The sequence below is a fragment of the Ideonella sp. P3_A4 genome (assembly GCF_056403075.1).
This window is the reverse complement of record NZ_JBFUGE010000012.1, coordinates 1-40968: the sequence shown is the minus strand read 5'-3', so window position 1 is coordinate 40968 and position 40968 is coordinate 1. Positions and strand designations below refer to the sequence as shown.

The following is a 40968-nucleotide window of genomic DNA, read 5'->3' as shown; positions in this document are numbered from 1 at the left end:
GTGCAGTCGGTGCTGGTGAAGGACCTCATGCAACGCGCCTTCGCCGGCTCGGCGCTGCAACTGGTCCAGCGCGCGCTGGATGTCGACAAACCCAGCCGCGACGAACTGGACGCGATCGCCCGCCTGATCGCCGACGCCAAGTCGAAGCGCGGCCGCGCCTGACGCGACTGAATGAAGGACTGACGACGATGAACACCTTCTGGTCGATGTTTGAATCGGCGCTGGCGCAATCGCTGCTCGGCGCCCTGTGGCAAGACGCCCTGCTGGCTGCCCTGGCCGCGCTGGTGCTGGCCGCGATGGCGCGGCGCAGCGCCAACGCCCGGCACGCGGTGGGCCTGCTGTTCCTGCTGGCGATGTTGGCGGCGCCGGCCTGGCAGCTGGTGCAGTGCCTGCAAACCCCCGTGATCGGCGAACTGCTGGACGGCGAGAGGGCCAGCGGCGCCGACGGAACACTGTGGTCCACCGCCAACCTGCTGCCGTGGGCCATGACCGGCGCCACGCCGGGGCAAGCACCGGCCTGGCTGGCCTGGGCCTGGTGCGGCGGCGTGGTGGTGATGCTGGTCCGCCTCGGGGGCGGTTGGTGGTGGCTGCGCACACTCGAGCGGCAACCCAGTCCGGCCTTGGTGCCGGTGCCCTGGCAGCGCCGCACCGAACGGCTGCGCCAAGCCTTGGGCATCAAGCGCCCGGTGTCGCTGCGGCTGCTGCCGGGCGCGGCACTGCCGTTCACCGCCCGGGCCTGGCGGCCGATCATCTGGCTGCCGCTGACGATGCTGACCAAGCTGGCACCCGAGCAGATCGAGGCCTTGATCGCCCACGAGCTGGCTCACATCCGCAGGCTGGACTGGGTCTGGAACGGGCTGCAATGCGCGATCGAATCGCTGCTGTTCTTCCACCCCGGCGTCTGGTGGCTGAGCCGCCAGGTGCGCATCGAGCGTGAGCATGCTTGCGACGACCTGGCTGCCGCGGCCTGCGGCGACGCGCTGGTGTTGGCCGAGGCGCTGGCCGCACTGGAGACCCTGCGTGGCAGCGTGCCGCGACTTGCCTTGGCCGCGGGCGGCGGCAGCTTGCAGCAGCGTGTCGTGCACCTGCTCGCCGCCGGCCACCCGGCCGGCCCGCGCTGGGGCGTAGCGGCCGGCCTGCTGACGCTGCTGTGCGCCGGCGGGGTGTGGGCGGCACAGGCGAGCAGTGCGGTGCCGGCTGTGCCAGCGCAGCCGGCTGCCACTGTCGCTACCGAGGACCCTTGGTGGACCCAGGTGGGTGACTCGATGCGCATCCGCATCGACGACCATGGCCATCTGCGCGACTACCACGCGTGGCTGAGCCCGAACGGTGAGCGGCACGAAACCTACCGCGTCGACGGCCGGCCCGCAGTCATCGACGCCGCCGTGCGCCAATGGGTGATCAAGCACCACGTCACACCGCCGCCATCGTCGCTGGTGCCCCCCGAGCCACCGCTGCCTGACGAACCGGGAGAGGACGACGGATCCGAAGCATCCAGCCAGTCGTGGTTGCCGCCGCTGCCGCCCCTCCCGCCGGCACCGCCGATGCCACCCAAGCCGCCTTCGATCACCAAATGGCCGGCCTACCAGACGCTGTTGCAGGCTGTGCAGCAAGACGCCGCTGCGGCCAAACTGCTCGGCACGCCGATCACGCTGAGCGACGACTGCGACCCTTGCAAGCTCGATGACCACAGCGCGCTGCTGACGCTGTCGGCCCGTGGCCCCGAAGGCCGTGCCACGCTGCAGGCCTACGTCCGGCTGGTCGGTGACCAGTGGCAGGTGCAGACGCTGGACGTGCGGCGCAGCCTGGCGCAACGGCTGGGCCTTTCCAACTGACCCCCTGAACCCCTGAGACCCCGGTGGGGGATCTCTTGACGCTGCCCGGCTACGGGCGGCGAAGGGAGAGCTTCGCCCGGATTTTCTTCCCACTACCCTTTCAATCACCCCAGGAGAAACAAGATGCCAATGCCCACCCCCCGTCTGGTCCGCCGCGCGATCGCGCTGGCCACCTTTGCCTTGTGTTCCGCCGCTGGCGCCCAGCCGGCCCCCAACGACTTCAAGCCCGACGCACCGCTGAGCGCTGCCCAGCGCAAGGCGATCGTCGACACGCTGGCGCAGAACCTGCGCACCCGCTACGTCTACCCCGAGCGCATCGAGCCGGTGGCCAAGCAGCTGCAGGCCCGCGCGGCCAAGGGCGAGTACAACAGTGCGCAGACCGTCGAGGCGATGGGCGAGGCGCTGAACAAAGACCTGCGAGAGATCGGCAAGGACCGCCACTTCCGCGTGGCGTTCGACCCCGAGGTCGAGCCCGCACCGGCCGGTGACCCGCCCAAGCCCACCCGTGAAGAAATCGACCGCGAACGCGCCCAGGCGGCCCGCATGGCTTACGGCATCACCCGCGTGCAGCGCCTGCCCGGCAACATCGGCTACCTCGACCTGCGCGGGTTCGGCCCGACCGAGTTCGTGGCGGCCGGCTATGACGCGGCGATGCTGCTGCTGGGTGGCACCGACGCGCTGGTGCTGGACCTGCGCAACAACGGCGGCGGCTCGCCGGCCAGCGTGACCTATCTGCTGAGCCACTTCTTCGCCGAAGGCGACGAGCGCCACCTGAACGACATCTACGACCGGCCGATGAACAGCACCCGCGAGTACTGGACGCTGCCGATCAGCGGCCCGCGCTACACCAAGCCGATCACCGTGCTGACCTCGAAGAACACCTTCTCGGGTGGCGAGGAGTGCGCCTACGACCTGCAGACGCAAAAGCGCGCCACGCTGTACGGCGAGACCACCGGTGGCGCCGCCAACCCGGGCGAGATGGTGGCGCTGGGCCACGGCCTCGCGGCCTTCGTGCCAACCGGTCGCGCCATCAACGCAGTGACGAAGAAGGACTGGGAGCAGGTCGGCGTCGTGCCCGAGGTCAAGTTGCCGGCGGCCGATGCCTTGAATGCAGCCTACCTCGCGCTGCTCGACCAGCGTGTGCACGAGGTCAAGGACCCGGAGGAACTCGACCAGCTCAAGGACGTGCTGACCCGGGCCCAGGCCGGCAAGATCGACCTGCCGGTCTACACTCCTCGGCGTTAGGTCGCGGCTGGCTCTTGCGCACCCGCCACGGCCGGCCGGGTGCGCAGCCACACGAGCATCRGCGCCAGTAGGCCCAGTGGCAGCAGTGCGCCCAGGTTCATCCCCTGCCAGCCGCCGGTGGTGACCAGCGCGCCCGAGCTGAACGAAGTCAGCGTCATCGTGCCCAGCACCCAGCGGTCCATCAGCGCCTGCGCGCGCACGCGGTGGCTCGCCGGGTAGCTCTGGGTGTAGAGCGTGGTGCCGCCGATGTAGAGGAAGTTCCAGCCCACGCCCAGCACCAGCAGCGCGGCGGTGAAGTGCATCAGGTCGACACCGTGCAGCGCCAGCGCAATGCATGCTGCGTTGAGCAGCACGCCGGCGGCCAGCACTGGCAGCACGCCAACGCGGCGGATCAGAGGGCCGGTGAAGAAGCTCGGCACATACATGCCCAGCACATGCCACTCCAGCACCCAGGCCACGGCCGAGAACGGGTGCGAGCAGACGGCCATCGCAATCGGCGTCGCGGCCATCAGCAGGTTCATCACGCCGTAGCCGAGTGCCGACGCGGCAATGGCGACGATGAACGCCGGCTGGCGCGCCACGCCAACCGGCAAGCGGCCCGCAGCACCGCTGGGCGCATGGGGCAACGCAGGAAACGGGATGCGCGCCAACGCCACCATGGCCAAGGCGGCCACGACCACCAACGCGGCATAGGCGCCGGCGAAAGGCGCAGCCAGCGCATCACGCGTGGCCTGTGCCAGCTGCGGCCCGATCACGCCGCCGAGGATGCCCCCGGCCAGCACCCACGAGATCGCCCGCTCGCGACCCTCGGGGCCGACCAGCTCGGCCGCTGCGAAGCGGTACAACGCTGCGTTGGCGTTGTAGTAGCCGGCCAGCACCGTGGCGGCGATCAGCAGCCAGAAGCTGCCGATCAGCGCCGCCAATGCGCACAGACCGGCCGAGACCATCGCCACTGCCAGCCCCATCTGGAACGCCCGCTTGCGGCCGTAGCGCTGCTGGTGCCGCGCGACCAGCCCGGTGCACAGCGCACCGCCCAGCACGTAGGCGGTCAGTGGCAATGTCGCCATCCAGCCCTGCGGTGCCAGCGCCAGACCGACCAGGCCGTTGATCGCCATGAAGGTGACGTTGTTGGTCAGGAACAGGCCCTGGCACAGCGTCAACCAGGCCAGCGGCGCGTTGAACCGGCGAGTGCTTGCGTCGCTCATGCGGTCAACGCCCCGAGCAACACCAGCGCCGCCAGCGGTGCAGTGTCGGCGCGCAGCACGCGCGGGCCCAGCGTGACGGGCGTGAAGCCGCGCTGGCGGGCGAGTGCTTCCTCCGCGTCGTCCAACCCGCCTTCGGGGCCGCTCAGCATCAACCAGTCGGTGGCCGTGGACGAGGCCGCCAGGCCGGCCAGCGGCACCGTGTCGTCAGCCAGGCTCAACACATGGCGGGCGGCGCCCGTGTCCAGCCGGCCCAACCAGTCGGCCAGGCTGCGCACCGGTGCTACCTGCGGCACCTGCGTGCGCCCGCTTTGCTCGGCTGCGGCCACGGCCACGGCTTGCCAATGCGCCTGCCGACGCTCGGCGCGCTCGCCGGCCAGCTTCAGCACCGAGCGCGAGCATTGCAGCGGCTGGATCGCCGCCACGCCGAGCTCGGTGGCCTTCTCGACCAGCGCGTCCATGCGCTCATTGGCTGGCATGCCCAGCGCCAACGTGACCCGCCGTGGCAATTCGCGCGACGCAGGCTGCGGCACGCCGATGCGCACGGCCACCTGCTGGCGACCACTCATCTGCAGCACCTCGGCGGCCCATTCGCCACCTTGGCCGTTGAACAGCGTCAACGGCGCGCCGGGTTGCAGGCGCAGCACCTGCACATGGCGGGCGACGTCGGTCGGCAGGTCGATGTCTTCACCCTCGCGCAGCGGGGCATCCAGATACAAACGTGGGGGCATCATGCGAGTGTGCCGCATTCACAATCGGCCCCAAGGAGGCACCTGACGATGGACCCGATCGCGAAAGCAACCGAGCTGCTGCAAGCGGCCGATGAATGCCATGACGACCACCCGAGCGCTGCCGCCGTGCTGCTGCGCCAGATCGATGCCGACGCCTTGAACCCCGGGCAGCGGCCGCGCTACGCCTTCTTGCTCAACCACGTGCTGGCGGAAAAGCTGGGCCAACCGGCCGAGGCCTGGCAACGTCAGCAAGCCGTGTTGACCGCGTGCGGCAGCGAGGCGCCGTTGCCGGTGCTGCGCCAGGCCGGCGCCGCCGCGCGCATGGCCGGCGACGCCGCGGCAGAAGCCAACCTTGGCCAGCGCCTGGCCGACGCCGCCGGTGTCAGCCCAGCGCAGGCGGCCGAGCTGCTGGTGTTGGCCGCGGCCAGCTTCCAAGTGCCGCTGCTCGCGGCCGAGGCCGCCGGCAGCGCCGCGCTGGCCGCACTGGCGCCCTTGCACGCCCTGGTGTGGCAACAGGCCAATGGCCTGGACGCGACAGCGGCCGTGCTGACCAACAACCTCGCCTCCGACCTGGCCGAGCGGCCGGTTGCCGAGTTGGCAGCCCAGCCGTTGCGCCAGGCACTGGCCGAGGCGGCAGAGCTGTCGCAGGGCTTCTGGCACCGCGCCGGGCAGTGGGTGAATCACGAGCGTGCCCACTACCTGCGGGCCTTCACCGCCAACGCCCTGGGTGATGCCGCGACGGCCGAAATGCAAGCCCGCGCCGGCCTGGTGCTGCTGACCAATTTCGACAAGGCCGATCAGGAGCGGGTAGACCAAGCCTTTCTGCGCTCGGAGCTGGCCCATGCGCTGGCCCGCTTGGGCCGCGCGGCCGACGCCCAGGTCGAGCGCAGCCAGGCGGACGCCCTGATCGAAGCGCTGGACGATGCGGAAATCACGGCGTGGTACCGCCGCCGCGTCGTACGGCAACAGGCGCTGGACGCTGGCGCCTGAATGACGAAAGCCCGGCAGCTGGAGGGCGGCCGGGCGATCAGAAGGTGATGCGCGGGAGCGCGTCCCGGCCTGGAAAACTCAGGCCTTGACGGCGCCGATCGCGTAGGTGAGTTCGCCGACCGCGGCCATGCCGTGCTCGGTGCGCAGCTGCTCGGCGAACTTCAGCGCGAAGGCACGCAACTCGTCCGGCCCGGAGCACTTTTCGACCTCGAGCACAAAGCGGTAGCCGCGCATCAGGCCCAGCTTCGCCTTGCCGACCGAGGTCAGCGCGTCGTACAGCGCGGTGTAGCCGGCGCCGCGGATGACCTGTTGGGTGCGCGCCCAGTCGGCGTCGTTGCCGGCGGCCGGGGCCGCCGCAGGCGCCTTGGCCGCCACCCCGCCTTCGCGAATGTCGACCGGGATGTCGACAGTCGTCGTCTTGACGACGGCCTTGACCACTGCCGGCGCGGCCGCCATGTTGGCTTCGGTGATCAGTCCTTCGGAGCGCAGCAGCCCCACGTCGTCGGGCGTGACGCCGTGCACCTGCACCAGCCAGTCCTCGATGGTGCGTGAATCGTTGATGACCAGCAGCAGGTTGCGCACCGGTCTGCTGAGCTTGAGCGCGCGGGCCTGAATCTCGGCCTGGCCGGCGGYGGTCCTGATGTAACGAGACGACATGCTCGAATCCCAAGAAAGGGTCCCAAACGCGGCTTCATCGCCGCCGGCCAGCCCACACAAGGCCATACCCGCGGCGTTTAAGCCACCCGGTCAAGCCACCCCCGTGAACGGGCCGGAGATGGCCCCCGGCACTGCAGTGCAGCCCCGGGCGCCTGCCGCTATGCAGCGGTCAGGCGTTCATTTTTTGTCGCGCAGCTCTCTGCGCAACACCTTTCCCACCGGTGTCTTCGGCAGTTCCGTCCGGAACTCAATGATCTTCGGCCGTTTGTAACCGGTGAGGTTAGCTTCGCACCAGCCGCGCACGTCGGCATCGGTGATCCCCGGGTCTTTTTTCACGATCACGACCTTCACCGCTTCGCCGGCCTTTTCGTCCGGGATGCCGACGGCGGCGCATTCCAGCACGCCGGGCATCTGGGTGATGACGTCTTCGACCTCGTTCGGGTAGACGTTGAAGCCCGACACGAGAATCATGTCCTTCTTGCGGTCGACGATCTTGAAGTAGCCACGTTCGTCGACCACGCCGATGTCGCCAGTGCGGAAGAAACCGTCGGCGGTCATCACCTTGGCGGTTTCGTCGGGCCGCTGCCAGTAGCCGGCCATGACCTGCGGGCCGCGGATCGCGATCTCGCCCGGCTGGCCCAGCGGCACCTCGTTGCCGTCGTCGTCCAGCAGCGTCAGCTCGGTGCTGGGGATCGGCAGGCCGATGGTGCCCGAATAGGCGGTCGTGTCGACCGGGTTGCAGGTCGCCGACGGGCTGGTTTCCGACAAACCGTAGCCTTCGCAGATCGGGCAGCCGGTCTTCTCGAGCCACAGCCGCGCGGTGGCCTGCTGCACTGCCATGCCGCCGCCGACCGAGATCTTCAGGTGGCTCCAGTCGACGGTGTCGAAATCGGCGTGGTTGGCCAGCGCGTTGAACAGCGTGTTGACCGCCGGGAAGCTGTGGAAGCGCTCACGCGACAGGTCCTTCAGCACCGCGGGAATGTCGCGCGGGTTGGCGATCAGGATGTTGCAGCCGCCCATGCGCAGGCTGAGCATCATGTTCGTGTTGAAGCCGAAGATGTGGTACAGCGGCAGCGCGCAGATGGTGACGATCTGCTCGCCCTGCGGGATCTTCGTCAGCGCCGGCTGGTACCAGGCTTCGGACTGCAGCACGTTGGCCACCAGGTTGCGGTGCAACAGCACCGCGCCCTTGCTGACGCCGGTGGTGCCGCCGGTGTACTGCAGCACGGCGATGTCGTCCGGCCCGACCTTGGGTGCCGTGAACGGCTTGCCGCGGCCGCGCGCCACGGCGTCGTTGAAGCGCACGGCATTGGGCAGCGAGAACGCCGGCACCATCTTCTTCACCTTGCGCACCACGTGGTTGACGATGGTGCCCTTGAGCAGGCCCAGCAGGTCGCCCATTGCGGCCAGCACGACCTGCTTGGTCGGCACCGCATCGGCCACTTGCTGCAGCGTGGCGGCAAAGTTCTCCAGGATCACGATCGCCTTGGCGCCCGAGTCCTTCAGCTGGTGCTCCAGCTCACGCGGCGTGTACAACGGGTTGACGTTGACCACCACCAGGCCGGCGCGCAGGATGCCCGCGACCACCACCGGGTACTGCGGCACGTTGGGCAGCATGATCGCCACGCGGTCACCGCGCGCCAGGCCCAGGCTCTGCAGGTAAGCAGCGAAGGCGCGTGACAAGTCGTCGATCAGCTCGAAGCTGAAGGTCTTGCCCATGAAACGGTAGGCCGGCAGCTTGGCATGCTTGCGAAAGCTCTCGTCGAGCAACGCGACCAGCGAGGCATAGACATCGGTCTTGACCTCGGCCGGGACGCCCGCGGGGTACTGCTTCAGCCAGGATTTTTCCATCCGTCACTACTTTCTTTGTCGACCCGCGATTCTGACTGCCACCGTCGGTGGGCCCCATCAGGGGATTCGATAGCGACATCTGGGGGTTAGCCCCTAGACATCGGAAGGCGGTGTGCTAACGCTTGGCTAATGGTGGCCTAGCAGACTGCGGTCGCGCCTCGACCCATGCACGGGCTTCGAAGCGCAAGACCCCACTGTCTCGACCTGGAGGAACACCACCATGACAACCCACCTGACGCTTTCGGCGACCCACTCGGCTTCATGCCGCCCAGGCACCCGCATCGCCGCCGTCGGCGCGCTGTGGCTGCTGGCTGCGGCCGCACCCGCCCAGACCATCGGCCACTACGAGGGCACCACCTCGCAAGGCCAGTTCATCTCGATCGAAGTCGTCGACGACGGCGCCGGCGGCAACGCCTTTGGCGGCGGCCTCGTGTTCTGGGAAGCCGACTGCACCAAGAGCGGCCCGGGCCGCGGCGTCGGCTGGGGCCTCGGCACCAACGTCCCCTTCAGCGGCAACAAGTTCGCGACCGAGTTCCGCCTCAACACGCTGTACGAGAAGTGGAAGATGACGTTCTCGGGCTCGTCAGTCAGCGGCACCTTCCTCGGCCGCACACCCGAATTCACTGACCCCGCCACCTCGACCAAGAGCGTGCAACTGTGCGACTCGAGCCTGCTGAGCTTCAGCGCCACCCTGACCCCGCCGCTGGCCGGCCACGCCCCGCTGACGCCCGGCCAAGTCCTGAAGCTGAAGTGAAACAGCTGCGGCGGGGCTTCAGCCCTCGCCGCCTTCAAGTGGTGTGCGCGGATGCGGCTCCGCCGGTCCGCTGCGCGGTCTTGCAGACCGCGGCGGGCCAGTGGCCCGCCCCTTCGCCAGGCACGAAAGGCCCACTGGACCTTTCGTGCCTGGGCTCAGCCCCCTCGGGGGAGAAGCCAACTATTCGACGGCTTTGACCATGTCCTCAACGACCTTCTTCGCATCGCCGAAGACCATCATCGTCTTGTCCATGTAGAACAGTTCGTTGTCCAGGCCCGCGTAACCGGCGGCCATCGAGCGCTTGTTGACGATCACCGTCTTGGCCTTGTAGGCCTCGAGGATCGGCATGCCGTAGATTGGGCTGCCCTTGGTCAGCGCGGCCGGGTTCACCACGTCGTTGGCGCCCAGGATGATCGCGACGTCGGCCTGGCCGAACTCGCCGTTGATGTCTTCCATCTCGAACACCTGGTCGTAAGGCACCTCGGCCTCGGCCAGCAGCACGTTCATGTGGCCCGGCATGCGGCCAGCCACCGGGTGGATCGCGTACTTGACCGTGATGCCCTTGTGCGTAAGCTTCTCGGCCAGTTCCTTCACCGCGTGCTGGGCGCGCGCCACCGCCAGGCCGTAACCCGGCACGATGACCACGGTTTCGGCGTTGCCAAGGATGAACGCCGCATCGTCGGCCGAGCCGCTCTTGACGCTGCGCTGCTGCTGGTCGCCAGTGGCCGCTGCCGCATCACCGCCGAAGCCGCCCAGGATCACGTTGAAGAACGAGCGGTTCATCGCCTTGCACATGATGTACGAGAGGATGGCGCCCGACGAGCCGACCAGCGAACCGGCGATGATCAGCATCGAGTTGTTGAGCGAGAAGCCGATGCCCGCTGCCGCCCAGCCCGAGTAGCTGTTCAGCATCGACACCACCACCGGCATGTCGGCGCCGCCGATCGGGATGATCAGCAGCACGCCGAGCGCGAAGCCCAGCGCGGTGATCAGGCCGAAGTCCATCGCGCTTTGCGAATGCCAGAAGCCAAAGCAGAAGAAGGCCGCGGCCAGACCGAGCGCCGCGTTGATCTTGTGCTGGCCGGCGAAGACCACCGGCTTGCCCTGGAACAGGCGGAACTTGTAGGTGCCGCTCAACTTGCCAAACGCGATGACCGAGCCCGAGAAGGTGATGGCGCCGATGAAGACACCCAACGCCAGCTCGATGCGGTTGCCGCCCGGAATCGGCTCGCCCTTGGCGACGATGTTGAAGGCCCAGGGCTCGGCCACCGCAGCGATCGCGATGAACACCGCCGCCAGGCCGATCATGCTGTGGAAGAAGGCCACCAGCTCGGGCATCTTGGTCATCTCGACGGTCTTGGCGCGCCAGGCGCCGTAGCCGCCACCGACCACCAGCCCCAGCAGCACCCAGGCCATGCCGACGCCGATGCCGCCACCCAGCTTCACGATCAGCGCCGCGGTGGTCAGCATCGCGATCGCCATACCGGTCATGCCGAAGACATTGCCGCGGATCGACGTGGTCGGGTGCGAAAGGCCCTTCAAGGCCTGGATGAAGCAGACGCTGGCGATCAAGTACAGCAGCGTGACGAGGTTCATGCTCATGCCTTCTTCCCCTCGATGGCCTTGACCGGCGTCTTCTTCTTGAACATCTCCAGCATTCGCCGCGTGACGAGGAAGCCGCCGAAGATGTTGACCGAGGCCAGCGCGACCGCCAGCACGCCCATGCTCTTGCCCAGCGTGGTTTCGGTCAGCGCGGCGGCGAGCATCGCGCCGACGATGACGATCGCCGAGATCGCGTTGGTCACCGCCATCAGCGGGGTGTGCAGCGCGGGCGTCACGGTCCAGACCACGTGGTAGCCGACGTAGATCGCCAGCACGAAGATGATCAGGTTGATGAGGGTCGGTGAAACAGTTTCCATGGCAGCTCTTGCTCTTCGTCAGGGGTCGAGGCGGGCAATGCGCACTTCGGGGGGCGCGGCGGAAATGAAAGTGATCGGCGGGAAGTCCATCCGGCCACGGATGGAGTAGACACAGTCACGTACACGCTGCAAGAGCTGCAGCGCGAAGGCCGCGTGGCGGTCATCCACGCTGGACGGCAGCGTGTCAGCGGCAGAAGCCGTCAACGGCCCCGGCGTGCCGGCGAAATCGACATCGGCCAGCACCTCGACCAACATCAGCGCGCCCATGCGGCTGCCGACTTCGGCCGAGGCCATCACCATCTCGTCGGGCGCATGCAGACCGCGCGCACGGGCCGCCTGGCCCCAGGCGGTCTCGTCGCTGAACATGTCTTCGGCCGGGAACGGTGCACTGGCGTACGCGCACTCCATGTCTTCCGGGTTGCCGCCGGACGGGCGTGTGGCCCACAGGCCCGCGTCGGTCGGCTTGCAATCGCTCGACCACTGCACGATGCCGCCCGCACCGCCAGCCGTGGCGGTGATGGTCACCAGCGCATGCAGCCGGCTGCCCTGCACCAAGGCCAAGGTCAGCACCTCGGCCGGGATCGAACGCTGGTCGTTGACCTTGACCGCGTCGACCTGGTTGCGCGACAGGCTGACCCATTCGCCGGCCGGCAGCCGCACCGTGGCGCGTGCCACGTCGACCACCGTGTCGGCAGGCGCGGCCAGCGCGCCCGATGCCACCATCGCGCCCAGCCAGGCAGCGATCAATCGCTTCATGCGCGCAGCACCTGGGCGTCGCGCGTCATCAAGCAGGCGACGACGATGTCGTCATCCATCGGCACCTGGAAGCYGCCKTCCTTSGKSAKSACSAGYTTCAGGAAGTCGAGCACGTTGCGGGCGTACAGCGCGCTCGCATCSGCCRCSACSAGCGCCGGCAGGTTGGTCTCGCCGACGATCGTSACGCCRTGCTTGAYSACCGTSYKGCCGGCCTCGGTCAGCGGGCAGTTGCCACCGGCCTCACCGTTCGGCCCGGTCGGGCCCTTGCCCGCGGCGATGTCGATGATCACCGAGCCCGGCTTCATCGACTTGACCATCTCTTCGGTCACCAGCACCGGTGCGGCGCGGCCCGGGATCAGTGCGGTCGAGATCACGATGTCGGCCGCGGCGACGCGCTTGGCCACTTCGACCTTCTGCCGCTCGAGCCAGCTTGGCGGCATTGGCCGTGCGTAGCCGCCCACACCTTCGGCGGCTTCCTTCTCTTCAGCCGTCTCGTAGGGCACGTCGATGAACTTGCCGCCGAGCGACTCGACCTGCTCCTTCACCGAAGGCCKCACATCGGACGCTTCGATCACTGCGCCCAGGCGCTTGGCAGTCGCGATGGCCTGCAGGCCCGCGACGCCGACACCCAGGATCACGACGCGCGCGGCCTTCACGGTGCCCGCCGCCGTCATCAGCATCGGGAAGAACTTCTGGTACTTGTCGGCCGCGATGATCACCGCCTTGTAGCCGGCGATGTTGGCCTGGCTGCTCAGCACGTCCATGCTTTGCGCGCGGGTCGTGCGCGGCGCGGCTTCGAGCGCGAAGCTGGTCAACCCGGCCGCAGCCAACTGCGCGAGGCCGTCCTTGTCGAACGGGTTCAGCATGCCCACGAGCGCGGCGCCTGGCTTCATCAGCGCCAGCTCGTCGGCCGACGGACGCTGCACCTTCAGCACCAGCTCGGCTGCAAACGCAGCAGCGCGGTCGACGATCTGCGCACCCGCGGCCTCATAGGCCGCATCGGTGACGCTGGCGGCGACACCGGCACCCGACTGGACCTTCACGGTATGGCCTTGGGCCACGTACTTCTTCGCCGTCTCGGGGGTGACGGCGACGCGGGACTCGCCCGCCGCCGTCTCGAGCGGAACGCCGATCAGCATGGAACTCTCCTCTTGACCCGGGAAGCGGCCCGTCATGGCAGGCCACGTGACTTGTCCGGCGGCGAGCTTACCAGCCGAAGCCGACATGATGGCTTGGGGACAGGCTCTAAGATCGTCGCATGGGAGACAACCACGTCCGCTGGAAGCCCAGCGTCACCGTCGCCGCCGTCGTCTCGCAAGGCGGCCGCTACCTGCTGGTCGAAGAGATGACCGCCGAAGGCCTGAAGCTGAACAACCCGGCCGGCCACCTGGACCCGGGCGAATCGCTGCTCGACGCGGTCGTGCGCGAGGTGCTGGAAGAAACGGCCCGCCCCTTCCGCCCCGAGGCGCTGATCGGCACCTACCTCGCGCGCTTTCGCCACGTGCGCAGCGGCGAAGACATCAGCTACCTGCGTTTTGCGATCTGCGGCGAAGTCGGCGAGGCGATTGCCGGCCGGGCCCTCGACGCGCCGGTGCAACGCACGCTGTGGCTGACACCGGACGAGCTGCGCGCCTGCCCCGAACGCCACCGCAGCCCGCTGGTGATGCAGTGCATCGAGCACCATCTGGCCGGTGTGCGGGCACCGCTGTCACTGCTGCACGCCGACCCCAGCCTTTACGGTCGAGTGGCGAGACCTTAGATCTCGGGCAGGCGACGGCCCATCATCAAACTGGCTGGGGCCTCCCTCTCAGAGGGAGGTCGGGTGGGAGTTCAGTGCTCGCTGGAGCCCCCGCTATGAGGGGGCTTGGGGGAGATCAACGTTTCAGCCGAAGGCCGGGAGTCTGTGCGGCTTCTGCCGCACAGACTCCCAGGCCAAGGCCTTCGACGGACAATCCGGCAGTTGTCAAGCTCAGGTGTGAAGGTGAATCAGCAAAAGCAGCGCGTGGTCGTGGGCCTGTCGGGTGGGGTCGACTCGGCCGTCAGCGCCTGGCTGTTGAAGCAGCAAGGCCACGAGGTCGTCGGCATCTTCATGAAGAACTGGGAAGACGACGACACCGACGAGTACTGCTCGTCGCGGCAGGACTTTCTCGACGCCGCCTCGGTAGCCGACGTGATCGGCATCGAGATCGAGCACGTCAACTTCGCGGCCGASTACAAGGACCGCGTGTTCGCCGARTTCCTGCGCGARTACCAGGCCGGCCGCACGCCGAACCCCGAYGTGCTGTGCAACGCCGAGATCAAGTTCAAGGCCTTTCTCGACCATGCGATGCGGCTGGGCGCCGGGAAGATTGCCACCGGTCACTACGCGCGCGTCCGCGAACACGCCGACGGCCGTGTCGAACTGCTGAAGGGCCTGGACCCGCTGAAGGACCAGAGCTACTTCCTGCACCGGCTGACGCAATCGCAGCTGGCCAAGACGCTGTTCCCGGTCGGTGAGCTGCCGAAGACCGAGGTGCGGCGCCTCGCCGCCGAGATCGGCCTGCCGAACGCGAAGAAGAAGGACTCGACAGGCATCTGCTTCATCGGCGAGCGGCCGTTCCGCGAGTTCCTGAACCGCTACCTCAGCCACGCGCCGGGCCCGATCAAGGACGACCGCGGCCGCAAGCTCGGTGAGCACGTGGGCCTGAGCTTTTACACGCTGGGCCAGCGCCAGGGTTTGGGCATCGGCGGCGTGAAGGACAAGAAGGCCGCGCGCGGTGGCGGTGAACACGAGCCCTGGTACGTGGCCCGCAAAGACCTGGCGACGAACACGCTGATCGTCGTACAAGGCCACGAGCACCCATGGCTGCAGTACCGCTCGCTGCAGGCCGATGACCTGAGCTGGGTCGCTGGCGCGGCCCCGGCGCCGGGCGCGCTGGCGGCCAAGACGCGCTACCGCCAGGCCGATGCGCCTTGCACCGTGGCCGAGGCCTCGGCCAGCAAATTGCAGCTGGACTTTGCGGCCGATGCGCTGCAGTGGGCCGTCACGCCTGGCCAGTCCGCGGTGCTGTATGACGGCGAGGTGTGCCTCGGCGGCGGCGTGATCAGTGCAGCCACGCTGGCCGCCGCCTGACGCTGCCGATCAGAGCCCCACGAGTGCCAACAGCTCGGGGCCGGTGACAGCGCCGGCATGCTGGCCGACTTCGCCGGTCTTGCCGTTGCGGTAGACGATCAGCGGCACGCTGTCCGAGTTGAGCTGCTTGAACATCGAGGTGTTGGCCCTGACCTTCGCGACGACCTCGTCGTCGAGCGAGGTCGCCGCAGTGATGCCGTTGCCATGGTTGGCCACGCTGGCCTCGTTCTCGTTCATCGCGGCGATCGGATCGGCGGCGGACAGGATGGTGGCGCCCTGCGGCAGCGACTGCGGGCGCAAGAAGGCCACTGGGATCCAGACCACCTTCAGTTGCCCGGCCACCGTCTGCGCGTTCTGCCACAGGTGCGCGCAGTGCGGGCAGGTGGTGTCGAAGAACACATAGACCGTGTGCGACGACATGATCGGGCCGGTGCTGAAGCCATTGCCTGTCGCCGCCAGCACGTAGGCGTCTTGCGCGGTACTGACCGCCGCAGCAGCAGGGCTCTCGGTGCCGCCGGCTGCAGCGGGCACAGTGGTGGGCGCGCCGGCTGAAGCGGGAGAAGACGTCGCCGATGGGGCCGTCGTGTCGGCCTGCTTCTGGCAGGCACTCAACCCGATCAGCGAAGCCAGCGCGGTCAGGGCAAAAAGGCGTCGTTGCATGGCAAGTGGACTGGTGGGGGTGAAGGGTGTCGGTGTGTCTTGGCATGAACCTTGGCAGGCTCATGTCCCTGAAGCAACAGACGCCAGTCGGGCCGGATTGGTTCCATGGCCTTCAGGGGTTGAACACCGGCATCGCGCTCGAGGCCGCCTGCGCGGGGGCCGGCGCAGGCACCGCCGACGCCGCCGCCGGCGGCTCCTCGGCCTCGAACCCGATGCGTTCGACCGCACCACCTTCGGCCCATTCGCTGTAGACCCACTCGCCGTCGCGCTGCGTCACACCCTCGGGCGCCGGGTCGGCCACCACCGGCACGCGGGCCAGCGCCACGCGCATGTAGTCCAGCCAGATCGGCAGCGCCAGGCCGCCGCCGGACTCGCGGCTGCCCAGGCTCTTCGGCTCGTCGTAGCCGACCCAGGCGATGCCGACCACGCCCGGCTGGAAGCCAGCGAACCAGGCGTCGACAGCGTCGTTCGTCGTGCCTGTCTTGCCGTAGATGTCGTCGCGCGGCAAGGCGGCGTGAGCTCGCGCCGCAGTGCCGCTGGTCACCACCTCGTGCAACAGGCGGCGGGTGACAAAGAGGTTGCGCGCCGGCAGCACGCGGCTGTCTTCTTCCAGCGCCGGCGCGGACGGAGCTTCGTAGACCAACTTGCCATCGGCGTCGGTGATGCGATCGATGACCTGTGGCGTGACATGCCAGCCGCCGTTGGCCAGCATCGCGTAGGCCCCGGCCAGCTGCAGCGGTGTCGTGCTGCCGGCACCCAGCGCCAGCGTCAGGTTGTCGGGCTGCTTGTCGGGGTCGAGCCCGAAGTTCGCAGCCCAGGCGCGCGTGGTGTCGACGCCGATGTGCTGCAGCACGCGGATGCTGACAGCGTTCTTCGAGCGGGCCAGCGCTTGGCGCAGTGTCAGCGGGCCGTCGAACTTGCCATCGGAGTTCTGCGGCCGCCAGCCCGTCGGGCCGGTGCCGTCGGGCAGCGCCAGTTCGGCGTCGTTGATCACGGTGGCCGGCATCACGCCATGCTCCAGCGCGGCCGAATATAGAAAGGGCTTGAAGCTTGAGCCGGGCTGGCGCCAGGCCTGCGTCACGTGGTTGAACGGCTGGCGCGCGAAATCGAAGCCACCGACCAGCGCGCGGACGCGGCCATTGGTGGGCTCCATCGCGACGAATGCCGCTTCGGCCGCCGGCCACTGCGCAATCGCCCAGCCCGTCTTCTCGCGCTCCTGCACCCGCACGATCGCACCGCGCTTGATCGCCAGCGAAGCCTTGGCCTTTGGCGACAACGCCGGCAGCGCCCAGCGCAGACCTTCACCGCCGAGCTTGATCCGCTCGCCACTGACCAGCTGCAACTGCAGTTCTTTCGGCGCCGCGTGCAACACGATGGCCACGCGCAGCTCTTCGTCGTCGCGGTGGTCTTTCAGCGCCTGAGCGGCCGCACGTTCCTCGTCGGCACCGCCGTCCTCATCGGGCAGGTCTTCGTTGTCCTCGGGCCCGCGCCAGGCCTGGCGGCGTTCGTGCTCCAACAGACTGCGTCGCACGCCGGCCCAGGCAGCCTGCTGCTCGGCGGCGACCAGCGAGGTCACGACCTTGTAGCCACGCGTGTAGGCCTGCTCGCCGAAGCGCTCGACCACCGCACGGCGCGCCATCTCGGCCACATGCTCAGCGTGCACTTCCACCGTCACCTGCGAACGAATCTGCAGCTTTTCGTCGCGCGCGGCTTTCCACTCGTCCTCGGTGATCTGGCCCAGGTCGCGCATGCGGCCCAGCACCTGGCGCTGGCGATTCTGGGCGGCGCTGAAATTGGTGATGGGGTTGGCGCCGTTCGGGTTCTGCGGCAGGCCCGCCAGCATCGCCACCTCGGCAATCGACAAGGCATCGAGCGGCTTGCCGAAGTAGGTGCGCGACGCCGCGCCAAAACCATAGGCCCGGTGGCCGAGGTAGATCTGGTTCAGGTACAGCTCGAGGATGTCGTCCTTGCTGAGCTGGCGCTCGATGCGCGTCGCCAGAAGCGCCTCCTTGAACTTGCGCTCGAAGGTGCGGCGCTGCGACAGAAAGAAGTTGCGCGCCACCTGCTGCGTGATGGTCGAGGCGCCTTCGCGCCGACCCCGCAGGTTGGCCACCGCGGCTCGCGCGACGCCGCGCCAGTCGATGCCGCTGTGGTCGCGAAATCGGGTGTCCTCGATCGCGACCACGGCGTCTTGCATTCGCTTCGGAATCTGCGCAATCGGCAGGTAGATCCGTCGCTCGGCCCCGAACTGCGCGATCTCGACGCCGTCGCGCGTCAACACAGTCAAGGGTTGGCGCGGCTGGTAGTCGGTGACCCGGTCCAGCGCCGGCAGGCTGGGCAGCACCAGCGCAATCGCCACACCCAATATCAACGCGGCGCCGGTCAGCGTGCCGCCACCGAGCAGGGCCCAGGCCCGCCAGTTGCGGCCACCGCGCCAATCGGCCCACTCTGGCCAGCGAAACGCGCCGCGCTGYTGGCGCCAGGAAGCTGGCGTRCACCGCCGGCGGAAATAAGGTTGGGGCATCGTGCGGGTGATTATCAACAGCCGCAACGGCAGCCGCGCCGGCCGGCGGCGGCTGGTCCTTTCTGGCCTGCCTCGCCCAGGCTTGCGCTTAGCATGCGCGCAGCGCACCACGCGCTGTTGCAAGAAAAGGCCGCCGCATGCCCGCCTGGTTGATCGCGCTGAACCGCCATGTCCCGATCCGCTACCTGGTGCTGCTGGGCTGCACTCTGATGCTGTTGCTCGGTGCCTTCGCCTGGGTCGGCTTCGGCCAATGGAAGGCCGCCGCGCTGATCGGCGGGCTGGGTGTGGTGATCGGTCTGCGCGATCTGCGGCAAACACCACGGGCCGTGCTGCGCAACTACCCCGTGATTGGGCACTTGCGTTACCTGCTCGAGTTCGTGCGGCCCGAGATCCGCCAGTACTTCATCGAGAGCGACAACGAAGCCGCGCCGTTCTCGCGCCAGCAACGCAGCCTGGTTTACCAGCGTGCCAAGGGTGACTCCGACAAACGCCCGTTCGGCACCCAGTTGGACGTGCACAAGGAAGGCTACGAGTGGATCAACCATTCGCTGCAGCCAACCACGCTGCCCGGCCATGATTTCCGCGTCACGATCGGCGAAGGCCGAGTCCAGCCCTACAGCGCGAGCGTGTTCAACATCTCGGCGATGAGCTTCGGCGCCCTGAGCGCCAACGCAATCATGTCGCTGAACGCCGGCGCAAAGAAGGGCGGCTTCATGCACGACACCGGCGAGGGCTCGATCAGCCGCTACCACCGCGAGCATGGCGGCGACCTGGTGTGGGAGATCGGCTCGGGCTACTTCGGCTGCCGCAACGACGACGGCTCATTCAGCGAAGAACGCTTCGCGGCCAATGCCACGGCACCGCAGGTCAAGCTGATCGAGCTGAAGCTGTCGCAAGGCGCCAAGCCTGGCCACGGCGGTGTGCTGCCCGGGCCGAAGGTGACGGCCGAGATCGCGGCCGCACGCGGCGTGGCCGAGGGCGTCGACTGCATCTCACCGTCGTCGCACAGTGCGTTCTCGACGCCGATCGGCATGCTGCAGTTCATCGACAAGCTGCGCACGCTGTCAGGCGGCAAGCCGACCGGCTTCAAGCTGTGCATCGGCCACCCGTGGGAATGGTTCGCGCTGGCCAAGGCGATGGTCGAGACAGGCATCACGCCGGACTTCATCGTCGTCGACGGCGCCGAAGGCGGCACCGGCGCGGCACCGCTGGAGTTCACCGACCATGTCGGTGCGCCGATGCAGGAAGGCCTGCTGCTGGTCCACAACACGCTGGTGGGGCTGAACCTGCGCGACAAGGTCAAGATCGGCGCCGCCGGCCGCATCGTCAGCGCCTTCGACATCGCCCGCGCAATGGCGCTCGGTGCCGACTGGTGCAACTCGGCCCGCGGCTTCATGTTCGCACTCGGCTGCATCCAGGCCCAGAGCTGCCACACCGGCGAATGCCCGACCGGCGTGACGACGCAAGACCCGATCCGCCAGCGCGCCCTGGTCGTGCGCGGCAAGACCGACCGCGTCTGGCGTTTTCACCAGAACACGATGCACGCGCTGCAAGAGCTGGTGCAGGCTGCCGGCCTGACCCACCCGCGCGACATCAGCGCCAACCACATCGTTCGCCGCATCGCTGGCGATCAGGTGCGGCTGCTGGCCCATCACCTGAGCTTTTTGAAGCCGGGAGAGTTGCTCGCCGCTGAACGCGGCGAGGTGGCTTGGCCGCATGCGGTGTTTGGGATCTATTGGCCGATGGCGCGTGCCGGCGCGTTCACGCCGGCGACCGCTTAAGCACGTTCAGGAAGGACTGACGGTGTCGGCGTCGTCTTGCCCCGCACCGGCCAGCAGTGCCACATCCCGCACGTTTTTCTGCACCGCCACCGCCGCGAACAGGCTCATCAAGAAGCCCATCGCGTAGAAGCCTTTTTCGCTGGCGCTCAGCGTCGCGTTCCACAGGCCGATGGCCAGCAGCGCAACGGACAAGCCCAGCGAGAACCAGCACAGCCCAAAGTAGATGCCGGTCACCGGGATGCCTTCGAGGCGATCGCGCACCGACTTCTGCAGCGACACGGCCGAGAACAGGCCGTACATCAGCAAGGTGAAGTAGTAGCCCTTCTCGTTGAGCGCCATGTTGGCGTTCCACAAGCCGAAGAGGTAGGTCGCCGCGCCGACGAACAACGCGGCCCATGAGGCGCCGATGAAGGCGCCGGTCGGGCGCTGAATGGTGGGGGTGCGCATTCGCATTGTCTGTCTCCTTCTTGAGGCCAGGCCACCTCACGGGGGCCACGAACGCCGATGTTGCGCTGAAGGCCCCAGGCCGATCACATGAATACGTCGTGCAGGCCGGTGTCAATCAAGCCGGGTGTCGAATGGTGGTACAGCGCCCATCCTGCCAAGGCGGGTGCCACCTGGTCGCCAGTCCAGGTGCCGTCGGCAAACACAAAATCTTCGACCTGGTACTTGGAGCCGAGGTACCAGTCCTTGAACACCAGCTTGTCATGCGTCCCGATGATGCGGGCTTCAAGGTTGTCACCCACATGCACGAACTTCACTTCCCCATGGGTCAGCTCGCCGAAATCGGCCACGTCTCGCACGCCAGCGGTGGCGTCCTTCTCGACCACGGTGTCCTTGCCGTCGCCCTTGGCGAACAGGTAGGTGTCACCACCTTTGCCACCTTCCAGACGATCGCTGCCCAGGCCGCCATCAAGGATGTCGTTGCCGTCCAGGCCCAGCAGGGTGTTGGCACTGTCACTTCCGGTCAACGTGTTGGCCAGCGAATTGCCTGTGCCTTTGACAGCAGTGGTGCCGGTCAACTGCAGGTTTTCGACGTTGGTCGCCAGCACCCAGTTCAGTCCCGTGACCACCGTGTCGACCCCATTTCCCAGCAACTCGGCCGTCAGGTCCAGCGCATCGTCGACGAAGAAAATGTCGTCGCCGGCATTGCCTTGCATGTTGTCTGCACCAGATCCACCGTCTAGCTTGTCGTTGCCGTCGCCACCGATCAAGGTGTCAACGCCGGCATAGCCATTCAAGGTGTTGTCCAGTTGGTTGCCGGTGAGCTGATTCGCCAATCCATTGCCGTTCCCCACCAGCGCCGCCGAGCCCTCGAGCAGGGTCAGGTTCTCGAAGTTGTCGCGCAGGGTGTACTCGGTGACCGGTGTGTACTTCACCGGTCCGTAGATCACCGTATCGACACCGGCCCCGGCGGCCTCGTTGACCAATGCATCGGAGTCATCGAGGTAGTAGGCATCGTCGCCTAGGCCGCCCACCAGCGTGTCCTTGCCGATGTAGCCGACCAAGGTGTCGTTGCCGTCACCGCCCGTCAACGAATCATCGCCAACACCGCCATGCAGCCCGTCATGGCCCTGCCCGCCATCGAGCTTGTCATTGCCGACATAGCCAGCAATCAAGTCGTCACCGGCGGTTCCGACCAATGTGTTGGCGCTGTTGGTGCCGTTGATAAGCCAATTGCGCACATCCTGGTTTTCGCCGCTGCTGAAGGCCACGGTGCCGACGGAGATGACCGCATCCGGGCCACGCTTCACGCTGCCAGCATCGGCAAAGTAATCGACCAGATCCACGCCATCGCCCGCACCGAGACCCAGCTGGAGGGTGTTGCCTGCCAGCGTGAGGTGCACATCGGCAACGGCAATGCCCGAGCCCAGATGCAGCGTTGCGCGGTCGGCCGACGTGGCTTCACCGTCCACATTGCTAAAGCCGCTGTAGCCGTCATGGCCATCGCCCCGATCGAATCGAACCTCGGTGTACAGGCTGCCTTGAAGCTTGTCGTTGCCAGTTCCGCCTCGCAGGCTGGCGTGAGCAGCCGATGTGCCGCCCGACGCGGCCGAGAGTTCGTCGTCCCCATCGCCGCCCATCAGCACCGAACGCTCGGTCCCGATCAGGCGGTCACTTCCCGCGCCACCATCGAGCGACGCAGCATCGGCAGACAGGAAGTCGTTGCCGCTCCCTCCCTGCAAGTTGGATCCACCGTACAAGGTGTCGTTGCCGCCGCCGCCTAGCAAGGTCGCACCGTCCACACCCTGCAGGTTGTCGTTGCCATTGCCGCCGTCCAAACGGACGGCCTCGCCGCTCAAATCGTCGTCACCGTCTCCACCCAGCAAGGTGTCTGTGCCATTGCCGATCAGGGTGTCGTTGCCGGCAAAGCCCAGCAGGGTCTCTGCTGCGAAGCCGAAGCCAATGAGCAGATCGTCCCCCGAGGTTCCTTGGCCGATCTTGGCGCAGATGGCTGTCAGGTCCCACGTCGTGCCGTCATCGAAGCTGATAGCGCTCAACGGATTGCCGTTGGCAAACGGGTTGTCGCCGCGGGAAAAGTCTTCGATCAAAACCGAATCGCCTGTCGAGGCCAGCGTGATGCGCAGGTCGACGTATTCGGACTGCGGGTTGCCGCCATCGTCGGTGTAGGTGCGCCAGACACGGGTGAAGACCAAGTCCGACGGCGTCACGCCGGGCTTGAATTTCAGCATGTTGTATTCGGGCTCGAACGTCGTGCCACGCGTGATCGTGTCGTGCCCGTCGCCATGCCCGAACAGGTAAGTGTCGTCATCGAATCCACCGGCACCTTCGATCGTGTCGTTGCCGGCGCGACCGTCGATCAGGTCGTTGCCCGCTCCGCCCCAAAGCCTGTCGTCGCCATCGGTGCCGATCAACGTGTCATCACCGTTGCTCAGCGGTGCTTGTGAAGCAACCGTCGGCCTGGCCAAGAAGTCATCGGACGACAAAGAGGACTCCAGGTCGGACAAATACCTTTTCATGGCTGCTCCCCCATTTGGCAACGGCGTGGCATCGCGCGCCACTGTCCTGTGTTAATTGCCAGCCCAGTCTACGCGAGCAACCGTCCTCGCCACAGCCCCACCAGAGGGATGCCCACACTATGTTCAGCGTCGACGCGTTGCCAAGCGCGAGGGCCTATCCGACGGGCTAGGCGGCTGCTCATGCCAGCGCGCTGCGCCCATGAAGCGGCAGAAGCATCAAGCCGCCGGCGGCACCGTATCGACGAAGCTCGGCCGGGCGGCCAGCTTGTCGTAGAGCTTGTGCAGGTTGGCGTGCTCGGCGCGCCAGTCGATGGCGGGGTAGCGGAAGTCGAGGTAGCCCAGCGCGCAGCCGACGGCGATGTCGGCCAGCGTGAAGTGGATGCCGGTGCAGTGCGGCTTGTCGGCCAGGCCGCGGCTCATGGCCTTCAGTGCGGCGTCGACGCGCATCATCTGGCGATCGGCCCAGGCTTGGCTGCGTTGGGCTTCGGTGCGGCCGGTCCAGTGCATCTCGAGCCGGGCCAGGATGCTGGCGTCGAGCAGGCCGTCGGCCAGCGCTTCCCAGGTGCGCACTTCGACGCGTTCGCGGCCGCTGGCGGGGATCAGCTTGCCGACCGGCGACAGGGTGTCGACGTATTCGACGATGACACGCGAGTCGAAGACAGCCTCGCCGCCCTCCATCACTAGGCAAGGCACCTTGCCGAGCGGGTTGGCCGCGAGGATGGTCTCGCTGGCCCAGACGTCTTCCAGCGCGAACTGGTAGTCGAGCTTCTTTTCGGCCAGCACGATGCGGACCTTGCGCACATAGGGGCTGGTGTAAGAGCCGATCAGTTTCATGAGCTGTGTGGACTTCCCTTGGTCAACGATTCTATCGAAGCACCCCCTGCGCCATGGGGCTTCGTCGGCCGGGGCGCCCCCCTAAAATGACGGACTGCTTCGATTGCGGCRCCCCCCATGTGCGCCGCGCCACAAAGATTCAAAGGACTTGCCGGAGATAGATATGGCCATGCCGAACCCTCTCTCGACCCTGATGGCCCTGTCTCCGCTCGATGGCCGCTACGCATCCAAAGTGGCGCCGCTGCGCCCGCTGCTGTCCGAATTCGGGCTGATGCACCGTCGCGTGCAGGTGGAAGTGGAATGGTTCATCGCCTTGTCAGATGCGGGCCTGGAAGGTTTCGCGCCTTTTTCTGAAGCGGCGCGTGGCCTGTTGCGAGGCCTGGTGGTGCGTTTCTCGGAAGCCGACGCAGCGGCCATCAAGGACATCGAAAAGACCACCAACCACGATGTGAAGGCGGTCGAATACTGGCTGAAATCGCGGCTGGAAAACCAGGCCGAGTTGAAGGCTGCGTCCGAATTCGTGCATTTCGCCTGCACCAGCGAAGACATCAACAACACCAGCCACGCACTGATGCTCAAGGCTGCCCGCACCGACGTGGTGCTGCCGGCCCTCGACAAGATCGTCACCAAGCTGACCGAGATGGCGAAAGCCTTTGCCGCGGTGCCGATGCTGTCGCGCACGCATGGGCAAACGGCCAGCCCAACCACGGTCGGCAAGGAGATCGCCAACGTGGTGGCGCGACTGCAGACGGCCCGCGCCCGCATCGCCGACGTGAAATTGCTGGCCAAGATGAACGGCGCGGTGGGCAACTACAACGCGCACTTGGTCGCTTACCCGACCAAGGACTGGGAAGCCTTCTCGCGCCAAGTCGTCGAGCAGCGTCTGGGCCTGGTCTTCAACCCGTACACGATCCAGATCGAGCCGCACGACTACATGGCCGAGCTGTTCGATGCGGTCACGCGCACCAACACCATCCTGATCGACTGGTCGCGCGATGTCTGGGGCTACATCTCGCTCGGCTTCTTCAAGCAGCGCCTGAAAGAAGGCGAGGTCGGTTCTTCGGCGATGCCGCACAAGGTCAACCCGATCGACTTCGAGAACGCCGAAGGCAACTTCGGCCTGGCCAACGCGCTGCTGACGCACCTGTCGCAAAAGCTGCCGATCAGCCGCTGGCAGCGTGACCTGACCGACTCGACCGTGCTGCGCAACATGGGTGTGGCACTGGGCTACGCCGTGCTGGGCTACGACTCGCTGTCGCGCGGGCTGGACAAGCTGGAGCTGAACACCGAGGCACTGGCCGCTGACCTGGACGGTGCCTGGGAAGTGCTGGCTGAGGCGATCCAGACGGTGATGCGCCGCCATGGCGTGCCGCAGCCTTACGAACAGTTGAAGGCCTTCACCCGTGGCAAGCCGATGACGCGCGAGCTGATGCAAGGCTTCATCAACGACCCGGCGTTGAAATTGCCGGCCGAAGAGAAAGCCCGCCTGCTGGCCATGACGCCGGCTGACTACACCGGCCTGGCCGCCACGCTGGCGCAGCGCATCGGCTAAGCCATCGGCACGCGCTCAATGCGGTGATCCTTCGCGGCCCACGCCGCGAAACTGATCAAAACGCTGAGGACGGCTGATCGCTGCATGCCTACACTCGGCGCACCAAAAAATGTGCGCACCGAGGGAGGTACCCATGCACGACCAAAACGCCGAGCACAACGGCGGGCCAGACGCGTTCGCCGCCACGCAACCCAGCACGCTGGACCTGCCTACCACCGGCCCGCAACGCCTGAACGTCGAGTTCACCGGTTCGGGCAGCGAATACTTCCGCATCTGGCTGGTCAACCTGCTGCTGAGCATCGTCACGCTGAGCCTGTACCGGCCGTTCGCCAAGGCGCGCCGGCTGGCCTACTTCCACGGCAACACGCTCGTCGGCGGTCAGCCACTGGGCTTTCATGGCGACCCGTGGAAGATGCTGCGCGGCTACCTGCTGATGGTGCTGTTCGGGGTGGTTTATTTCGCGTCAGGCCGTTTCTCACCGATCGCTGCGGGCGTGGCCTTCGTCTGCTTTGCGCTGTTGTGGCCGGCACTGTGGCGCGCTTCGCTGCAGTTTCGCCTCGCCAACACCAGCTGGCGCGGCCTGCGGTTCGGCTTCCACGGCAGCCTTGGCGGTGCGTACGGTGCCATGCTGCCCGCGTTCCTGCCTTGGCTCGGCCTGATCCTCGCGGGGATGCTGATGCCCCGGCCGGACGCCGAGGGCGCCGCGCCGATCGCACCGCCGCCGTGGCTGATGTCGCTGCTCGGCCTGTCCTTCGTCGCGATGCTGCTGGTGCTGCCCTTGTCGCTGTCTTGGGTCAAGCGTTACCAGCATGGCCACTACCGCTATGCCAGTGAGCAAACACAGCTGGACGCCGGCACCGGCCGCTTCTATACCTTCGCGCTGAAGGTGTTCGGCGTGTCGCTGGTGGCAATGATCGTGGCTGGCATCTTCTTCGCGGTGCTCATGGCCACCGCATTCGCGGGCAGCTCAAAGGGCAGCGCGCCGGCGCCCTGGGCGGTGCCGCTCATGATCCTGGGGTCGCTCGGCATGTATGCGATCTACTTCGCGCTGATGCTGCCGTTCGCACAGTCGCGGCTGCAGAACCTGGTCTGGGGCCACACGCGTTCGCAAGCACTGCGTTGCCACAGCGAGCTGAAGCTTTGGCCGCTCGGTTCCTTGACGCTGAAGAACCTGTTCCTGGTGATCATCACGCTGGGTCTGTACTGGCCGTTTGCCGCAATCGCCATCGCGCGCCTGCGCCTGTCTGCGATCAGCATTGACCTCGACGGCGACCTGTCGCAATGGCAGGCCCACGCCGCCAACGGCCAGAATGACGCCACCGGAGACGCCGCCGGCGACTTCTTCGGCATCGACATGGGCCTGTGAACGCACCCGACACCTCCACCTTCACGCCGCCGCTGGCCACCGAGTATTTCGATGGCCAGCGCCCGATCGCCCAGGCCGTCACGCTGCGCATCGACGGCGGCGACCTGCTGATCGAAGGCCCCGGGCTCAGCCGCCGTGTGCCGCGGCGCCAGCTGCGCTGGCCTGAGCGGCAACGCCATGGTGCTCGGCTGATGTACCTGCCGCAGCATGGCCTGATCAGCCATGGCGACGGTGCCGGCTGGGACGCCTGGGCTCGCGCGCAAGGCCTGCGCGACCCGTGGGTGGTGCGCTGGATGCAGAGCTGGCGTGGCGTGCTGTGGGCACTGCTGGCCTGCGTGCTGCTGGCCGCGGCGTTCTGGCAGTGGGGTGTGCCTTGGGCCGGGCGCGCGGTGGTGGCGGCCATCCCGGCCTCGGTCGACCAATCCATCGGCGAGCAGGCGTTGGCCTCATTCGATCGCGAAGGCCTGAACCCGAGCCAGCTCAGCGCCGACCAACAAGCGGCGATCCGTCGCGCGTTCGCAGCTGCGGTCGAGCGAGCCTACCCGGCGGCTGAGCGGCCCGCCTACACGCTGAACTTCCGCAGCGCCGGCCGGATGAAGATCGGCCCCAACGCGTTCGCACTGCCGGGCGGGCAGATGGTGTTGACCGACGAGCTGGCCGTGTTGCTGGCCGATGCGCCCGATGTGACCACCGGCGTGCTGGCCCATGAGCTGGGCCATGTGCGGCACCGCCACGGCATGCGCACGGTCGTGCAGGCCGGTCTGCTGGCCGGCCTGGCAGGTCTGGTGGTGGGGGACTTTTCCAGCGTGCTGGCCACGGTGCCGGCAGTGCTGGGCCAGCAGGCCTATGCGCGCGATTTCGAGCGCGAGGCCGACCAGGAAGCGATCGTGGTGCTGCGCGCCAATGGCGTGCGGCCCAGCCAGATGGTGGTGCTGTTCGATCGGCTGTCCGATTGGCGCCAACGCCAGGGCCACGGCGACCTCACCGAGCTGCCGATCGCGGTCGCCGACCACCCGGCCGACGCCGAGCGCACCCGCGCCTTCCGCGACGCCGATTCGGCGCGCTGACCGCAGCCGCTCAGCGGGCGGCGACCACCAGCGGCAGCGGGCGGGCCGCCGTCAAGTCCCCGTTCGACGAAGCATCAGCTTCGGGCGACATCATGGCCATGCCGGCGCTGATCAGCACGACCGAGGCGATCACCGAGCCGCCCAGCATCAGCAGCGGCGACCAGGTCAGCCACGCCACCAAACGGCGGGGCTTGTCTTGCAGAAGGTTTCGCATCTGGAATCCGGTCAGGGTGGTGGGTGAGGTGGCCCGTTCATTCAGAACGGCCATACCCACACATACGCAATCCCGCCGTCAAACCGGACACTAGCTGTCAGCTGTTACACAAATACGTCAATCTGCGTGACCTGGCGCACGAAAACGCACCGGGGCGGTGCGATCAACGGGTCAGTGCGCGGGCGATCGCCTGGTCGCGTTGGCGCCACGCGGGCACGGCCAGCAGGCGGCCGTCCGCCGCGCCGGCGGTCGGCGGAGCCTGACCTCGGCAGCGCGCGTCGAGCCGGCCGGCCAGCCAGGCCTCGGGTGCCGTCGGCACGCTCATCGCCAAACTCGCAACGGCCTGGGCGGCCAGCCGACAGGCCGGGCCTGAGTCTTTGGATGAGTCCAGCAGAGCCTCGGCCCAGACCGCCTGCAGCTGGCCCTGTTCAATGCGGCCGACACGCACCAGCACCTCGTCGTCGATTCCCGCCAGCCCAGCCTGCGCTGCGGCGGCAGCTTGCGCAGGCTGGCCGGCCCACAAGGCAGCGCGAGCCCGCCACAGTGCCAGCTGGGCGGCGGAACGCACCTGCACCACCCGGTGAGCGCTGGCGACCTGCTGCTCTTCCTGAACCTGCCAGGCGGCCAACTTGGCATCGGCTGCGGTGCGGGCTTGCGGCTGCGCGGCCAGCCCCATCACCGCGAAGATCGCCTCGGTGCGCGCCAGCGCCCGCTGCACCCGGGGCACCTGCGCCACCGCGTCGGGCACGCGCCGCGCCTGCAGCAAGGCAGCCTGTGCGCCCGCGGGGTCACCGGCTTCGGCGCGCAGGGCCGCCAGCCCGGCCCACCAGATCGCGCTGGTGTCGGTGCCGGTGGCCACCGGCAGCTTGGCGCGGCGCGCCAGCCCCGCCAGCGCGTTGTCGTAATCCTGTGTGGCCTCGTCCCACAGGCCCAGCACCGTATGCGCTTCGGCGAGCTCGCGGTCGATCGACGGCAGCGTATAGGCCTCGGCCAAGCCGCTGGCCCCGACCAGCGTGTCACGCAGCGGCACCAACAGCGCCAGCGCCTGTTGCGGCTGGCCGGTGTCGCGCTGTGCGCGGGCCAGCCGCAACCCCGTCTGCAGGCTGTCGACATGGGCCGGGCCCAGGCCATCGCGGCTGCGCGCATGGGCTTCTTCGTACAAGGCCCGCGCGGCCGGCAATTCGCCCAGGCGCGACAGCACATCGGCCAGTTCGGCCTGCGGCTTGGTCAACGCAAACGCCGGCGTGGCCGGGTCGGCGCGCAGCACCGCCAGGGCCTGCTCGTACAACGCACGCGCATCGGCCAAGCGGTTCTGGCTCATCCAGCGCACGCGTGCCAGGCCGATCAACGCGCGGCTGAAGTAGGGCGCCTGGCCCGGCTGACCTTGCAGCAGGCGGATCGCCTCGCCAAAGGCGTGTTCGGCCGCCGCCGGGTCGCTGTCTTCACTCAGGTTGCCGCGTGCCAGCCAGTAGCGGGCCAAGGGGCCTAACGCCGTGCGCGGCACCTGGGTCAGCTGCAGCGCGGCCTGGTCGAGCAGGCGCCGGGCCTCGGCCTGGTCGCTGCTGCCAGCAGCCAGGCTTTGCCGCACCAGCGCATCGAAGTGCTCGGACGAACGCTCGCCGAAGGCGCGGGCGGTGAAGCCGGCCAACTCGGCTGTCACTTCACGCTGGTGTTGGTCGTCATCGACGTCGCCGTACAGATCGGCCAAGGTCGCCAGCACGTCGCGCTGCACCTCCGGGTCGGCCAGCGGGTGTTCGCGCAGACGCTGGGCCGACAGGTCGAGCAATTCGCGCGCGCTGACCTTCGCGCTGCGCGCCGGGTTGGCGTCGAGCCAGGACACCGGCTTGTACAGCGCCAGYAGGAAATCGCGCGTGGCCGCCGCGCGCTGCGCTTCGCGTTCGGCGATCAGCCCCTGGCGCACTGACACCGCGGTGGTCGCCACCAAGGTGCCAACCAGCAGCGTGCCCATCACGACTGCCGTGCGGTGCCGACGCACAAAGCTGCGCAGCCGGATCCAGCGTGAGTCGGGCCGGGCCCGCACCGGCAGCCCGTCCAGCCAGCGCTGCAGGTCTTCGTGCAGTGCGGCCACGCTGGCGGTGCRCTCGGTGGGTGACTTGCGCAGAGAGGCCAGCACGATCGCGTCCAGCTCACCGCGCAGCGCGCGCGCCAGCCGGCGCGGCGTCAACCCGCGCGCCTGTGCGGCCGGCGCCAGTGGCTTGGCGCTGGGCCGCGTGGCCGGCGCTTCGAGCACCGCGGTTTCGCGCTGGGCCGGGCTGGCTTGCTTCAGACGGTACGGGCGTTCACCACACAGCAGCTCGTAGAGCAGCACGCCCAGCGCATAGACATCGCTGGCGGTGGTCAATGGCTCGCCGCGCAGTTGCTCGGGGCTGGCGTAGTCAGGCGTCAGCAGGCGACCGCAGAACTGCGTCAGCTGGGTGTCGGCGGTGCGGCCTTGCTCTTCGTCCAGCAGCTTGGCGATGCCGAAGTCGAGCAGCTTGACCTGGCCGCGGCCGGTGACCAGGATGTTGCTGGGTTTCAGGTCGCGGTGCAGCACCAGCGCCGCATGCGCATGAGCCACCGCATCCAGCACCTGCAGGTACAGCCGGACCCGCGCGCGCAGGCCGAGCGAGCGTGCATCGCACCAGTCGGTCAGCGGCTGGGCATCGTCGATCAGCTCCATCGCCAACCACGGCAAGCCCTGGTCGACGCCGGCGTCGTACAGCCGCGCGATATGCGGGTGTTCGAGCCGCGCGAGGATGTCGCGCTCACGTGCCAGCCGGGCGGCCAGGTCACCACGCCAGGGCAGGCGCTGCGGCAGCTTCAGCGCCACCTGGCGGACGTAGGCGCCATCGGCCCGCTCGGCGCGCCAGACCACCGCCATGCCGCCGGCACCCAGCGGCGCGGTGAGCCGCCAGGGGCCGACGCATTGGCCGGCTTGCAGGCCACGACCGGCCTCGAATGGCGTAGCGGCTTCGGCCGGCTGCGGGCCGAGCGATGGCAGGCGCGCCAGCGGATCGTCGCCGCCGCGCGTCGCATGGGCCTGCAGCAGCCGCGCGAGCTCGCGCGCCATCGCCGGCTCACGTTGCATCAACGCGGCCAGCCACTCGCCGCGCGCCTCGGCGGCCAAGTCCAGCGCTTCATCGAACAACGCGCTGACGCGCGCCCAGCGCTGCCGCGCGGGCACGGTGTCATCGGGCGTGGCCAGCGTGGTCATGGCTGCCTGCGCCTCAGGCGCGCAGCCGATCGAGCAGGAAGGCGCGCGCCTTGTCCCACTGCCGGCGCACGGTGCGCTCGGACGCATCGATCAAGCCAGCGATCTCGAGCTGGCTGTAGCCGGCGAAGTACTGCATCTCGACGATGCGCGCGAGCGCCGGGTCCAGCTGCTCCAGTTCGGCCAACGCGTCGTGGATGCGCAGCACGAGTTCGTCGCTGCCCGCGTCACCACCGACCAGCGGCTCGTCGGCCGGCAACAGGTCATCCAATGGCACATGGGCTGCGCCACCCCCTCGGCGTTGCGCCCAGTGCTCACGCACGAGGTCGACCACGACATGGCGCATCACCGTCGCGGCATAGGTGAAGAAGTGCCGCCGATCGGCCAAGGCCAGCCCCGGCGCACGAACGAAGCGCAGAAAACTTTCGTGCACCAGCTCGGTCGTCGACATCGAGGCGCCACCGGTGCCGGCGGCGAACAGCCGTGCATGGGCAATGCGGCGAAGCTCGGGGTACAGGCGTGTGAAAACGCGGTCGAACGCCCCCGGCTCGCCCTGGGCGGCGCGCTGGATCCACTCGGTCAGTGGTGGGTCTTCGATCACGGATGCGTCAGTCACCGGCCGAGCATAGTCAGGGTCGGCTTCGGCCGTCTCCCTAAAATGCGGGACATGCACTTCCCTAAGATGCTGGCTGAGGCCACCGCCCGCCACCAGTCGCTGCTGTGCGTCGGGCTCGACCCGGACCCRGCGAAATTTCCGGCCCCGTGGCAAGGCGACGCCAGCCGGATCCACGATTTCTGCGCCCGCATCGTCGACGCGACCAAGGACCTGGTCTGCGCCTTCAAGCCGCAGATTGCCTACTTCGCCGCCCACCGCGCCGAAGACCAGCTCGAGCAGCTGATGGCCTACATCCGCCGCGTCGCCCCCGACGTGCCGGTGATCCTCGACGCCAAGCGCGGTGACATCGGCCCGACCGCCACGCAGTACGCGCGCGAGGCCTTCGAGCGTTACCAGGCCGACGCGGTGACCTTGTCGCCCTTCATGGGCCAGGACTCGATCGAGCCCTACCTGAAGTACGACGGCAAGGGCCTGATCCTGCTGTGCCGCACGTCGAACCCCGGGGGCAGCGACCTGCAGGCCCAGAAGCTGGCCAACGGCGATCACCTGTACGAACACGTCGCCAAGCTCGCCGCCGGCGCGTGGAACCGCGATGGCCGGCTCGGCCTGGTCGTCGGCGCCACCTTCCCGCGCGAGCTGGCCCGGGTGCGCGAGCTGGCACCGACGCTGCCACTGCTGATCCCAGGTGTCGGCGCGCAAGGTGGCGACGCCGCCGAGACGGTGAAGGCCGCCTGGCGGCCGGACGCGCCGATCATCGTCAACTCGTCGCGAGCCGTGCTGTATGCCGGCAGCGGCGAGGACTTCGCCAGCCGCGCCCGCGCGGTGGCGGATGCGACCCGGCGCGAGCTGGATGCCGCCCGCGGCTGAATCCGGCTTTCCCGAGGGAAGCCCCATCACGGGCCTCTCCGGTTTCGGCGGACACTCGACCGTCTCTCACTTTCACCACTCCGCAGTACCCGTGGCTGGCAGGCATTCCCCGACGGGGTTCGCATCGACCGCCCGCCAGCGCTTCCTGATCGGCGCTGGTCTGGCTGCTGCAGCCATCGGCGGCGTGGCCTGGGCGCTGCCCAGCCATTGGGGTCCCGTCGCGCGGGCCACCGCGATGGCCGGCACGGCGCTGCTGGCGCTGGGCGCCGCCGCCTGGCCGCTGTGGCGGGCCGTGTCAGTCAGCGGCGCCGCCGCGGCCAGCGCCAACAAGCACCTCGCGGCCTGGCTCGACGTCACCGCCCACGCCTACATCGAACTGGACGATCGCGGCCAGGTGCTCGAATCGACCTCGCATGGCGAGCACTCGCTGTTCGGTGCCGATCCGCCGCACGTCGGCCAAGCGCTGTGGGACATGACCCAGGCCCAGCTGGCACCCGAGGTGGCCAAACGCCTGCGCCGCGCGGTGCAGGCCCGCGAGGCCTGGCCCGAGATCGAGCTCGACTGGGCCGACGGCCGCGGCGGCCTGCGCCCCTTGAGCCTGTGCGGCGTGCCGCGCTTCGACGTGCTGGGCCGCTTCGTCGGCCATTGGGTGCTGCTGCGCGACCGCCGTGCCGAAGTGCACACCCGCGACGCACTGAAGGCCACCGAGACACGCTTCCACGACCTGTTCCGCCGCATCCCGCAGCCGCTGGTGCTGCACCGCGAAGGCATCGTGCTGGACGCGAACCCGGCTGCGGTTGCGCTGTTCGGCCACCAGGACCTGCACTCGATGCTGGGTGGCAACCTGCTGGAGCGTTATGTCGAAGGCGAAGACCGCGAACGCGCGCTCGCCCGGTTGCGCCAGGTCGAGGGCCTGACGCTCGGGCAGACGCTGCCGGCGAGCGAATACCGCATCTTGCCGATGGGGGGCAAGCCGCTGATCGTGCAGGTCAGCAGCGCACCGGTGGACGTGGACGATGGCCGCGCGACGCTGTCGATCTACACCGACGAGACCGAACGCCGCGAGTCCGAGCAGGCGGTCAAGCGCTCCGAGGCCTTCCTGTCGCACTTGGTGGCGACCAGCCCCGACCTGATCACGCTGACCGAGCTGGCCACCGGCCGCTACACGATGGTCAACCCGGCCTTCGAGCGCATCACCGGCTGGCCGGCCGGCGAGGTGCTGGGCCGGACCTCGGTCGAGTTCGGCCTGTGGGTCGACCACGACGACCGTCGCCGCCTGGTCGCCGCGCTGAAGGAACACGGCGCGGTGCAGAACTTCGCCGCCGGCATGCGCACACGCGATGGCCGGCTGCTGACGATGCTGCTGTCGGCCGCGGTGTTCGCGATGGACGGGCGTGACTACCTGGTGATCAATGCACGCGACATCACCGCCGCCGAGCAGGCGCAGCTCGAACGCGAGGCGATCCTCGACAACGCGTTGATGGGCATCGCGCTGACGCGCGACCAGCAGTTCATCCTCGTCAACCCGCGCTTCGAGCTGATGTTCGGCTGGCCGCCGGGGCTGATCGTCGGTCAGCACGGCAGCGTGGTCTGGCCGACGCCGGCCGACCACCAGGCAGTGGGCCGCGAGGTCGGGCCGGCCTTGTCGCGCGGCGAACAGATCGAGATCGAGCGGCCGATGATGCGGCGCGACGGCAGCGTGTTCTTCTGCCGCTTGCTGGCCAAGTCGCTGGCCGGCACCGGCCCGGGCCGCGGCGGCACCATCTGGCTGGCCGAAGACGTGACCGAGAAGCGCCAGGTCGAGCAGGCGCTGGCCAAGGCCCGCGACGACGCCGAAGCGGCCAGCCGCGCGAAAAGCGCCTTCCTCGCCAACACCAGCCACGAGATCCGCACGCCGTTGAATGCCTTGCTCGGGCTGGCGCGCCTGGCACGGCAGCCGGGAGTCGACGAATCGCGCCGGCGCCAGTACATCGAGCAGATCAGCGACTCGGCCGAAACGCTGTCCGGCATCCTCTCCGACATCCTCGACCTGTCGAAGATCGAGGCCGGCAAGATGCACATCGACCAGGTCCCGTTCGACCTGCACGGGCTGCTGCGCAGGGTGCACCAGGCCTACGGCTCGCTGGCCGACACCAAGGGCCTGGAGATGTCGGTCGATCTGGAAGACGACCTGCCGCCGGTGGTGATCGGCGACCCGGTGCGGGTGCGGCAGATCCTCAGCAACTTCCTGAACAACGCGCTGAAGTTCACCGAGAGCGGTGGCATCCGGCTGTCGGTGCTGTGGTCGCGGGCGCACCGGCTGCGCTTCGAAGTCACCGACACCGGCCCCGGCATCGACGAAGCGCAGCAGGCGCTGCTGTTCCGCCCGTTCTCACAGGCCGATGTGTCGCGCACGCGGCGCGTCGGCGGCACCGGCCTGGGCCTGTCGATCTGCCGCCAGCTGGCCCAGCAGATGGGCGGCGAGGTCGGCGTGGTCAGCGTGCCGGGCCAGGGCAGCTGCTTCTGGGCCGAGCTGCCGCTGCCAGCGGGCGACAACGAAGCGCTGGATTCGGTCTCCAGCGGTTTTGGTGCCGACCCGATCAGCGGCTCGCGCGTGTTGATGGTCGAGGACAACGCGGTCAACATGATGATCGCGGTCGCCTTGCTGGAGCAGTGGGGCGTCGAGGTCTCGCAGGCCGGCGACGGCCAGGAAGCGATCGAGGCAGTGGACAACGCGCAGGCCCGCGGCAGACCTTTCGACATGGTGTTGATGGACGTGCAGATGCCCGGCATGAGCGGCCATGAAGCGACCCGCCTGCTGCGGCTGCGTCACCCGGCCAATCGCCTGCCTGTCATCGCGTTGACGGCCGCGGCGCTGGTGTCCGAGCGCGACCAGGCGCTGGCCGCCGGCATGAACGACTTCCTGACCAAGCCGATCGATGCGGCTCGGTTGCGCAACACGCTGGTGCGTGCGCTGCGCATGCGCGACAGCGCCTGAGCCTGTCGCGGGTACCCAAGGCGCGCACCAGCGGCGCGCTGCCGCCACAATCCGGCCACCTTGGTTCTCAGGAGCTTGCCGTGACGACTTGGATGCGCCCACTTCACGCCACGCGCCGGCAGCTGCTGCTCGGCACCGTCGCCCTGATGGCGACGCTGGTCGGCCCAGGTGCCGCGGCCCAGGCCGTGCTGCGCGTCACCGCGATCCCCGATGAAGCGCCGACCGAACTGGCGCGCAAGTTCGCGCCACTTGGCCAGTACCTGGAAGCGCAGTTGGGCATGAAGGTCGAGTGGACGCCGGTGACCGACTACGCCGCCGCGGTCGAAACGCTGGTCAACCGCAAGGTCGACCTGGCCTGGTTCGGTGGCTTCACCTTCGTGCAGGCCAGCGTGCGCTCGGGCGGCAAGGTGATCCCGCTGGTGCAGCGCGAAGAAGACGCGAAATTCCGCTCGGTCTTCATCACCGACGCCGGCAGCGGCATCAAGCAGCTGGCCGACCTGAAGGGCCACACGCTCAGCTTCGGCTCGGCCTCCAGCACGTCAGGCCACCTGATGCCGCGTCACTATCTGCTCGATGTGGGGTTGAACCCGGAAGCGGACTTCAAGCGCATTGCGTTCTCCGGCGCGCACGACGCGACGATCGCCGCGGTCGCCTCAGGCAAGGTCGACGCGGGTGCGCTGAACATCTCGGTGTGGGAGAAGTTCGTTGCCGACAAGAAGGTCGACACCAGCCAGGTCAAGGTGTTCTTCACCACGCCGCCGTACTACGACTACAACTGGAGCGTGCACGCCGACATGCCAGCCGGGTTGCGCGAGAAGCTGCTCAAGGCCTTCCTGACGCTGGACCCGGCCAACCCGGCGCACAAGGAGATCCTGGCGCTGCAGCGCGCGACACGCTTCCTGCCGACCGCGCCCGAGAACTACAGCGGCATCCGCGCCGCGGCAGAAAGCGCCGGCCTGCTGAAGTGAGCACGGCCGCACGCACGGTGGGGTCACCGAGCCACTGGCGCATGACAGCTTGACCAAGTGGTAGCCTCGCCCGTCTTCGCTTCCCGCATGGACACCAAGCCGATGGAAACCACCCCCAACGCCCCGACCCCGCTCGCCGACCCGCGCACCAGCTTCCTCGAAGAGAAGGCCTTCAAGTCGCGCACGGTGCTGCTGTTCGGCAGCATCACCGATGTCACCGCCCAGGACACGGTGCGACGCCTGATCGCACTGTCCGCCGAATCCAGCGAGCCGATCACCCTGCTGGTGTCTTCGCCCGGCGGCCACCTGGAGTCCGGCGACACGATCCACGACGTGATCCGCTACATCGAGGCGCCGGTCAACGTGATCGGCACCGGCTGGGTCGGCAGCGCGGCCACCCACGTCTATCTGTCGGTACCGCGCGAGCGCCGCTTCTGCCTGCCGCAGACACGCTTCCTGATCCACCAGCCCAGCGGCGGCGCCGGCGGCCAGGCCACCGACATCGCCATCCAGGCCCGCGAGATCGTGAAGGCGCGCGAACGCATTGCCGTGGTCATCGCGCGCGAGACCGGGCAGCCGCTGGAACGTGTGCTGACCGACATCGAGCGTGACCGCTGGATGTCCGCCGAAGAGGCGATCGAGTACGGCCTGGTCGGCCGCGTCATCGAGCGCCAGGCCGACCTGCGCCGCTGATCGGGCGTTGATCGGTCGCGCGCTGCAAGACCTCGCGACGGGCCTACAAGGCTTCGTCGCAACGACCACGGCGGAGCACGGGCTCCGCTAAGCTGCGCCCCCATGCGCAAAACCATCTTCCGCACGCTCGGCGGTCTGTTCGCCGCCGCGCTGCTGCTCGCCACGATCTTCGTCGTCAACCTGGTCTGGTTCCGGCCCTTCAGCCTGAACCACTTCTACGAGAAGGTGTTCGTCAGCTTCATGCTCGACAACCCCGAGCTGCTGACGATGATGGGCATCGCCGAGCAGTTCGGCTACCGGCGCCACAACGCGCACCTGAACGATGAGTCGGAAGCCAAGGCCGAGCGCGACTTCGCGCAGTGGCACCAGAACCTGGCCGACCTGAAGGCCTATGACCCCGGCCGCCAGACCGAAGCGCAGCGGCTGTCGACCCGCGTGCTGGTCTGGTTCATCGAGAGCCAGCTCGAGGGCGAACGGTTCCGGCTCCACAACTACCCGGTCAACCAGCTGTTCGGCGTGCAGAGCCAGACGCCGGACTTCCTGATCAACCAGCACCGCATCGCCGACAGGCGCGGCGCCGACGATTACCTGGCGCGGCTGGGCGAGATCGGTCGCAAGTTCGACCAGGTGCATGACGGCCTGGTGCTGCGTGAGCAGAAGGGCATCGTGCCGCCGCGTTTCGTGATCGAACGCGTGCTGACCGAGATGCGCGGCTTCGCCAGCAAGCCGGCGGCCGAGAACCCGCTGTGCGTCAACTTCTCTACCAAGGTCGAGGCGCTCACCGATGTCACCCCGGCGGACAAGCCGGCCCTGAAAGCGCGCTGCCCCGAACTGGTCGACCAGGTCGTGCGGCCGGCTTACCAAAAGCTGATCACCTTCTTCGAGGGTCAACTGCCGCGAGCCACCACCGACGACGGCGTCTGGAAGCTGCCCGACGGCGATGCCTATTACGCCTACCGTGTGCGGCACGAGACCACCAGCAACATGACACCGCAGCAGGTGCATGAGCTGGGCCTGTCCGAGATCGCGCGCATCGAGGCCGAGATGAAGACCATCCTTGCTGCGCAAGGACAGCAGCGCGAGGGCGAGACCCCGGCGCAGGCGCTGGGCCGGTTGGCGAAGGACCCGCAGTTCCTCTACCCGAACGACGACGAAGGCCGCAAGCAGGCCCTGGCCGCCTACAGCAAGATGATCGAGGACCAGCTGCAGCGCTCGCGCGCGGTGGTCGGCATGACGCCGAAGGCGCCGATCGAGGTGCAACGCGTGCCCGAGTTCAAAGAGAAGACCGCACCGGGCGCCTACTACCAATCCCCGGCGATGGACGGCACCCGCCCCGGCGTGTTCTACGCCAACCTGCGCGACATGGGCTCGCTGCCCAAGTTCGGCATGCGCACCTTGTCGATCCACGAAGGTGTGCCGGGCCACCACTTCCAGATCGCGCTGTCGCAAGAGCAGCAGGGCGGCCCGACCTTCCGCAAGGTGCTGCCGTTCACCGCCTACATGGAGGGCTGGGCGCTGTACGCCGAGTGGCTGGGCACCGAGCTGGGCGTCTACAAGGACGATCCGTTCAGCGACCTCGGCCGGCTGCAGGCCGAGATGTTCCGCGCGGTGCGGCTGGTGGTCGACACCGGCATCCACGCCAAGCGCTGGACGCGCCAGCAGGCGATCGACTACATGGTCGCCAAGACGGGCATGCCCGAGGGCGAGGTGGTGGCCGAGATCGAGCGCTACATCGTCGACCCGGGCCAGGCCTGCGCCTACAAGGTCGGCATGCTGAGCATCCGCGCGGCGCGCGAAAGGGCGCAGAAGGCGCTCGGCGCGAAGTGGGACGCCGAGGCCGAGAAGGCCTTCCATGACGTGGTGCTGCGCGGCGGCGCGCTGCCGCTGGCGATCCTCGACGAGCAGGTCGACGGCTGGATCAAGAGCCGGTTGTAACGCTCATTTCTCGCGCCACCGATTTTGCGCATACTTCGCTCAACCAGGGAGAGGAACCGCTGACAAGCGACCCCGCGTGACCCGGCATGGGCGCGAGGGGGTGGGAGCGAGTGAAGTTGGCCAGTCTCTCCACCGTTCTGGGGCCGAGTTTCCTGTCTGAGCTGCCCGCGAGCGCCACCGAGCGGCGGCTGGCGCGCGGGGTCATGCTGGTGTCGGCGCTCGTGTTCGTCGCCCTGGTGCCTTTCGCCAAGACGCCGCTCGCGCCTGTCTGGGCTTTCATTCCGACCTACGAATCGGCGCTGATCGTCAACGACCTGATGACCGCCGCGCTGCTGATCGGCCAGTTCCTGGTCAGTCGCTCGAAGGCGGTGCGGGTGCTGGTGTGCGGCTACCTGTTCTCGGGCTTGATGGCCACCGCGCACATGCTCAGCTTCCCCGGGCTGTATGCCGACGGCGGCCTGATCGGCGGCGACAAGCAGACCACGGCGTGGCTGTACATGTTCTGGCACAGCGGCTTCCCGCTTTGCGGGATCGCCTACACCCGCTGGGAGGGCAAGGTCGGCAGCAGCACCCAGCGCGCGCTGGCGGCCGCGGCGGCGGCCGTGGCGGCGGTGGCAGCAGCGCTGATCTTGCTGACCACCACCGAGGCCCGCACGCTGCTGCCCGCCATCATGGCCGGCAACCACTACACGCCCGCGATGATCGGCGTCGTCACGACCGTGTGGCTGCTGAGCCTGGCGGCGCTGGTCGCGCTGTGGCGGCGGCGCCGGCATTCGGTACTGGACCTGTGGCTGAGCGTCGTGATGTGCGCGTGGCTCTGCGACATCGCCTTGTCGGCCGTCTTCAACGGCGGGCGCTTCGACCTGGGCTTTTACGCCGGCCGGGTGTATGGCCTGATGGCCGCCAGCCTGGTGCTGCTGGTGCTGCTGGTGGAGAACGGCTGGCTCTATGCCCGCTTGCTGCAGGCCGCCACCGAACTGCAGAGCCTGAACGGCGCCGATGCGCTGACCGGCATCGCCAACCGCCGCGCTTTCGACGAGGCGTTGGAGAGCGAGTGGCGGCGGTCACAGCGCAACCGGGCCCCGCTCGCGCTGCTGATGATCGACGTCGACCACTTCAAGGCGTTCAACGACTTCTACGGCCATGTGGCAGGCGACGACTGTCTGCGCCAGCTGGCCACCGCGCTGGCGGGCGCAGCCAAGCGTTCGGGCGAAGTGGCGGCGCGCTACGGCGGCGAGGAGTTCGCCATCCTGCTGCCCGAGCTGAACGAGGAAGCGGCGGCAGCGATGGCGCAGCAGATCTGCCAGGCCGTCTGCCAGCTCGACATCCCGCATGCGCAATCGCCGACCACCACCCGCGTCACGGTCAGCATCGGCGTGGCCTGCATCCGGCCCGCCAGCGCCACCGAGGCCGAGGCTGGTCCGGACGCGCAGAGCCTGATCCTGCTCGCCGACGCGGCGCTCTATGCCGCCAAGATGGGCGGCCGCAATCGCGCGCACAAGGCGCAAGCGCCCGCCCGCCCAACCCGCCATCCCGAGGCCCTGGCCGCGGTGGATTGAGCCCCCTCGCGCGGCGCCGACCAACGGCGACAACAAGCCGCCCGAACCACCCGCCTGTCACCTGGCGGTCATGCCTTTTGCTGCGCCGCAGCGAGCACCAAACTCCCCATT

General features: G+C 68.1%; 32 protein-coding genes. 16 read left to right on the top strand and 16 right to left on the bottom strand.

Annotated elements, in window-relative coordinates; translation table 11 throughout:
• Positions 1 to 188: 188 nt before the first annotated feature.
• Entirely contained in the window at positions 189 to 1835 is a 1647-nt protein-coding gene (locus AC1DYI_RS03400; RefSeq protein WP_477202660.1) for a M56 family metallopeptidase, read from the top strand.
• A gap of 123 nt (positions 1836 to 1958) precedes the next feature.
• Positions 1959 to 3080 carry a S41 family peptidase gene (locus AC1DYI_RS03395; protein ID WP_477202659.1) on the top strand — a complete coding sequence of 374 codons (1122 nt, stop codon included), beginning with the start codon at positions 1959 to 1961 and terminating at the stop codon, positions 3078 to 3080.
• On the opposite strand, the gene AC1DYI_RS03390 is transcribed toward AC1DYI_RS03395, so the two are convergent.
• Together AC1DYI_RS03390 and AC1DYI_RS03385 are read right to left on the bottom strand one after the other, a co-directional pair.
• The gene (locus AC1DYI_RS03390) at positions 3077 to 4285 is read right to left on the bottom strand and encodes an MFS transporter (RefSeq protein WP_477202658.1); all 1209 of its coding nucleotides are present in this window, start codon (positions 4283 to 4285) and stop codon (positions 3077 to 3079) included. The genes AC1DYI_RS03395 and AC1DYI_RS03390 overlap by 4 nt on opposite strands.
• Complete coding sequence (locus AC1DYI_RS03385; protein WP_477202657.1) at positions 4282 to 5016, bottom strand: 16S rRNA (uracil(1498)-N(3))-methyltransferase; 735 nt, start codon at positions 5014 to 5016, stop codon at positions 4282 to 4284. Before AC1DYI_RS03385 ends, AC1DYI_RS03390 begins: the two co-directional genes overlap by 4 nt.
• A gap of 45 nt (positions 5017 to 5061) precedes the next feature.
• Between AC1DYI_RS03385 and AC1DYI_RS03380 the strand changes: the two genes are divergently transcribed.
• On the top strand, positions 5062 to 6003 hold the full coding sequence (locus AC1DYI_RS03380; protein WP_477202656.1) for a hypothetical protein: 942 nt from the start codon (positions 5062 to 5064) through the stop codon (positions 6001 to 6003).
• Positions 6004 to 6081: 78 nt separating this feature from the next.
• Here the strand turns inward: AC1DYI_RS03380 and AC1DYI_RS03375 are convergent, their stop codons facing one another.
• Together AC1DYI_RS03375 and AC1DYI_RS03370 are read right to left on the bottom strand one after the other, a co-directional pair.
• Positions 6082 to 6660 carry a hypothetical protein gene (locus AC1DYI_RS03375; RefSeq protein ID WP_477202655.1) on the bottom strand — a complete coding sequence of 193 codons (579 nt, stop codon included), beginning with the start codon at positions 6658 to 6660 and terminating at the stop codon, positions 6082 to 6084.
• 177 nt (positions 6661 to 6837) lie between these two features.
• A complete protein-coding gene (locus tag AC1DYI_RS03370; protein ID WP_477202654.1) occupies positions 6838 to 8511 on the bottom strand; it encodes a long-chain-fatty-acid--CoA ligase in 1674 nt (557 codons plus the stop codon).
• A 220-nt stretch (positions 8512 to 8731) separates the two neighbouring features.
• On the opposite strand from AC1DYI_RS03370, the gene AC1DYI_RS03365 reads away from it, so the two are divergent.
• Positions 8732 to 9265: a hypothetical protein gene (locus AC1DYI_RS03365; protein WP_477202653.1), complete on the top strand. Its 534-nt coding sequence runs from the start codon at positions 8732 to 8734 to the stop codon at positions 9263 to 9265.
• Positions 9266 to 9445: 180 nt separating this feature from the next.
• Here the strand turns inward: AC1DYI_RS03365 and AC1DYI_RS03360 are convergent, their stop codons facing one another.
• The 4 genes from AC1DYI_RS03360 to AC1DYI_RS03345 are packed head-to-tail and all read right to left on the bottom strand — an operon-like array spanning position 9446 to position 13079.
• Entirely contained in the window at positions 9446 to 10867 is a 1422-nt protein-coding gene (locus AC1DYI_RS03360) for an NAD(P)(+) transhydrogenase (Re/Si-specific) subunit beta (protein ID WP_477202652.1), read from the bottom strand.
• The gene (locus AC1DYI_RS03355) at positions 10864 to 11184 is read right to left on the bottom strand and encodes an NAD(P) transhydrogenase subunit alpha part 2 (protein WP_477202651.1); all 321 of its coding nucleotides are present in this window, start codon (positions 11182 to 11184) and stop codon (positions 10864 to 10866) included. Before AC1DYI_RS03355 ends, AC1DYI_RS03360 begins: the two co-directional genes overlap by 4 nt.
• Before the next feature lie 18 nt (positions 11185 to 11202).
• A complete protein-coding gene (locus AC1DYI_RS03350) occupies positions 11203 to 11940 on the bottom strand; it encodes a hypothetical protein (RefSeq protein WP_477202650.1) in 738 nt (245 codons plus the stop codon).
• On the bottom strand, positions 11937 to 13079 hold the full coding sequence (locus AC1DYI_RS03345) for a Re/Si-specific NAD(P)(+) transhydrogenase subunit alpha (protein WP_477202649.1): 1143 nt from the start codon (positions 13077 to 13079) through the stop codon (positions 11937 to 11939). The genes AC1DYI_RS03350 and AC1DYI_RS03345 overlap by 4 nt, the downstream gene beginning before the upstream one ends.
• A 119-nt stretch (positions 13080 to 13198) precedes the next feature.
• On the opposite strand from AC1DYI_RS03345, the gene AC1DYI_RS03340 reads away from it, so the two are divergent.
• Complete coding sequence (locus AC1DYI_RS03340; protein ID WP_477202648.1) at positions 13199 to 13699, top strand: NUDIX hydrolase; 501 nt, start codon at positions 13199 to 13201, stop codon at positions 13697 to 13699.
• 222 nt (positions 13700 to 13921) lie between these two features.
• Complete coding sequence (gene mnmA / locus AC1DYI_RS03335) at positions 13922 to 15052, top strand: tRNA 2-thiouridine(34) synthase MnmA (RefSeq protein WP_477202647.1); 1131 nt, start codon at positions 13922 to 13924, stop codon at positions 15050 to 15052.
• Between the two features lie 9 nt (positions 15053 to 15061).
• Here the strand turns inward: mnmA and AC1DYI_RS03330 are convergent, their stop codons facing one another.
• Together AC1DYI_RS03330 and AC1DYI_RS03325 are read right to left on the bottom strand one after the other, a co-directional pair.
• Positions 15062 to 15712 (bottom strand): thioredoxin fold domain-containing protein, encoded by a 651-nt coding sequence (locus tag AC1DYI_RS03330; protein ID WP_477202646.1) that lies wholly within the window; start codon positions 15710 to 15712, stop codon positions 15062 to 15064.
• A gap of 112 nt (positions 15713 to 15824) precedes the next feature.
• Positions 15825 to 18236 (bottom strand): penicillin-binding protein 1A, encoded by a 2412-nt coding sequence (locus AC1DYI_RS03325; RefSeq protein WP_477202645.1) that lies wholly within the window; start codon positions 18234 to 18236, stop codon positions 15825 to 15827.
• 137 nt (positions 18237 to 18373) lie between these two features.
• On the opposite strand from AC1DYI_RS03325, the gene AC1DYI_RS03320 reads away from it, so the two are divergent.
• Entirely contained in the window at positions 18374 to 20017 is a 1644-nt protein-coding gene (locus AC1DYI_RS03320) for an FMN-binding glutamate synthase family protein (RefSeq protein WP_477202644.1), read from the top strand.
• A 6-nt stretch (positions 20018 to 20023) separates the two neighbouring features.
• On the opposite strand, the gene yiaA is transcribed toward AC1DYI_RS03320, so the two are convergent.
• The 3 genes from yiaA to AC1DYI_RS03305 form a co-directional block, all read right to left on the bottom strand.
• Positions 20024 to 20464 carry an inner membrane protein YiaA gene (gene yiaA / locus AC1DYI_RS03315; protein ID WP_477202662.1) on the bottom strand — a complete coding sequence of 147 codons (441 nt, stop codon included), beginning with the start codon at positions 20462 to 20464 and terminating at the stop codon, positions 20024 to 20026.
• Between the two features lie 83 nt (positions 20465 to 20547).
• Positions 20548 to 23040 carry a calcium-binding protein gene (locus AC1DYI_RS03310; RefSeq protein ID WP_477202643.1) on the bottom strand — a complete coding sequence of 831 codons (2493 nt, stop codon included), beginning with the start codon at positions 23038 to 23040 and terminating at the stop codon, positions 20548 to 20550.
• Between the two features lie 174 nt (positions 23041 to 23214).
• Positions 23215 to 23832 (bottom strand): glutathione S-transferase N-terminal domain-containing protein, encoded by a 618-nt coding sequence (locus AC1DYI_RS03305; protein WP_477202642.1) that lies wholly within the window; start codon positions 23830 to 23832, stop codon positions 23215 to 23217.
• 169 nt (positions 23833 to 24001) lie between these two features.
• On the opposite strand from AC1DYI_RS03305, the gene purB reads away from it, so the two are divergent.
• The 3 genes from purB to AC1DYI_RS03290 all read left to right on the top strand — a co-directional run bounded on the left by purB (position 24002) and on the right by AC1DYI_RS03290 (position 27817).
• Positions 24002 to 25384, top strand: coding sequence for an adenylosuccinate lyase (purB, locus tag AC1DYI_RS03300; RefSeq protein ID WP_477202641.1), 1383 nt, complete (start codon positions 24002 to 24004; stop codon positions 25382 to 25384).
• A 133-nt stretch (positions 25385 to 25517) separates the two neighbouring features.
• Positions 25518 to 26750, top strand: coding sequence for a YjgN family protein (locus AC1DYI_RS03295; RefSeq protein ID WP_477202640.1), 1233 nt, complete (start codon positions 25518 to 25520; stop codon positions 26748 to 26750).
• Positions 26747 to 27817, top strand: a complete 1071-nt coding sequence (locus AC1DYI_RS03290; RefSeq protein ID WP_477202639.1) for a M48 family metallopeptidase — start codon at positions 26747 to 26749, stop codon at positions 27815 to 27817. Before AC1DYI_RS03295 ends, AC1DYI_RS03290 begins: the two co-directional genes overlap by 4 nt.
• A 10-nt stretch (positions 27818 to 27827) precedes the next feature.
• Here AC1DYI_RS03290 and AC1DYI_RS03285 read toward each other — a convergent pair whose 3' ends face one another.
• From AC1DYI_RS03285 to AC1DYI_RS03275, 3 genes are all read right to left on the bottom strand, one after another.
• Positions 27828 to 28031, bottom strand: a complete 204-nt coding sequence (locus AC1DYI_RS03285) for a hypothetical protein (protein ID WP_477202638.1) — start codon at positions 28029 to 28031, stop codon at positions 27828 to 27830.
• A gap of 163 nt (positions 28032 to 28194) precedes the next feature.
• Positions 28195 to 31245: a serine/threonine-protein kinase gene (locus tag AC1DYI_RS03280; RefSeq protein ID WP_477202637.1), complete on the bottom strand. Its 3051-nt coding sequence runs from the start codon at positions 31243 to 31245 to the stop codon at positions 28195 to 28197.
• A 13-nt stretch (positions 31246 to 31258) separates the two neighbouring features.
• Positions 31259 to 31858: an ECF-type sigma factor gene (locus AC1DYI_RS03275; protein WP_477202636.1), complete on the bottom strand. Its 600-nt coding sequence runs from the start codon at positions 31856 to 31858 to the stop codon at positions 31259 to 31261.
• Between the two features lie 51 nt (positions 31859 to 31909).
• Between AC1DYI_RS03275 and pyrF the strand changes: the two genes are divergently transcribed.
• From pyrF to AC1DYI_RS03245, 6 genes are all read left to right on the top strand, one after another.
• Entirely contained in the window at positions 31910 to 32725 is an 816-nt protein-coding gene (pyrF, locus tag AC1DYI_RS03270) for an orotidine-5'-phosphate decarboxylase (protein WP_477202635.1), read from the top strand.
• 91 nt (positions 32726 to 32816) lie between these two features.
• Positions 32817 to 35702 carry a PAS domain-containing hybrid sensor histidine kinase/response regulator gene (locus AC1DYI_RS03265; RefSeq protein ID WP_477202634.1) on the top strand — a complete coding sequence of 962 codons (2886 nt, stop codon included), beginning with the start codon at positions 32817 to 32819 and terminating at the stop codon, positions 35700 to 35702.
• Positions 35703 to 35794: 92 nt separating this feature from the next.
• Positions 35795 to 36670: a putative selenate ABC transporter substrate-binding protein gene (locus AC1DYI_RS03260; protein ID WP_477202661.1), complete on the top strand. Its 876-nt coding sequence runs from the start codon at positions 35795 to 35797 to the stop codon at positions 36668 to 36670.
• A 102-nt stretch (positions 36671 to 36772) separates the two neighbouring features.
• Positions 36773 to 37363 (top strand): ATP-dependent Clp protease proteolytic subunit, encoded by a 591-nt coding sequence (locus AC1DYI_RS03255; protein WP_477202633.1) that lies wholly within the window; start codon positions 36773 to 36775, stop codon positions 37361 to 37363.
• Positions 37364 to 37465: 102 nt separating this feature from the next.
• The gene (locus AC1DYI_RS03250; RefSeq protein WP_477202632.1) at positions 37466 to 39298 is read left to right on the top strand and encodes a DUF885 domain-containing protein; all 1833 of its coding nucleotides are present in this window, start codon (positions 37466 to 37468) and stop codon (positions 39296 to 39298) included.
• A 116-nt stretch (positions 39299 to 39414) separates the two neighbouring features.
• Entirely contained in the window at positions 39415 to 40857 is a 1443-nt protein-coding gene (locus tag AC1DYI_RS03245; protein WP_477202631.1) for a GGDEF domain-containing protein, read from the top strand.
• Positions 40858 to 40968 lie beyond the last annotated feature (111 nt).

What these genes read in the sequence shown, in the direction of transcription:
- AC1DYI_RS03395 (WP_477202659.1), top strand. Translation starts at nt 1,959, where the DNA reads ATGCCAATGCCCACCCCCCGTCTGGTCCGCCGCGCGATCGCGCTGGCC.
- AC1DYI_RS03250 (WP_477202632.1), top strand. Translation starts at nt 37,466, where the DNA reads ATGCGCAAAACCATCTTCCGCACGCTCGGCGGTCTGTTCGCCGCCGCG.
- AC1DYI_RS03305 (WP_477202642.1), bottom strand. Translation starts at nt 23,832, where the DNA reads ATGAAACTGATCGGCTCTTACACCAGCCCCTATGTGCGCAAGGTCCGC.
- AC1DYI_RS03385 (WP_477202657.1), bottom strand. Translation starts at nt 5,016, where the DNA reads ATGATGCCCCCACGTTTGTATCTGGATGCCCCGCTGCGCGAGGGTGAA.
- AC1DYI_RS03350 (WP_477202650.1), bottom strand. Translation starts at nt 11,940, where the DNA reads ATGAAGCGATTGATCGCTGCCTGGCTGGGCGCGATGGTGGCATCGGGC.
- AC1DYI_RS03255 (WP_477202633.1), top strand. Translation starts at nt 36,773, where the DNA reads ATGGAAACCACCCCCAACGCCCCGACCCCGCTCGCCGACCCGCGCACC.
- AC1DYI_RS03370 (WP_477202654.1), bottom strand. Translation starts at nt 8,511, where the DNA reads ATGGAAAAATCCTGGCTGAAGCAGTACCCCGCGGGCGTCCCGGCCGAG.
- AC1DYI_RS03365 (WP_477202653.1), top strand. Translation starts at nt 8,732, where the DNA reads ATGACAACCCACCTGACGCTTTCGGCGACCCACTCGGCTTCATGCCGC.
- AC1DYI_RS03320 (WP_477202644.1), top strand. Translation starts at nt 18,374, where the DNA reads ATGCCCGCCTGGTTGATCGCGCTGAACCGCCATGTCCCGATCCGCTAC.
- AC1DYI_RS03330 (WP_477202646.1), bottom strand. Translation starts at nt 15,712, where the DNA reads ATGCAACGACGCCTTTTTGCCCTGACCGCGCTGGCTTCGCTGATCGGG.
- yiaA (WP_477202662.1), bottom strand. Translation starts at nt 20,464, where the DNA reads ATGCGCACCCCCACCATTCAGCGCCCGACCGGCGCCTTCATCGGCGCC.
- AC1DYI_RS03340 (WP_477202648.1), top strand. Translation starts at nt 13,199, where the DNA reads ATGGGAGACAACCACGTCCGCTGGAAGCCCAGCGTCACCGTCGCCGCC.
- purB (WP_477202641.1), top strand. Translation starts at nt 24,002, where the DNA reads ATGCCGAACCCTCTCTCGACCCTGATGGCCCTGTCTCCGCTCGATGGC.
- AC1DYI_RS03355 (WP_477202651.1), bottom strand. Translation starts at nt 11,184, where the DNA reads ATGGAAACTGTTTCACCGACCCTCATCAACCTGATCATCTTCGTGCTG.
- AC1DYI_RS03380 (WP_477202656.1), top strand. Translation starts at nt 5,062, where the DNA reads ATGGACCCGATCGCGAAAGCAACCGAGCTGCTGCAAGCGGCCGATGAA.
- AC1DYI_RS03400 (WP_477202660.1), top strand. Translation starts at nt 189, where the DNA reads ATGAACACCTTCTGGTCGATGTTTGAATCGGCGCTGGCGCAATCGCTG.
- AC1DYI_RS03285 (WP_477202638.1), bottom strand. Translation starts at nt 28,031, where the DNA reads ATGCGAAACCTTCTGCAAGACAAGCCCCGCCGTTTGGTGGCGTGGCTG.
- AC1DYI_RS03295 (WP_477202640.1), top strand. Translation starts at nt 25,518, where the DNA reads ATGCACGACCAAAACGCCGAGCACAACGGCGGGCCAGACGCGTTCGCC.
- AC1DYI_RS03260 (WP_477202661.1), top strand. Translation starts at nt 35,795, where the DNA reads ATGCGCCCACTTCACGCCACGCGCCGGCAGCTGCTGCTCGGCACCGTC.
- AC1DYI_RS03360 (WP_477202652.1), bottom strand. Translation starts at nt 10,867, where the DNA reads ATGAGCATGAACCTCGTCACGCTGCTGTACTTGATCGCCAGCGTCTGC.